This is a genomic window from Peribacillus sp. QJM3NY_7 (genome assembly GCF_056173225.1).
This window is the reverse complement of the sequence record NZ_CM149663.1, coordinates 282,843-340,513: the sequence shown is the minus strand read 5'-3', so window position 1 is coordinate 340,513 and position 57,671 is coordinate 282,843. Positions and strand designations below refer to the sequence as shown.

Genomic DNA, 57,671 nt, shown 5'->3' with positions numbered 1-57,671 from the left:
AATCCCAAACTGCTTGTACATCCACTGGAACTACTACAGTATGCGTTCCCATTGCCACTAAGATCCCCACCTTCACTATGTATGAATTGTAACTTTTCATTTCTACAAAATAATTATTACATAAAAAAGCATAAACTTACATCTCTAATTATCATAGCTTTCCTTCTTCTAATCCTCCAATTATTTGTAGAATCAAAATTTTCCAATCCTACAAAATCCGGCCCTTTAATGGAATAACAGGACAAGCGTTTTTAACCGACCTTAATTTCACTTAACAGTATTCCTTATGGAACTATCTGGAGTTAGTATAGTTTCATGGACACATTTTAGTTAAGTCCTTACAATGATTTTTGAGAGGATGTGTCCGTCTTGGAACGTAAAAATACAGGTGAAAAATATAATAATGAATTCAAGAAGACTATTGTAGATCTTTATCACTCGGGTAATTCGGTCAAAGAATTAAGCGGCGAATATGGCGTATCAGAAGTCACCATTTATAAATGGGTTAAAGAATTTACTCCAATCGGTTTAGGGGAAGAGTCCATGACTCCAAAGGAATTAGCCGCCATTCAGAAGGAAAACCTTCGGTTAAAGCAAGAAGTTGAAATCTTAAAAAAGGCTATGGCCATATTCGCGAAAAAGTAACCGAAACAGATCTTACCGAATTTATTGAGGAACACAAGAAACAATATCCCGTACAGAAGATGTGTGAAATACTAGAAATCCCAAGAAGCAGCCATTATCAGTCCCTTCAAATAGTCGTATCAAATCGTGAACAGGAAAACCAAGAACTCACGAAGGAAATTCATCTCATTTACCTGGAAAGCAAGGGACGATATGGGGCTCCAAAGATTCATGAAAGCTTATTAACCAAAGGGTTTTCCCTAAGTCTAAAGCGTGTTCAACGCTTAATGAGCAAGGCGAGAATTCGTTCTATTACTAAGAAAAAATACCGTCCCTATCCATCTAAAGAAAAGGTTATTCAATTGGATAATTTGCTAAAACGAGACTTCACTACTCAGACCATTAATGAGAAATGGGTAGCAGATATTACGTATATCCACACGTTAAAAGACGGATGGTGTTATTTAGCTTCGGTATTGGACCTTCATTCTAAGAAAATAGTAGGATATTCATTTTCTCGTTCAATGACGACAGAACTGGTCATAAAAGCTTTCAATAACGCACACCTATCACAAAAGCCCTCGGAGGGCTTAGTTCTTCATACCGATCTTGGCTCACAATATACAAGCAGTGAGTTTACTCAACATATCCAAAACCATCATATTAAGCAATCCTTTAGTCAGAAAGGTTGCCCGTACGATAATGCCTGTATTGAATCCTTTCATGCCCTATTAAAGAAGGAAGAAGTCAACCACGTACAATATCTAGACTATGAAACAGCTAAATTAGCGATGTTCCAATTTATTGAAGGTTGGTATAACCGAAAAAGAATTCACAGCAGCTTGGGTTATCAAACCCCTCAAGCCATTGAAGATCGAATTAGGAATACAGCTTAAGATTTAACTTTTTAGTGTCCAAAATATTGACTCAAATCCAATCTTGCTCCGTTAGTTCTATAAGGAATACCTTAAAGAATTCCGTATAGACCCAAAACAACACACATTAATCCTCCGAAAATAAATAAAACTTTAAGAAACCAATAATTAACTGTTTGTGGTAAGGGCTTATATATTTGATGTGTTCAAAAAATTTGCTATTATCAAACCGAAAACGAGTCGTATAAATCAAACCAGTCCAGGTTGCGATAATGCCAAATATCGTTGTAAATATAGACCAAAAAAAGTCTTTGTCCACTCTATTAACCCCACCTAACTTAACCTCTAAATTCCATAAGAATACAAAGATTTAAGAAGCATCCTAAGCCTAGTGAGTATCCAAATGTTTTTAAAATTTCTGCTGGAGATTACTGGTGTATCCAAAATAACGGCTGCTCTATTGAATTTTCAGTGAGAATGGATATCTGATGACGAGTTTTTTGTCACCTAATCTGAAATTTATGGAATAATAATAAACTGTGTCATCCATTGAAAAAAGAACTTCGAATAAAAAAAACATAGGGAGATTTTAGTCTTCCTATGTTTTAAATCATATTATTTATCTGTTTGTTTTTGCTTCTTTTTCAAATACTCCGCACGGATTTTTTCAAGTTGCTGCTTTTTATCAAATTTGGCAGGCATATGTTTTTCATGAAACTTTGTCACAGCTACCTTACCTTTGGTATCCAATTGATATTTTCCCACTTTGTTCACCTACTTTTCTTGTCTTTAAAGAGAATCTATTCAACCAATATAATATACCTTATTTTACTGAAGTAAACCTTATTACTTTTTTAGTGTACCGCTAACTTTGCATATATCAGTAAAAACATTAAAAACTTAGTAAAATAATTCATCGCCAAATGGTATTCATTTCATTGTTATAATTAACATAAAGTGCTTTTGATTTATAATCATAGTGGATTTGATAAACTACTTTCCCTTCTGTTTTATAATTTTCTTCCGTTTGAACACTTTGGATAAAGTTAGATACATTGAAAATAAAAAAAGTACTTTTCAAGGTTACCTTCAACACCGATATAAAACCTTCCCTTATATAGTTCATTTTTATTGTGTCGGGTTCTATTTATTTTATGTCCCTTATTTGAAAATAGAATAGCCTTTCTGCAACTAACCTGCCATAGTCCATAATCCACTTTATACCTCCTAATGACAACTTTATTTCTTGTTTTTTCCTCCTTTTTATCCTTTAAAGAGTAAGCAGTATATATTACAATATATTAATATCAATAAAATGGTATTTCAGTTAATAATTACACATCACTAATAGGGAGCTAAGGGGAATTCCCTGTAATTCACACCGATTATCATTTAATCGTTATCATGGTAGTAATAGTTCTGCTTGTCGTTAAAATTTTAAAGAACCTATTGCATATTAAATAAGGCCACCCAAAAGGAGAAACTTAAAATTTACATTGAAATTAATTTTATCTAGTCATAATACGATAAAATCTTATGTATTTAGTTTGTGAATAATTTTTTTGAAAATTACTTTTTTCAAAAAGTGAAATTCAGTTATTTTATGGAGGGTTTAATTTGCCTACTAAAGTACCATTTTCATTTATAGTAGTTATTGGTTTAATGTTATTTGCTCTATTTTTTGGGGCAGGAAATTTAATTTTTCCACCAATGCTTGGTCAATCAGCAGGAATAAATATCTGGTCAGCAAATGCAGGGTTTTTAATAACAGGAGTCGGCCTACCGTTACTTGGTGTGTTAGCACTTGGTTTTTCGGGGAACGATGATTTACAGTCGTTAGCAGGTCGGGTACATCCTGTATTTGGTATTGTATTCACAACCGTTCTTTATTTAGCCATTGGTCCTTTATTTGCTTTGCCTAGATCAGGAAACGTTTCTTTTGAAATCGGTGTAAAACCTTTTTTGTCCGAAAATTCAGGCTCTACACCTTTACTTATTTTTACACTCATCTTTTTTAGCATTACGTGCCTTTTTTCGATCAATCCCGCGAGAGTTGTCGGAATTGTCGGGAAAATACTAACACCAATCAAGATAACGTTCATTGGAATCCTAGTAGTAGTTGCTTTTAAACATCCAATCGGAGATTTTCAAGCACCTATTAAGAATTATTCAGTTCAACCTTTTTTTAATGGGTTTAGAGAAGGTTATTTAACAATGGATACGCTTGCATCTTTTGTTTTTGGCATCATCATCATTAATGCCATTAAAGAAAAAGGTGCAAAAACAAAAAAACAAATTATGGTTGTTTGTGCAAAAGCAACTGGAATTGCTGCCTTTTTCCTAGCAACCATGTATTCAGCTCTTTCTTATATGGGTGCTTCAAGTGTAGAAAAACTTGGACACCTGGAAAATGGAGGTACCATCTTAGCAAAAGTCTCGGATTATTATTTTGGAGCTTATGGCGGGATATTATTAGGGTTAATGATTACAGTAGCTTGTTTAACAACAAGCGTAGGACTTGTTACATCTTGTTCTTCATTCTTCCATAAACTATTTCCAAAGGTATCTTACAAAACAATTGCTATTAGTTTATCTATTTTTAGTGCAATAGTTGCCAATATTGGGCTAACACAGTTAATTGCAGTTTCAATTCCTCTCCTAACAGCTATTTATCCATTAGCTATTGTATTAATTTTCTTAACGTTTTTTCATTCTTTATTTAAAGGGAAAGCTGAAGTGTATCAAGGAAGCTTACTTTTAACATTTATCATTAGTTTATTTGATGGTTTAAACCGAGCTGGTATACGCTTTTCATCCATTAATAATTTCTTTCATGAAATTCTTCCTCTGTATGATGTAGGACTAGGGTGGATTATCCCAGCAATTGTTGGAGGATTTATAGGGTTTAGCAGTAGCATAATACGAGTGAAATTCGGTCTTAATCATCCAACTAGAATAGTTAAAAGAAAAAAAATTTCTTAAAAATGTCAACCCTTTTTTTCTATTTGTTGACATTTTAATCGAACGGCACCTGTTCGTTCTATAAGGGGTAGCGTCAGGAAAATGCAGATTTACAACGTTAAGGAAATTTCGATATTAAAAAGCCCAATTTCTCAGCATTAAAATTGAGAAATTGGGCTTTTTTCGTTATTCAACTCCCTCAGTATGATAGCTATATCTCTCGAATGCTCACTTATTCGCAGGATTTCATAACCCTTGAAAATACATTAACGGTTAAAAGCATTGAGCTTAGATTATTATGACTTCGTGGAGACATAGTTAAATAAAGGAGTAATAAATAACTCCATATTTTACCATATAATGCACGTAATCTCCACGCCGCCCCTGGAGGCTTTCCCTCCCATGTCTCAACGGGTCATAAAAAAATATGCCCTCTCATTCCTTCGTCATGCCTATCCAAGGGGTGGAGGCCAGTTATGCTAACCTAATGGGTCAGTGCCCTTTTGTTCAATAAATCTGGTACTCCGTGCATCTTTAAAATCCTACGAATAAGAAAACATTCGACAAAAGATAAGCTGAAAATCATGTTAATGATTTTTAAGTGGTTCCCTTCGAGAACCTGAAAAGCATCATTTATTCAATAAAAACTACGCTGCCAGAGCTGAAAAAAGTTGTAATTTTTCTGGAGAATACGATTCATTTCGTTTGGCTATGCCTACAAATACTCGAGCCAGTTTACCAACCAATTTCATAATTGATTTCATTTTCTTTATATTTTTCACCTTAACATTATTGGCGTGCAACGCTTTAAACTCAGGGTTATTCATGACAAGGCTCATCGTCGCTAAGTATAAGAAACGCCGCAGTCTGGATCTCCCTCGTTTAGAAATGACAATTTGTCCTTTCCATTTACCAGAGCTCGCCTCGGAAAGATGTAACCCTGCATGTCGAAGTAGAGAATTACCGTGGTCGAATCCACTTAAATCTCCAGCTTCCCCTAAAATGCCAGCTAAAGAGATTTCACTGATCCCTTTTATAGCGAGCAGTTTCTTTGCGAAAGGAATTCGTTGAAGCACGTTAGTGACTTCTTGTTCCACTCTTTCGAGTTGCTTTGTAGCTAGATCATACTCTTCCAGTAGTTGTTCTAAATGTAGCTTGTAAGCATCATGTGCTTGGTGCGATCCGATAGAACGCTTAGCTAAATCTATAAGTTGATAAGCTTTTTTCAGCCCAGGCTGACGCTTCATTACGGATTTCCATTTGGCCACAATATCTTGAGGTTCCATCGAACGTAACTCGATTGGTGTCGGAAATAATCGTAGAGTTGCGATAGCCCCTTTGCCTTTCACATCTTTAAACAATTGCCGTAGCTCAGGAAAAACAACATCTACCCAACGATTTAATTGGTTAATAGAACTAACGAGACGTTTAACGATTACGTCACGGTTAGACATAAGGACTCGAAGTTTTTCGAAAGACTCTGGAGTTGAACGAACAAAGGCATAGTATCCATTCTTCACCATATCCGCAATCACGAGAGCGTCTTTTTTATCACTTTTGGACTGAGTGTTATCTCGATTTTCTTTATTTCTTTTTACAAGGTGAGGATTGACTGTTACGACATCAATCTTTTCGTTAGATAACCATTTCGATAGATTAATCCAGTAATGACCTGTAGGTTCCATACCGACTATAGTTGTGTCTAAGCTGTTTTTACCTTTTAGTTTATTGATCCATTCTAGAAATCTGTTAAAGCCTTCTTCGTTATTTTCAAAGGTAAGAGGCTCACCTACTACGATCCCTCGATAATTTACGGCTCGAGCAACGTGAAATTGTTGTGCAATATCCACCCCAACAACGAGATGCTTATCAGTAATTCTTTCTATTAGTTGATTTTGTTTGTCCTGCATTTTAAACTTCATAGTATGGGTTCCTCCTAAGGTTTTGAGTTAGAGTCGCGTCTTACTCATATCTTACTGAGGAGCCCTATTTTTATCAAAGTTCAAAAATAACGAACTACAGGAATGCTAACCTGCCCCGATAGTTCCATAAGAAAAGCTGCCTTAAAGACAGCTCCGATCTTGAGCTAATGAACCTGTTAGTTCCATAAAAAATGTTCTGAACCACCATATAAATGCTATATCAAAAATACTACGAACCAATTCTGTAAGCCCCAAGCTATGGCTAATAAAAGAAATCAAAATGGTTTCCTTTCCTTTTAAATGGACTCTCCATTGTATAAAAAAGTTTAATCAAAACTCATTTAGAAATCTTTGATTGAAAAGATAAAGTATCACAACTTTATACAAAACCTCGCATCTATCTTCAAACATCGTAATTTTATTTTAAAGACATAATTACCAATGGCGGATTCCTAAGAATATTAATAATAAATTCCAAGTGAAAATTTAAGAAAAATTTAATATTTACCCCACTTTTTATTTTAGATGTTTTTCCTATCCTATATACAAGTTACTTTATGGAGGAGAATAAAAATGAAAAAGTGGGGATTTTATTGGTTTTTGCATTAGCCTTTAATATTAAGATATATCGGTATCCCAAGATAAAGTAGAAGATCAAATCTGAAAAATTTTCGGTGATGATAGCATAGTGTAAAGTAGGTTAAAGCATAGGTTATGAAAATGAATTAGGAATTGAGGATTTATATGGAAAAATCAAAAAACACTCAAAAAAGAATAACTGCTGGCTTGTTGGCCGTATATTTATTTGCATTAACATGGATTATAGTCTTTAAAATGCAATTTTCATTCCAAGGCTTGCCGGATTTTAGGGAAATCAACTTAATCCCTTTTGCTGGTTCAGCTAATGTTAATAACCAAATAGATTTTAATGAAATAAACTATAATGTACTTGCATTTATCCCATTTGGAATTTATATCAGTATGCTAAAATCAAATTGGTCTTTCTTGAAAAGGATTACAGTAATAGCAGGAGTTAGTTTGCTATTTGAAGGATTGCAATTCATCTTTGCTATAGGAGCTAGCGATATAACTGACTTTATGGGAAATACATTAGGTGGAATTATTGGAGTTGGAGTTTATATTGTATTTTGTAAGCTGTTCAGTACTAAAGCTACTATAATCCTTAATGTTTTAGCTTCAATCGGAACGATATGCATTGTTGCATTATTGCTGTTATTAATATATCTCAGAATTAGTGGTGTTATTATTTATAAAGTTTCCTAAGTAATTGGAGAATTGCTGTTTCATGAAAATTAACAGAGGGTACATCATCAATGACTTGATACAGCAGGTTCTTCATTTATAAAACAAGAATGACAAATATAACAAGCCACCTATTTTGGATGGCTTTTTTAAATTCCATTTCTCTAAAAACAGAAAAAAAAATCAGGCCCAATAGTTGAAGAAAGAGCACTATTCAACTATTCCACTCCGTCAGTTCCATAAGAAGCAGCAGCCTACCTAAATGATTTATTCTCCTTGAGTGCGCTCTTCACTTTTGTATTCCAAAAGATCTCCCGGCTGACAGTCCAAAGCCTTACAAATCGCTTCTAACGTGGATAGTCGAATCGCTTTTGCCTTTCCATTTTTCAATATAGAAAGGTTAGCCATCGTTATTCCAACCCTTTCCGAAAGTTCCGTTACGCTCATTTTCCTTTTAGCCAGCATCACATCAATATTGATTATTATTGCCATGTTATTCACCTCAGACTATTAAGTCATTCTCTGATTTTATATCGATGGCTTCTTGTAAAAGTCTTTGAAGGACTGCCGCAAAGACAGCAATCACCATGGGGGCAAAAATCATGACCATTCCGATTAGTACGAGACCCGGTGCGTCATCTACCTCCGCCATGATATAGACGAATGGCAGGGCCACCACATACAAGCCACTGATTATGATGGCACATTTTTTGATTTTCTTTAGAGCTCTTACTGATAATTCCGAGAAAGCTTGATTCTTGTCAATATAGCTTAATAGGTTAAACGATTGATACAAAGCGAAGTAAAAGGGGATTGCCGACACATACATAACCATTAATAGGCCATATACCATATAAGCCAAATCTGAACCTCTTTCTGCTGCTTCATTTGCTTCATTCGCTATCTGAGGCAACAAAAATAGACACAAAGCAAGAACCGGAATGCCGATAAAAATGACAGCTACCTTTAAGAAGAGTGTTGAACTTCGTTTCATGAAAAGCACCTCATTTATTTATTGTCAATTTGAATTTAACACGTTTTTTATTGTTTCACAATAAAATATTATTGAATTTAATTACATTATTATTGTTTATACATTTATAAGACAAAAATAAAAAGCATTCCCCATTACAGAGAAATGCTCGATAGCTTGTGCAACCAACTTCCCCATTGATGGCGGCCGGATATTCAACGTTAGTCATAATAACGAAACGCCCACATCGCTAATTCGGAAAAAACGAATAACCAGTATAAAGTATGCTATTGCAACTCCTCAAATATGAGATAAAGGGCCTCGATTTTCAAACGGAAACCGGCAAAGATATATTCTAAACTAGGACTTGTTAATCCTCATTGGAAGAGAACGAAAACGCGGATGCTCAGCGAGTATAGAACTTCTCATCTGTTTAACGACAGGATGTTCTGACGAAAAAAACTGATCTTTTGAATTGTAATGCTCGATTAATTCCCCTTTTTCCAGTACACCCAAAGTATCTGAGATTGAATAAGCCGCTTTAATATCATGTGTAATAAAAAGATAAGATAAGCTGAAGTCTTTCTTCAACTCACTTAATAATTCTAAAATCAGTGTTTGATTAACCATATCCAGACTGCTTACGGATTCATCCAAGACGATTAACAGTGGCTTAAGAGAAATTGCTCTAGCAATATTAATTCTTTGCAATTGTCCACCGCTAAATTGGTGTGGGTATTTTTTTAAATCCTTTTCACTTAGGCCCACTCTTTCCAATAACTCAATAACCGTTCTTTTTTGTTCGGTTACGGTTAATTTTTCATAGTTTTCTAATGGCTCGCCTATAATACTTTCGGCGGTCATTCGTGGATTGACAGCTGAATATGAATCCTGAAAGACGACCTGTAGATCTCGGCGTATCTTTTGTCGAGTAAGCTTATCAGCAGTATAGATATCATGCCCTTGAAACAGAACCTGTCCTTGCTGTGGACGTTCTAAGCCAAGGATCACTTTTCCTAATGTACTTTTTCCAGCTCCACTCGTACCAAGCAGCCCTAAACATGTTCCTTCGTCAATGGAGAGGGAAATGTCAGTGAGTACTTTTTTAGAAGGCTCTTTCCATTTTAAAAACGTATGAGAATTATAGCTATGAGTTACTGCTTTTACTTGTAATAAACTCATTTGTTCACCCCTCAAAAAAATGCAGTCCATATATCACAACATATGGGTGATAGGCTCTTCATATTTAATGCTAAGGCGGGCATTTAGCAGTTTCTTTGTATATTCATGCTGCGGATTATCAAATAGTTCATACACATTTGCTGTTTCTACAATTCTGCCATGTTGCATAACGACTACATCATCTGCCATTTCAGAAATGACGCCAAGATCATGAGAAATGAGTAAAATGGATGTTCCATATTCAGAACGGATTTTATCCAAGTGGCGAAGTACCTGTAATTGGTTATGTACGTCGAGTGCAGTCGTCGGCTCATCAGCAATAATAACGGAAGGCTGTAAACATGCAGCCATCGCAATCATCACGCGTTGAAGCATACCTCCACTCAGTTGAAAAGGATAGCTTTTTAATAGTTTCGCGGGATTTGGCAGGTTTACATTTTGCATCGCTTCGATGGCAAGCTCTTTTGCTTGTTTTTTATTCAATGCGGTATGAGACCTAATCGTTTCGACAAATTGATTGCCAATCGTAAAAACAGGCGTAAATGAATTCATCGGATTTTGCATAATAAAGGCAATATCCTTGCCGCGAATTCCACGAATTTCTTTATCGTTCAAACCATTTAATTCTCGTCCTTGAAGGGTAATGCTCCCTTCAATTGTAGTTGTTTTCCGATCAAGAAGCTGTAGAATGGACATACTCGTAACGGTTTTGCCACTTCCGCTTTCCCCAACAAGGCCCAATACCTTCCCTTTTTCCAGTTCGAAATTAATGTCCTGAACGAGGGTGGATGCACCTTCCTTTGTTTGTACTTTTACATGTAGATCGCTCACTGTTAATACATTCGACCGTTCTGTTCTCAATCTTCTCATTCCTTTTTATTAACGACGTTTGACTCCAAAACGTTCTGATAGCGCTTCGCCTAATAAATTGAAGGTGACGACAACAAGCATAATCATCAAACCTGGATATAGCATTAATTCTGGATTCGTCCGAATATAGGATTTCCCTTCATGAATCATTGCTCCCCATTCTGGTGTAGGAGGTTGCACGCCCAACCCTAGAAACGACATGGCCGATATATCCATGATGGCCCAACCCATTTCTAATGTACCCATAACAGCGAGCGGAGGAAGAACATTTGGAATAATATGTTTCTTTATTATCTTCCATTGAGAAGAACCGCTTATTTTAGCTGCCGCTATATAGTTTTGTTCTTTTAGACTAAGTACCATTCCTCGGAAAATTCTCGCATAATACACCCATTGCACAAGCATCAATGCTATGATGACCTGTTTAAGGCCAGGTCCCAATATACCAACAAGTCCAAGAATGAGCAAAAGGTTCGGAAATGCCATAACACCATCACACAGTCTCATTAGCACCTGGTCCACCCATCCGCCTTTATAACCAGCAATGGTTCCGACAATCAAACCGATCCCTAAAGATGAAATAAAGATTAATGTAGCAAATCCTAACGAAATGCGAGCTCCATATAAGATGCGTGATAACGTACATCTTCCTAAATGATCCGTTCCCAATGGATACTCAAAGGAAGATGGCTGTAGTTTATTAGCTAAATTGACAGCAATAGGATCATTAGGTGCAATCCAAGGAGCCAAGATGGTGATGATAAATAGGAAGCTTAATATTATTGAACAAAGGACAATCACTTTATGACTTCTCATCATAATACGAAGACTTGTTATCATTGACGTTGCCCCCCTTTTCTGGAGATGCGTGGGTCGATACACATTTGGATTAGGTCAACAATCAAATTGCTAAAAATGAATAGTCCCGCAGCTAAAAGCACATAGCATTGAATGACAGGAACATCGCGATTAAAAATAGCTTCAATGAAATAACGACCGAATCCTGGCCAAGAAAAGACCGCTTCGACGATAATGGTTCCGGTCAGCAGCTTTCCTAAATTCATCCCCAGTCCAGTAATCATGGGGGATATGGCTATTCTCAATACATGTTTTCCCATAATGACTTTTTCATGAATCCCTCTTGTGCGAGCAAAAAGGACATAAGGTTCCTGTAAATTTTCAAGAACGCTAGCACGTAATAGTCGAGTATACAAAGCTATTAATGGCAAAGCTAAAGTAACGGAAGGAAGAACCAGATGTTGCCAAGTCCCGATTCCTTCGACAGGAAATAGGTCGAGTTTAACAGAAAAGAAAAAAATCAATAAATAACCAAGCCAAAAAGAAGGGATGGACGCCCCGAAAAAAGAGAGAAGGCGACTAAAATGGTCAATACCACTGTTTTTCTTTATGCCTGCCAAAAATCCAAGAGGGACACTGACCAGGATAGCTAATATGATGCTACCTAAAGCTAACTGAATGGTCGCTGGCATTCGATAGGTTACCTCTTCCCAAACAGGTTTATTCGAAAGATAAGATATGCCAAAATCAAATTGGCATATCTTAATAATAGAATTTACATATTGAACATGGAGGGGTTGATCTAAGCCAAACTCATGTCTTTTCTGAGCCAATATCTCATCTGTAGATTGGATATGTGCTGCAGATAAATATGCCTCAGCTGGGTCCACTGGTGAAAGGTGAATCATTCCAAACGTAAGAAGAGTGGCCAAGAGAAAGATGGGAATAATGGCCATAATTCGTTTCAAGATATACGTGCCCATGAAAACCCTCCTGTAACTTACTTCTCGATGCTAATTCCTGTGAATGGATGTTCATCCCGGTTAGCAGGGAATGTAAAATTAGATACATCTTTTTGGTAAACAGCTATTTTCTTAATATAAGAAATGGGCACAATCGCTCCTTGGTCTTGCAGTGATTCCAAAATGGTTGAGTAAAGTTCTTGACGTTCTTTTTCATCTGTTGTTCCAGGAACATCTGCAATTTGTTTTAACAACTCATCTCTGTTCGGATAAGATGAAATGGCTTCGTTAAAACCAAATCCTTCTGAACCAACGACATTTACGAAAGTATGTGGATCATATGGAGCGCCATAGTTACTAAAGAAATTCAATTCAAAATCATTAGCTTTGAATCTTTCAATTTGTACCGTAAGCTCAACTCCAACGATATTCAATTTAACACCTAGTGCCGCCCACTCAGATTGTAATGTTTCGGCCATTGCTTTTTGAATTGATTCTGCAGAGTCGTACATTAACTCGATTTCAAGCGGCTTTCCGTCTTTCTCACGAACGTTTTTTCCTTTTGGAAGCTTCCATCCCGCTTCATCTAATAAAGCTTTTGCTTTTTCGACATTATAATCAATCGGTGTTACATCAATGTCTGAAGTATACGGGAAGTTTGTCGGTAAAATGAAATCTGCCTTCTCTTCCAAACCTGAAGTAACTCCGTCAACCATTGCTTTTTTATTAAATCCATATTGTAACGCTTGACGAACACGTAAATCTGAAAGTTGTTCTTTCTTCGTATTCATAACTAGTTGTCTTGTCGCAACCGGATCAGAAATACTAGTCTCATAGTTACCTGTTGTTTCTAATTGTTTGAAAGCATCCAGACTGATAGCACCTTCACCATAAATTAGGTCCAGGTCACCTTTTTCAAAAGCAAGAACACGGGTTTCCGCATCAGGAATGACCTTGACTTTGATTTTCTTAACTTTAGGTAGTTCACCCCAATAATTTTCATTGCGTTTGAAAATAGCATATTCATCTGCTTTATATTCTTCCAAAACCCATGGGCCTGTACCGACTGGTTTTGTAACACCTTTAGAAGTGTCACCATCTTTAGGGAATCCAGCATCACCTAAGAATCGGACTGGACGAACAACGGCTAACTCTTGAATAGTAGGATAATATGGCTCCTTTAATGTTAGTTTAAATGTGTTTTGGTCAATTACTTCCGTTTGATCCACTTTCGTAATAAAGCCCAACCAACTATGTAAATCAACATTTTTCAATATAGTATCAAAGTTCTTTTTCACAATTTCAGCATTAAAACTTGTACCGTCAGAAAATTTCACATCTTGACGGAGGTGGAACGTATATTCCTTCCCATCCTTGGAAATTTCCCAAGATTCAGCTAAATGCGGTTTCAGCTTACCTCCATCTTGGTAGCTGACCAAAGGTTCATATATCATTGATGTAGCGAATAATTGAGAAGGATTATAGACATGCGGATTCATTTCACCTATATCCCTCGGCCAAGCCAAAGTAAGCATGTCTTTACTGTCTTTGTTTGAAGTTGAATTTTCTTTTGATTCATTTGTACATCCAAGTAAAAGCGTTGATAGAATTAAAACGATTGCCGATATAAATAACACTTTTTTGCTGTTTCTTCGTTTTGACATAACCATTGGTGCCCCCTGTGCCATATTGAGAATTATTTTCAATTGTAATGAGTAACTATATTATTGTCAATATAATGTCGAAACTCTCGAAAAATATAAATATGTTTATTAGAAATCATATGTAGATACGTAGACCCCCAATATCCTTTTCAGCCATGAATGATGATGCTACTCCGAATATTTACACGTTCGCCCCCTTTTAAAACCGGTATTGTTTGTGAAAGTTTGGAACTTGACCAAAATGAATTACATTTCGTCTAGAAGAAATAATTATCATTCACCTGTTTTTTGATAACACAATCATCAGTTCCAATCCTCTTAACCTTATAAGAGGATAAAGCCAATAATATTATTCTAATATAATTATTTATACGTAGAAGACATCGGAAGGCGGACATATAATCCTAGTATAGATTTGTGAATGTACCAAACGCTCTTGCTGAGAATGCCGAACATATATGGTGTTATATGGGTTTTTTCCTTTAAATTCTTGAATGATTATTACGATACTCCATCGCGTTCCTGGACTTTCGCCAGCGGTTTATTAAAAACAAAGTTATGACCCGATTATATTCATCAATAAATCATTAATTCCTGGGAACCATCCATATTCCTTTTCCCTGTTTTCCAGCTGTTTTAGATATGTAAATTAGAAATTAGGTCCATAAAGTATTACGTTTGAACAAAAAATATCGAAGAAAAGACCTCCCATAAGTTCAATGAACTTACGAAAGGTCTCCTCCATGGTGAAATAGGATTGATTCAAAAACTGAAAGTTAGCATTTCACTAATCTCCATCTTACAAACCCCTATTTTACGGATTCAAGCGATGATTACTTCATGCCATCCATTCAATTGATAACTTAATAGGAAGTAACAAGGTATTAAATGTGTCCCCAGTAATGGAAAACGGAGTGCAGCTGCAAACAGTCCACACTCCCCCTCGTCTGGATCGCCAAATCAACAATAGCGATATACAAAAAAATTTGAAAATGTCAGTGACACATTCCCAGTCCTTCATCACCTTCCTTTTCACAATCAAATTCCCCTTCGGTTTCATCTGAAAAATGCAAGGTGAATCTTATATGAAACCCACCACTAGTAAAGTTAGGACCAGGTTTTTATCTTATATACACATTGAGGTTTATGTGGGAAAGTAGGAAAGCTTATAGAAGGCATATCTTTTATTCTAAGCTTCAACTCTCACAAAATTAATGGAAACTATCGGTATAATGACAAGCCTTGTTTGATTTTCATACCCTGTTATCGATTCAACGATTTCAATCAAACCAGATTGGCTCTTCACCAATAGACCTTCCACTATAGTAGTGTCTGTCGCCACTTGTATATTGTGAGTGATTAGATTGTTCAGCACTTCATACATTATATTTCTTCCTCCTCAACGAGTGTTACCAGTTCTATACTTCTAATCGGGATGTATACTAAGCTATTGCCCGTTTCCCGCAATACGGCATAGTCATCCTTTACTTTAATCAATTGTCCTGTTACTCCCGAGAAATGTGTTGTGATGATAATATTTCTATTGACCAAACCTTTAAGGGACTCTTTTAATGACCGAAAATGCCCTAAGATTAAATCTGTATATAGCACGCTTTTCATCCTTTCCATATTCTTAAACTTTTCTTGCACTCTAAAGGATATGCAGTAGACAAGTTATTGACACAACTAAATAGAATATTTTGAAGAAAGGTAGAACTACCAATTTAATTATTTTGCTTGATAAGTTTCACCTTTGATACCAATTTCACATATAGTATGTCCGAGGTGATGAAAAATGTTATACGAAAGATTTCCCGGGTTAGTAAGTGTGGTCATGACTTGTCATAATGTAGCCCCATATGTTGAAGACTGTTTAAATAGTATACTTAACCAAACTTATAAGAATATAGAACTTATTATAGTAAATGATTATTCTACTGATCACACTGCTGAAATGATTGATAACTGGATCAAAAAATCCAATCCTTCATTCTCAGTTGTAGTGGTGGACCTACCCAGGAATGTTGGTTTTTCAGGGGCATTGAATACTGGTTATTATTTATCTTCTGGTGAGTATATTGCTGTACAGGATGGTGATGACCTATCTCATCCAAACCGGTTTGAAAAACAAGTGAACTTCTTAAAAACGAATCCAGACCATGTGTTGATTGGGACAAACTATAAAGTCTTTACAGATGGTGAATTTGAAAACCAGAATAATGTACACTGGCTTAAGTACGGTCAGGATATAAAGGAAGTGTATTGGAATGGAGGGCATTGTATTTGTCATGGAACGATTTTATTCCGCGGTGTGATATTTGATGAGTTAGGTGGCCCTACCAGAAGGATAAAGGGTGCTGAAGACTATGAATTTATTGCAAAATGTCTGAACTCCAATTACCAGATCGAAAATTTAAAAGAAGCACTCTATTATTATCGTCTCCATCCTATGCAGCGTTCCCGCGAATTTTTTGGGGAAGGCAGTAAAGAGATATGAGTGAATCTACCATGCGTGTTCTTATGACACTTGATGGAATTGATGTGGGCGGTACTGAGACACATGTTTTAAGTCTGGCTGAGGAAATGATAAATAAAGGCATAGGGATTGTCATCATAAGCAGGGGTGGTTCATTATTACAATCCTTCAGGCGATTACAATGTCCCATCTACCAAGTCCCATTCCCCTACTCTCTTCCAATTCCAGCGGATTTACAGGAGAAGTTATGTAAAGAAATCAAACAAATTATCATGACTGAAAAAATAACACTTATTCATAGCCATCAAACTCCTTCAGCTTTCTTAACCTTCCAAGCAGCAAAAGAGCTTGGTATTCCTTCAATATTTACAGTGCATGGAACTTATTATCCAAAATCCGAACTATTGCGGGTACTGCCCCTGGCAAATAAAATCATCTGTGTAAGCCCGCCAATCCAGCAATTCATACAGAAGCTTACAGATCAACCGACGATTGTCATCCCTAACGGAATAGATACCACTCGATATTCCCCATCAGACTCCTCCGATCTAAAAGTCCAGCTTGGGATCCCAAAGGATTCATTTGTTCTTTTATACAGCAGCCGAATAGCATGGACAAAGGCAAACATCTGCATGATTTTTCTGAGAGCCTGTAAAGACTTAAAACTTTCGGACATTCCCAATTTATATGTTGTAGTTGTTGGTGACGGCCCTCGATTTAAAGAAATAAAAGACATAACGGATACAATACATCGCTCATCAACAGATAACTTCATCAATTTAGTGGGTGAAAGACTTGATTTACAGCATTATTACTCATTGGCTGACTGTGTGGTTGGAACGGGCAGGGTCGCCCTGGAGGCTATGGCCTGCGGCAAACCTGTTATCGCGGCTGGAAGCCATGGATATTTCGGTCTAGTGGAAGAACATAATTTTGAAGATGCTTGGCATTGTTATTTTGGGGACCATGGCTCTCATAAACCCTGCAGCCGCTTTACAATGGCAAATGACATTCGGTCTTCACTATCTCCATCTGACCGTCTATTAAAGGCAGGGTCGGCTTCGCGTGAATGGATGTTAAAAAAGTTTAATATTAAATTCAGTGTAGCCAATCTGCTCGAGTGTTATAAAACTCTAATTAAGGGATGAGTGTATTGAAGAAAGTATTATATATTGGCTGGATTGGTTTTGGTAACTTGGGGGACGAGTTATTATGGAATGTGTTTAAAGAGTTAAACAAGCACTATAATTACTCTACCAAGATTGAGATTGTTCCTTCCCTGCCTGGCGTGGATATCAATCATACGGAAGAATATGACACAGTTATCTTAGGTGGCGGTTCCCTATTACTCCCCGGTTATATGGCAGCACTAAAACAGGCAATAGACCTTGGAAAAGACGTTTTTATATGGGGTAGCGGCCTTGACTGGATAACTAAAGAACAGCTGGACATTATAAACTCAGGACAATCACTATCATTAGAAAAGACTTTTACAGAAAAAGATAGAATCTTGTTTCGTGAGACCCTTGAAAAAGCAGCATTTGTTGGTGTAAGGGGACCTATTACCAAGAAGGTTCTAGAGACATTTGGAATCAACAGTGACAAAATTAAACTGATTGGAGATCCCGGGATCTTGCTTAACCCGCCCGCCGTGATTAGGAAAAAGGAAAAAATAGCAGCAATAAACTGGGGTACAACATTCAACCGATTGTACGGCCAGGATGAAGCTGCTATTGAAAATGCGCTTCTTCAAGTATCCAAAAAATTAATAAAGTCGGGTTATAAAATTTTATTGTACGTTGTCTGGGGCAGTGACCGAGAGGCCTCCAAACGACTTTACGATAAATTGAATGACCCGTTGAATGTGACTTATGATCCATCACTATACTCAGAGGAAGAGCTTATTGAAAAACTCTCTGTCTGCAGTTTGAGCATTAACTTTAAACTTCACGCCAATATCCTTTCCTTAGCAGGAAATGTCCCCTGTATCGCCCTCGGATACAGATTTAAAGTATTTGATTTGTTTCAGTCCCTTGGGCTGGAGAATTTAGTCGTTTCAACCGATTCCGATACACTAGCTCTCGATATTATGGAAGGGATCCGGGAAATTGAACTAAATAATGAAAAGATAATCGAACAATACAAAAATAGAAAGGAACAATTCAGTCCCTTAATAATTGAACCTATAAAAAATAATTTCACAGTAGACTAAGTTTTAGATTTCAATACCAAAATTCCAAATAGTTTCAAATATATTTTCTAAATCCTTAAAATTCACCTCCAGACACAAGTTTCGGGGGTGAGTTTTTTTCTGCGGTTAACTCCAATTGTTTTGGAATAATGTAAATAACAAATAAGAGGACAAACCCGAGGACAAGGAAAACAATTAAGTTATTGCTTGTCCACTTCGAAAAAGCTTCAAAATTGGGCAATTGTTTCTTTTACTTTGACCCAACAAGGTTTAGATAGCTTTAGTATGTAGATTTTAGTAAATTACCCGATAGTTATCACTCTGAAATTGTATAACAAGAAGGCACTCCTTTTAAAAGGAGTGTTTATTAAGTATGAACATAAAAAAGCACCTGTTTAAGGTGCTATGCTTGTAACGTTTTTATCTAGTTGATTTTCTAAACCAATTAGAGATTGCATAGTACTTGTCAACTAGCATAGGTTGCTACTCGCGGGGATCTAGCTGCCTTCCTTATTTTAGTTTGATGGCTCCCATTTACCTATAAAAAACGCTATCATTGTTTACCTGCTTTGTCTTGGCTTCGCTACGGGACATTTGTATCCCTTGCCTTGGGACCTCCTTTTGTCTTCGGCATTAGCCTTGTTCTCTTTGACTTGCTTTTAGGTCTTTTTGTGGTGTTTGAGATAGCACAGGTTGCTACTCGCGGCAATTTAGCTGCCTTCAATACTATCGTAGGTTGTCCCTCATTCACCCCTTTATATTTCTTTAATCCTGAAAGGTGTGTTCTTCCCAAGTTCATACGCTTTCATTCAAAGGGAGATAATTCGTCTACTTCTCCATACTCAATACCCCATAAACGTTTCAATCAGTTTTTAACTCAATCAACCAAGCTTCCTATCTGATTTCCTTGTTAAAAAAACTCAATTAGTCATAATGTCCACCAATGTTTCACTACATCTTTTAGAACCTTCTAATTTTGTCGATATTTACTCAGAATTTGTAGTTATTTCTCGGGAAATTGTTGAAATTTGAAAATAGTGATTCTAAATAGTTAGAACAAAAGAATTACTACTATTGATTTGATTGCCTCGGTTTAAATTGTTATTAATACCTCAATATCGTAAAAGACTCTAAAAAAACCATTAAGAAACCTTTTTCTTATTTTGAAGAAATGTTTCTTAATGGTTTTTTTTGTTCAGTTTTAAGTTATGACATATCGTTTGTCAGTTAAATGTTCACCTCATGCTTACTGCGAGTGTATTGGTTGAAAATTTCTTTAGTCCTGAAAGGTGTGTTCTTCTCAGACACATACGCTTTCATTCAAAAGAGATATAGTTCGTCTACTTCCCCACACTCAATACCCATAAACGTTTTCAATCAAGTTTTTAACTCAATCAGCCACCCTTCCTATCTGATTTCCTTGTTAAAAAACTCAATTGGTCATAATTTTCACCAATGTTTTACTACATCTTTTAGAACCTTCTAATTTTGTCGATATCTACTCAGAATTTGTAGTTATTTCTCGGGAAATTGTTGAAATTTGAAAAATAGTGATTCTGAATAGTTGGAACAAAGGAATTTCTACTATTGATTTGATTGCCTCGGTTTAAACTGTTATTTAACATCTCAATATAGTCAAAGAGACTAAAAAAAAGTAATGAAACCTTTTTCTTATTGAAGTAATGTTTCTTAATGGTTTTTTGTTGTTCAGTTTTAAGCTATGACATATCGTTTGTCAGTTAAATGTTCATTTCACCCATAGCTGCGAGTTTATTGGTTAAAAATTAAGCTCTCTTTTAATTGAATGAGAACATGGGTTAAATTGTCATATGTATCGGGTATCGCTATCTCTGTTTCATTGGCTCCTCCTAATCTTTCTTTTTCTTGATACAAGCGCCTTTAGCTCTATCGTTTAGGGAGTTCCCCGTATAGCGTATCGCTTTAAGCGTTTCGATGTCGGATTGAAAGAAGGTGTGTAAATTCCCACATTTTAATAATGGTTATTCATTTCGCTCTAAGTTTTAGACATACTTTCGAGCATTGATATTGCATTTCCACTTTCTTTGAAGAGGATGCTCATTCATTCAGAAGTAAATCCTGTTTCATATCGAACTTCCCTTTCTATTTAAAGATGAAGAATCTGTGGACTTATTTTCATGTTATATCGCACACCGATACGAAACATAAAAAGAACCGATAAGCCCCTTTCTCGAGGAACACTATTGAGGCCATGGATCTTGCTGGAGCTGGGAAACCGTTGTTTTAAGCTGAGCCATATCCTTGTCAGTGGATTGTTCATTTCAAGCGTAGCTGCGAGTTGTTCATTGGTTAAAACATTTAAAATCTCATTTATTTGTTTGGAATTATGGGGTAAGTTGTCTTTATACCGGGTATCGCTATCTCTGTTTCATCGGTTACTTCTAATCTATCTTTTTATAGATACATAAGATCTCTAGCTATACCCTCCAGGGACATGCCCTTATCACGTATCGTATAACGCTATGTGCGCTTCGATGTCAGATTGAATAAAGAAAGGTAACCACCATCTTAAAAACTCATATCCGTTTCGTTCTAAGTTTTGACCATACTTTTGAACAGTGGGTGTGCATCCCCACTTCTTCTGCCACTTCCTTAGAAAAGAATACTCGTTCATTCGGATGTATATCATGTTTGCATCAAACGTCACTTTTCTATTAAACCTAAAGATTCGAATTTATTTGCAAGTTATATCGCCCAGCGATACGCAACCCACAAAAAAGAGCCGATCAATCCCTGTCTGGAGCACCTCTATTAAGGATGACTCTTGTTTTTGAATGCAAGTTCTCAACAGTCTCAACTCTCATTTCATTAAACTGCCTTTTTTGCTTGCTTCAAATTGTGCATTTTGTTTTAGATGCATATCGCTTAAACAAATCTCCAATGAAATTTCAATTGAGCCTTCGCTTGCCTTTGGTAGAACGTCCGATACATTGGTATCGCCGAGTTTTTACAAAACAGGTGCCAAACCTGTAAAGTTGAAATATTCTTTCTTCATTCTGTTTTTCAGCTACGCGAATCATATATGGCACTATGAATTTTTTTAAAGTTTCTTGGATTCGCATAGGCAAAAAACCTTAACAGTCATCCCTTACTTTCTGAATATGGAGAAAAGTCCCCGCCATTTTTCGGAACGTTTTTGTATAGTCTCTTCTAAACGTTTATTAAATTCATTTTGTGAACTCCATTCTTTTTTCTGTTCGTCCCGCATATTTTGTATTTCTTTTTGTAAGAGTTCACTTTTTTGTTTTTCTTGTTCCAGCAATGTTTCGTAATGGGTATTTTGTTGTTCAGTTAATTGTTCAATTTTAGTATTAGTTCTTTGCGCTGAATTTCCAATACTAGAACTTATAACATGATGATCTTGCTGGAGCCGGGAAACCTTTGTTTTAAGCTGTGACATATCGTTTGTCAGTTGGGCATTCATTTCACGTGTGGCTGCGAGTTCATTGACTAAAAACATTAAGACCTCGTTTAATTGATTGGGGTCGTGGGGTGAATTTTCATATGTATCGGGTATCGCTATGTGTGTTTCATTGGATCCTTCTAATCTTTCTTTTTGTTGATACACAAGGTCTTTAGCTGTATCGTCTAGGGGCTTGTCCGTATCGCGTAGCGCTATAAGCGCTACGATGTCAGATTTAACAAAGATACGCCGATCTCCATCTTTCAAAAACTCATATCCATTCCGCTCTAAGATTTGACCATACTTTCGAACAGTGGGAGTTGCAATCCCCACTTCTTCTGCCACTTCCTTGGAAGAGAAAGCTCGTTCATTCATTTGTATATCGCGTCGCATATCGGACCTCTTTTCTATAACTAGTTGTATCTGTAGTCTACCCGACCTTAAATTTTCTGTCTAGATAAGTATAGCCTATCCAGAAGTCGTTAGGGATAGCGATAAGATTCCCTTTTCCTTTCTTCTGTTTCCATATAGGATTAGATCACCTATTCACTTACCTTCCTTCTCTTGCATAGCCTCCATCTCCCCTTATAATTGCGGATGTTACATCTGGTTGGGCCTGGCGCCTGGTCCCGTGCCTTTGGAAAACTGGCCAGCCTTATCCTCAAGATTCCCCTTTTTTTGTTGCAAGTTACCACTCGTACAAATTTCATATAATCACTTAAGTAGAGTGAATTACATCCTAATTCATAGGCTCTTTTACATAACCAGCTCTGAGTGCTTTTCTACTAAAAGTGGCTGGTCGATTATTGAAACCAAGTTTATTAATCCACCTAAGTGTTTATTATTGTTTCTCATCTAATATAGCTTTGACTTGTTTTATAAGAACTTCCCATTGATTTGCTTTTGTTTACTTATGTTCCGTACCATTCAAATTGATGAAAGACTCGTGAAAATGCTGAAACACAATAAGATTAAGCAAACAGAAATAAAACTTCAGAAAATCGTTCCTTTCTGGTATGGGTCGTTGTGGAGACCCCGCTACACCAGTTTGGACCGATTCTATTATTTTCCCACTAAAAAAAGCTCGACCCAAATGGCACATTATATGCCTTTTGGGTCAGCTCATTTTTTCATTATTTCATCAGCTTTGCGACTGGCTTCGAAAGAAACAACAATACAATACCTAAACCAATTGTTACAAAACCAATCACACTAAAGATTTCCAGGTAACCTAAAGACTGCGTATATGCAGCTAATTGTCCGGCTACCATATTGGCCACTGCGGAACTTGCCAGCCATACTCCCATTAGAAGAGAGGCTAGCTTGATTGGAGCAATTTTGCTTACCATTGACAAACCAACTGGTGAAATCATTAGTTCGGCTAATGTATGAAGGAAATACGTTACAATCATGAACAGGATGTTCACTTTCAGCGCTGTATCGTTTCCTGTGTACATAACGGCAGGAAGCAGTACTAAGAAACCTAAACCAACAGTGACTAAACCAAGAGCCATCTTCGTTGGGGTTTTTAAGTCACCGCGTTTTGAGCTGCCAAGCTTGTACCATAAAGCAGACATAATTGGCGCTAAAATCACGATGAATAATGGGTTCAATGATTGGAACCAGGCAGTTGGAACCTCAAAGCCAAATACATTCCGATCAATTTGGTCATTGGCATACAATGTCAAAGAACTTCCTGCCTGCTCGAAAGCGGCCCAGAACGCAATGACGAAGACTGCCAAAATAACGATAGCCGCTGTACGTTTTTGTTCTCTTTTCGTTAACTGTGCAGCTGATTTTTTACCAGCTGTAACTTCCGGTTTGCCAGTAGGTTCTTTACCCATATCACCTAAATAGCGATTGCCTAATAAGTTGAAAACTAACTGTCCTACAATCATGCCAATTGCTGCTGTCAAGAACCCATATTTATAGCTCATAAGCCCGACCACTAACGGTGCGAAGAAAGCCCCAACGTTAATACCCATATAGAAGATGGTGAAAGCCCCATCACGACGCGGATCATTGTCTTCATAAAGATCACCGACAATTGTCGAGATGTTTGGCTTGAAGAAACCATTACCGATAATCAATAAACCAAGACCAATGTAAAGCGCTGTTAAACTCTGACTTGCGAATAGCGAAAAGTTACCCAGCGCCATTAAAATACCGCCAATCGTGATCGCCAATCTTCTGCCTATGAAACGGTCAGTCAAGTATCCGCCAATCATTGGCGTAATATAAACGGCACCAGTAAAGAATCCGTATATGCCCATAGCCGCAGATTTGTCGACTCCAAGCCCGCCGTTTACAACCGTTGCCGTTAAGTAAAGAACAAGGATTGCCCTCATTCCGTAATAGCTGAAGCGCTCCCATGCCTCAGTAGCGAACAGCATATACAGTCCTGGAGGATGCTTTTTCCTGGACTGGTTTGGCTGCTGAACTTCTTCTTTTAATAGTGCTTGCATAATAAAGTCCTCCTCAATATGGTTAACCACCAATCGTTACATTCACAAAATAATTGCATGGTCTTTATTTAAATAGACAATTGATTGGTACGATGATGGCCACTCATTCCATCCAACTCACCATCAGTAAGCGTTTACATTTTTTATCTTCGCCCTGCTGTAAAAAGAATCTGATAGCAAAATCTACATGAGCATTAACTTATAAATTCATTCATTTAACTTGAAGACATTCAATGAAGGCATTTATATTTTAAAGAATCTTTAGTGTTGTAAAATAATTTTATATTATCAGAAAATATAAAAATACAGAAAAAAAAGAAAAAAAGTCTTATTGTATTAATGGTCTGTGCCGCAACAGAGGTCCCCATCATAATAAAAAAACTGCCTTGTATTAAGGCAGTTTCAGACTGTTGACAAACTCGATTTTAGTTAAGACATTTTTTTAAAAAGGGAGTTTAAAATATGAACGTTGATTGGAACGTAGGGCACTCGCTTTCCGCGGGCGGTCCGGGAGCCTCCTCGGCGCTCTTGGCGCCTGTGGGGTCTCCCTTGGACGTGCTTTCACCGCAGGAGTCTCGTACCTTCCGTTCCAATCAACTTTGTTAAAATTTCAATTGGAACCCCTTTTGTTCAAACTCAAATTGCCTTGTATTAAGGCAGTTTCTTAGTCAACAATCCATTGATATAAATTTTTGGGTCTTCCTATTTTTTGATAACTCACAATAGTTTCCACTTTTCCTTCATCAAGTAAATGCATAATATAGCGATAGACGGTCGGATAAGCCAATCCAACTTCTTTAGAAATTGTATCAACGGAAAAAGGCTCACGATTAGAATGTAGAAAATCACTAACGTGACGAAGTGTTCTCTTACTAATTCCCTTTGTTACAAATATATCCTTCTCTTCACTGGATTTTTGCTGCGGAGCTGATTGGGTTAATTTTGCTAGGCGGGCATGCAGTTGAATTCTTGAAATCAAATCAGGCGCTTTTACAGGCTTTAACGCAAAATCCGTTGCGCCTGCTTCAAGAAAGCGATCAGCAATTTCCTGTCGTTCATCGACTGTTAATACAAGAATTGGAACATCGGCATTAAGTTTACGAAGCTCACCCACTGTTTTTATTCCGTCCATTTCCGGCATATGATAATCAACTAAAACAACATCCGCTCCTTTTTCTACAAACACATTCAACCCTTCTTTTCCGTTGTTAGCCGTATCTGCATTCCAGCCGGCAAATTCACAAATTTCACTTAGCATATATTGAATTGATGCATCATCATCAATGACTAAAATGTTCATCTTGACACACTCCCCTCAGCAAGTTTAATCCAAATTATTGTCCCGAGCCCAAGCTTGCTGTCAATTTCCACAGATGCACCATGTCCTTCAGCAACTTGTCGTACGAAAGCTAATCCCATCCCTGGATGCGATTTCGTACTGAACCCAGCTTTCCATATTTCCACCTGCTCTCTAGGTGAAATCCCTTTCCCGTTATCTGATACGCCCAACCAAAGTTCATTTTCATAGGTTTTCACCTTAAGCAAAATCTTTCCATCTTCCACTCCATTCACTGCATCATGAGCATTGTCAATTAAATTCACCAATGCCCTTGTCATTCGGATTTTATTAATGAAAATTTCAATTTCAGGATCTGTTTGAAAGTCTACCTTCAGATTAAGATTTGTCCCGCTCAGTCTGCTTGCTTCGACATATTCAACTAAATCTTTTATACGGCACCAATGTTTTTTATCATCATATAAAATCTCGGAAATCATGTCGCTAACGGAATGAATCGATGCTGAAATCCTTTGACAATATTCCTTAATTTTAGAATCGTCCACTTTCAAACTAATTAAAGAATTCAGCCCCTCAATTGCTGTGAGAGGCGTTTTTAAATCATGGACCAGATATAGTGCTTCTCGTCCTGATCTTGACTGCATTGCTTCTAACTGCGCATAATGAAGCTCTTGCTTTATCCGCCATCTTTGTTCAGATAAAGAAAAATACACAGCTAAAATAACAGCATTAATAACAAAAATCAAACACAAAGTTAAACTGTACAATGTTAAAGATTGCTCAAATCCAATTTGAACCGCTATATCTTTTAATTCCTTTGAAATCGATCCTTGGCCAAATCCATATTGGGATAAAGAAGGAATCTCATTCAGCCATTCAATCCCAAAGATTAATTGAGAACAAATAATCGTTTTAATAATGGGCTTTAGTCTATCCTTTTCAAAGGCTTGCAATAATAAGATGGCTAACAACAATAACAACGCATATGCGCTAAATGAGTATGTTAAAGAATAATAAGCATTTATCACGATATAATCGAGAGGAATAACAATAAGAGGAATGACGATTTTTAACCATGGACGATTTAAACGAGCACCGATTTCGTCTCCCAACAGCAGTGCACCAATATAATGAAACAAAGCTAAAACTGTATTTAAAGAAATTAACAAAAAAACGGCAAGCATTAGCTTATTTCCCGTTTCTTCACCTTCTCTTAAAGAAATAAGCAAATCAGTAAGGCCAATTTCGTCAGGACCCAACCACGACAGTAAAAATACCCCGAATAAAATTACTCCAATTTTTATCCATATTGTCCAAGACCTCATAAAACTAGCTATCATAATCATTTCACCTTTAATCGATTATTTGCTTATAGAATAGAATGATAACCATTCTTTCATTTCGTATTGATTTAAATGTATGTATACCCTTCCATATCCTCATTATACGCAATTCATCATTATTATGAAAATTATAAAAAATGGGTACGTGGATGAGCTACCCTATAGACAAAAAATTATCCTTATAGAGTTATTTAACTACACTGCATTTTTTTCCATAGAAAAAAACACCTCCATATTGATTGGTTGATATTTAATACCTACTTTTCAACGAAAGGTGTTTTTACTTTTCTCATTTTTCAGGTCAGTGCAATTATAAAAAAAGGATTATCTCGCTTTTGCATATTTAGTTAGTTTGCCGAAATAATATTATATACTGATGCTTTTTGAGATTATACTTTATTGTTCCAAGAGGTAATTACATAAATCAACTTGAAAATATTGATTTCTCAAGGATTTAATTAGATAAATAGGGTTCACATCAATATTTACATGTAACAATGCCTTTTCAAAGGTATCCATGGACACTAAAGGATTATCTCCTAATAATGATGCAATGGCTGCTTCATATTTACCCTTTTGGTAAGTACCTTCTTTTTTATCTTCTAAAGCATGAAGTATATCAAAAATTACCTTTGAATCCTTTTCACTCAGGTCATTATTCAAAATGAAATGAAAAAAAGTATATTGTTCAGGATTTTTATCCAAAGCAATTGTAAGTAATAACTTTTGATGATATTTCATCTTTTTAAATTCATCTATTAACTCATCCATTAAATTCAACTCCTACTATTATAATACCCAAAGTGCAATTGCCCAAGCAATAGATCTAGCAGCACTTGGTGCAAAGCCTAATTCATGTATCATGAAATCAACTAATCTTGCTTCAATTTTATTAGACATTCTGTCTAATGCATCACCAATTTCAAAAGCATGTTTTTTCAAAAGCTTACCATTGGCAGGTGATAAACTACCAACAATTTTTGCCCATTGCTGTACCACCATACTTTAGTGCATACACTACAACTGTCTTTTTAAATCCCCTTTTTTTGGACTCATTTTCTAATTGTTGAATAATTTCAGATGACATTTGAGTACCATCATAAGGGTTGACGGGGTTGGCCTGTTGCATTAACAAACTTGAAGGAGTCGATTGGTCAGCAATGACACTTTCTATTTCTTCTAGGCTAATTTTGGTTTGCTCGGTTACTATTATAGAACCAATTTCAGTATTTGTTCGAATTGTTGATTCATTTAGTTCAGAAGCAGAAGCTTTTGAAAATGGAGCAAAAGCTGAAAATAGAAAAGCACTTGCAACAGCTGGAACTATAATTCTCTTAACACCAATTTCTCTAACTCTAATAATTTTCATATTGGTCAAACTCCTTTTAACAATGGGGTTAGGGTAAGTGTTTCCGCACTTCTATCTTTATACTAATATATTTAGTAAATCCCCTCGTTCCAAAAATGAAACGATATAATTCACATTTCATAATTCCCTTATTTTCCAGCGATGCTTCCCTAGTAGAAATCGTGTATTCCCTATACCGGTTTAAGAATCGGTGATCAATTCCCTTAAAATGGGCAACTTTTAACACCAAAAAAAAAGGGTTCTTTACGTACGATTAAGATAGATGAAATGCTATTAACATGTCATAGAAGCTCCGAATATTTGACCCCCAGCTTAAACGGCTTCCGAAAAAAGCAGGAATGGAAAAGAACATTACTCCACACTTATTTAGGCATACCTACACTTCCCTATTGATTGAAGCTGTAGTAGGAATTAAAAAATCCAACAACGATTAGGACATAACGAATTTAACTATCAAAGAAAAGGCCTCCCACAGTAAACTGTGGGAGGCCTTCAACTTTAAAAATATTCACATGTTTGGTGTGAGCATTCATGACTGAATCTCCCGTTACCCCCTATATTAAGGGATTTAAGCGATGCATCATGCCCGCCCATTCAATTAATAATTTAATAGGAAGTAACAAGGTAATAATATCAACACTTTTGGTCAAAGCCACCTAAAATAACTTCACTTAGTGTCATGATATTTCAATGTCAGGTGAGCAAATAGGTGAGCATTTTCAATTATATTCTTATAAATAACTGGTATGAAGGACCTCCTATTACAAGAGTAAGCATAAACCTAATCCTATAATATATCGGAAGGAGAAAAGATTATCATGAAAATGAAAAAATCCTTAAATCGAATTCAAACTGCATTATAAGGAAATTGAAACGTGTAGCTAAAGTAAAAAACATTGATTTAAATATTTATCATGCTAAAGAAGATACTTCAAACCTTGGCCTAAAACAAAATTCGTTAACATTTTCTTTTTATCAAGATGGTGAAATAAAAAAGAAACTAGATTTTATCGATCTCTCAGAAGATGATAATCAGATAGTAAGCCCGAGTGTGTTTTCAGGCAGTATTGGCTGCATTTCCTGGATTTGTTTCTTTGACATAAGGCCCTGCGGGAGATTATATAGCAAATGAGAAGACAGCTAACCCTAAAGAAGAATGACCATGTTCACTAGTGGACCAATAACTTACAGACAAAAATAGTTTTTTTGATGTGTAAACTACAAGTGAAATTTAGCTTTTCCTTATTAAAAGTGAAAACCAAAAGCCATCGGAGTTATTTCCTGTAAAAGGAATTAACTCCCTTTTCTAGAAACTTGGGCTTGTTATTTTAACAAAACTCAGGCTTTGGGAATTCGACCTTGCCTCTTTAACTGCTTCAAAGAAAATAGATAAATAACATTTCTATATTATTTCCTTAAAAATCATCTATATTTGATATTTGTTTAATCTCACAATGAGATATATAATAAAAACAAGAAAAAAGAAAGCGTTTTCAATATTTAAATACTTCGTTACTTCTCATACTATAAGGAGGATTTAAGATGAGCCAAGTAGAAAGAAAATCTAAAGTGCAGAAATTAATTGAGCAACAAAAATTCAATGAGAAAGACATTTCCAAGATGACAGATTCACAGATTGAATATTATCACTGGCTCTATTTTGATGACTCTGTTTATGATTATATGTAACTCAAATATAAAATGATAAAAAGCGGGAAAAACATTGATAATTCATGGTTTCCCGCTTTTACTTTTATTCTTTAGGACTCCCCAATACCGATGAACAGAGTAGAAGTAAACCACTTTTGCCACTACTGGATTCTCCTGATACATCAACAACTATGGGCTTCATATCAAACTCATGTAAAATAACCGAAGCAAAAGATGCTAGTAAAGGGAAAACAGCCTTTGGATGATCCTTCACTAAGTTAAAAACATTTTCAATCCAACTTTCAACAGTTCCTTTTACTCTAAAGGACTGACTCTAGTATTTGTTGTTCCCCCATCGCCAAGAACTATATGTATGTCTTTCGTTGAAATTGGATGTATGAAGTTTCCCTTTCAACATCGAAGAAAAGGCCTCCCACAGTAAACTGTGAGAGGCCTTTTCTTTAAAATTGATATTCACATGTTAGGTGAGCTCATTCTAAATCCTCGTTAAACCCCTCTATTAAGGGATTTAGCGAATGATTACATCATGCCGCCCATTCCGCCCATGCCGCCCATGTCAGGCATGCCCATGCCGCCAGCGCCTGCAGGTTCTGGTTTGTCAGCAACGACAGCTTCTGTAGTTAAGAACATAGCTGCTACAGAACCAGCATTTTGTAGAGCTGAACGAGTTACTTTTGTAGGATCGACGATACCTGATTCGATCATGTTCACCCATTGTCCAGTAGCTGCGTTGAAGCCAGTGCCTACTGCTTCGCCTTTAAGGCGCTCTACGATTACAGAGCCTTCAAGTCCAGCGTTGTGAGCGATTTGACGAACAGGCTCTTCGATGGCACGAAGAACGATTTTCACGCCTGTTGCTACGTCGCCTTCCGCTTGGATTTCAGCGATTTTATTGTATACGTTAAGAAGTGCTGTACCACCACCGGCTACGATACCTTCTTCAACAGCGGCACGAGTGGAGTTCAATGCATCTTCAATACGAAGTTTACGTTCTTTCAATTCTGTTTCAGTAGCTGCACCGACTTTGATTACCGCTACACCACCAGCTAATTTAGCAAGGCGTTCTTGTAATTTTTCACGGTCGAATTCAGAAGTTGTTTCTTCTAATTGAACACGGATTTGGTTTACACGAGCTTGGATTTGAGCTGTATCCCCAGATCCTTCAACGATCGTTGTATTTTCTTTCGTAACAACCACTTTAGACGCACGGCCTAATGAATCGATTGTTGCAGATTTAAGATCAAGTCCGATTTCTTCAGTGATTACTTCGCCGCCTGTAAGAGCTGCGATGTCTTCAAGCATTGCTTTACGACGGTCACCGAATCCAGGAGCTTTAACCGCAACAGCGTTGAATGTTCCACGAAGTTTGTTCACAACAAGAGTTGCAAGCGCTTCGCCTTCTACATCTTCAGCAATCAATAATAGCGGTTTTCCTTGTTGTACAACTTGCTCAAGTACAGGAAGGATTTCTTGGATATTCGTGATTTTTTTATCAGTGATCAAGATATATGGATTCTCAAGGACAGCTTCCATTTTATCTGAATCAGTTACCATGTATGGAGATGCATATCCGCGATCGAATTGCATACCTTCCACTACGTCCAACTCAGTTGTGAAACCTTTAGACTCTTCGATTGTGATGACGCCGTCGTTACCAACGCGCTCCATTGCTTCAGCAATCAGTTGGCCCACTTCTTCATCAGCTGAAGAGATGGCAGCAACTTGAGCGATAGATTCTTTGTTTTCAACAGGTTGGGAAATGGCTTTCAATTCTGCGATTGCAGTATTGACTGCTTTCTCGATTCCTTTACGGATACCCATTGGGTTCGCACCAGCTGTTACGTTTTTAAGACCTTCACGGATCATCGCTTGCGCAAGAACCGTTGCAGTAGTTGTACCGTCACCAGCTACGTCGTTTGTTTTGCTTGCTACTTCAGCAACCAATTTCGCACCCATGTTTTCGAATGCATCTTCCAATTCGATTTCTTTAGCGATCGTCACACCGTCATTTGTGATAAGCGGCGAACCGAATTTTTTCTCAAGAACCACGTTACGACCTTTTGGTCCAAGCGTTACTTTAACTGCATCTGCAAGTGCGTCCACACCGCGAAGCATGGAGCGGCGAGCTTCTTCACTAAATTTAATTTCTTTAGCCATTTATAAGTACCTCCCTAAAATTTAAGAAAATTTTCGTTCAGTTAAGTATGATGTATAATTAGCCGATTACAGCTAGAATGTTGCTTTCACGTAAAATTAAGTATTCAGTGTCTTCGTATTTAACTTCAGTACCTGCATATTTTGAGAAGATAATTAGATCGCCTTGGGCAACCTCTAAAGCAACACGTTCGCCATTTTCAAGGACACGGCCAGTACCAACTGCTACTACCTTACCTTCTTGTGGCTTTTCTTTAGCAGTATCAGGAAGAACAATACCGCTTGCAGTTTTTTCTTCAGTTTGAACTAGTTCAATAATAACGCGATCACCTAATGGTTTTAACAAGTGAAACAACCTCCTCATATTCTCTTGATAATTTGTTTCATGATTATTAGCACTCATCATCATCGAGTGCTAACACATTTATAATATTAAATAAACCGAGCCTTTTTTGCAAGTATCTTATTGAAAATTTTTTATTAATTTCTGATAAATTACGGGTAAACTACTTTAGCATAATGATTTCCTAAACTTAGTCATTGAAATGTCATGTTAGGGGTACCTTTAAGTGGTGTTCTGCCCCAATTTTTGATACCATTTTGTAGTATGCGTTTATAGATTGTCCCCATGTTAGTAACGTTCCAAGCGGATGGGTGACTATAAAAGGAGTTTTCATTTTTGAAAAAAGAATATTGGTTCGTCATCATCACTTATATTGCCATGCAATTATCCAGTATTGTCGGGGTACCCATTTTCATGCTGATCGGGTCTTATACCGGAATGCCGGCTGATGAACTCGAAGTGAAATCTGCAGCATACTGGATAGTTTTCAGTTTTCTCGCTGCTTTATTCTTGATTCTTTTTTTAATGAGAAAAGATATGAGGGAAAAGCTGGACACGAGAAACCAAACTTCCGTATCCATGTCCATATTATGGGCAATTGCAGGAGTGTTCATGGCTCTTTTTGCGCAGAGCATTGCCGGAAGCATTGAACAAATGCTTGGGGTGGAGTCTGAATCTGAAAATACGCAGCAACTCATTTCACTCATTTACAAAGTCCCCATGGTCATTTTCGTCACTTCAGTAATTGGACCTATATTGGAAGAATTAATTTTCCGTAAAATTATTTTCGGATCACTTCATAAACGCTTTAACTTCTTTATTTCAGCTTTAATCAGCTCAGTTATTTTCGGCTTGGCGCATGGTGAATTTGAACATCTTCTTTTATATACGGCAATGGGCTTCACTTTTGCTTTCCTTTATGCGAAAACAGGCCGCATTCTCGTTTCCATGAGCGCTCATATTGCGATGAACACGCTTGTTATCATCCTTCAAGTGGTATATCGGGAGGATATTGAGAAGATGCTAGATACTGCACAGGCCTTCATCGGAGGTTTATTATGAAACGTCAATCACCATTATTCATGGGCATCATTTATGCAGGCTTAGGGGCTCTTTTTACCGCTATCGCAATTCAAACCGTCAATTCTTCTGGATGGGGACTCTTTGCCTACATACTTGTCCTTATTGCAACTCTTGATTTTGGATCGGGATTACGCATGATCATGCTGCACTTTAAGATTAAAGCCGCACAAAAAAATAAGAAAAAATAAAAAAACGCTGCATAAATGCAGCGTTTTTTCATTCCTCCAAAGCCGCTTCTTCCACTACCGGATAATGTTTCAGGAAGTAGATGAGCGACTGAAGTTCCACGGCCAGGTCAATGTGGTGGACCCTTATGGATGGCGGCACGGTCAGCCGTGCAGGTGTGAAATTCAATATTCCTTTTATGTCAGCTTTGACTAGACGATCGGTTATCGTCTGGGCTACCTGTGCAGGCACTGTCAATATCGCTGCAGTAATATTATTTTCCTGCAATAGTGTATCGATTTGATCCATATGGTAGATGGGCACATCAGCTATTCGCTTGCCGACCTTTTCTTCAGATACTTCGAAAGCCATTTCAATTTTTGTATTATTATTTTTCATGAAATTGTAATTTAAAAAAGCGGTTCCTAAATTTCCCACTCCGATTAAAGCGACTTTGGTCAATTCATCTTGATCAAGTGTTTTTCTGAAGAAGGATAATAAATAATTGACATTGTAACCGTAGCCTTTTTTCCCAAGCGCGCCAAAGTAGGAAAAATCACGGCGAATGGTAGCAGAATCCACTTTTACGGCTTCACTTAGCTCAGCCGAGGAAACTCTTTGTTTGCCTGAGGAATGTAAGTTCTTTAAAAATCGATAATACAATGGCAACCTTTTGGCTGTTGCCTGCGGTATCTTTGGGTCATGGTTCATTGTTCTTCCCCGCCTTCACACATGCTTTTCAACTTAATCTCTATCTGTTCGTTTTACTTGCCTTTTATAATCGCTACTAGACACTCCGCCTGTTTTCTCCACTAAGAATGTAGGCCCGATCACCATTCCCTTATCAATGGCCTTACACATGTCATAAACAGTCAAGGCAGTCACGGATGCAGCTGTTAACGCTTCCATTTCCACACCTGTACTCCCTTTTGTCTTAGCTTCCGTTTCAATCCTAAGCCTATATCCTTGTTCTTCTTTTTCCCAATCAAAGGCTATATTGACCCCTTGCAGAGCAATGGGATGGCACATCGGAATTATATTGGATGTATTTTTGCTGGCCATGATTCCTGCAACTTGTGCAACAGCCAGTACATCACCTTTTTTCATTTTATGGTTCGTGACCAATTCATATATTTCATCATTCAATAAAATGCTCGACTGAGCCACTGCCGTCCGGGTTGTTTCAGGCTTAGCACTCACATCGACCATTTTGGCCCTGCCCTGTTCATTAAAATGCGTTAAGTCTCCCATTTAAGTAACCCCTCCTAAATCATACACTATTATTCCACTTTATGTAACAGCTTTTCTTTCAGCTTGGAACCAAGCTGTTGCCGATAATAACTAAAATACGTTAAACTAACAGTAATCAATTGAGGTGAAATCTATGATTTTATTACAAATCAATCAACTATCGAAATATTATGGAGCTGAACTTATTTTATCAAATATGAAGCTCGAAGTTCAAAATAAAGATCGAATTGCCCTTGTCGGCCGAAATGGCGCCGGCAAATCCACTCTGCTAAAAATCATTGCCGGGCAGCTTTCCCATGATGGCGGTGAAATAATCAAACCAAAAGGCGTCACCATCGGCTATATGGCCCAGGATACTGGATTGGAATCCGCATTGACCATTTGGGATGAAATGCTTACTGTATTCACTGACCTTATAGAGCAGGAAAAGGAACTGCGTCGCCTTGAGGCTGATATGGCCAGACCTGACATCTTTGAAAACGAAACGGTTTACCAAAAAGTGCTGAATGAATACGACACTTTGATGGTGGCATTCAAAGAGAAAGGCGGTTATCAATATGAAGCGGATATCCGTTCCGTATTGCATGGTCTTCAGTTTGCCGACTTTGACTATTCTACCCCAATTTCCACTTTAAGCGGCGGTCAAAAAACAAGGCTTGCCTTAGGTAAGCTGCTTTTAAGGAAACCGGATATATTGATTCTGGATGAGCCGACGAACCATTTGGATATCGAAACCCTCTCTTGGCTTGAACAATATTTACAAGGCTACCAGGGAGCTGTCCTCATTGTTTCCCATGACCGCTATTTTTTAGATAAAGTAGTAAACCTGGTATATGAAATTTCCCGGAATAACATGAAAAAATACCATGGTAATTATAGTTCTTACCTAGAGGGAAAAGCGGAAGATTATGAGCGGGACATGAAACTGTTCGAGAAACAGCAAGGGGAAATCGAAAAGTTTCGCGATTTTGTCCAACGTAATATCACGAGGGCTTCCACAACGAAAAGAGCACAAAGCAGACGTAAACAGCTCGAAAAGATGGATGTACTGGACAAGCCGCAAGGTGATGAAAAATCCGCGAATTTTTCTTTCCAGATTGAAAGGCAAAGCGGAAATGAAGTACTCCACCTCCAGGACCTGGCTATCGGATACGAAGGGGAAACGGTATCAAAGAATATTAATTCCCGGATGACAAAAGGAGAGAGCATAGCTCTTGTCGGCCCAAATGGAGTTGGAAAATCAACTTTATTGAAAACGATCATTTCCAAGCTGCCTGCCCTTTCTGGGGATTTCCGTTTTGGAACGAACGTAGAAGTCAGCTACTACGATCAAGAACAGGCTAACCTTGTTTCCAATAAACGCGTACTCAATGAATTATGGGACGACTATCCCCTTAAACCGGAAAAGGACATTCGCACCGTACTCGGTAATTTCCTATTTAGCGGGGATGATGTTTTGAAAACCGTTTCCACACTAAGCGGGGGCGAAAAGGCCCGGCTTGCTCTAGCCAAAATGATGATGCAAAAAGGCAATTTTTTAATTCTTGATGAACCAACGAACCATTTGGACCTCGATAGTAAATTGGTGCTTGAAAATGCATTAATTGATTATCCGGGAACTATTCTATTCGTCTCACATGACCGTTATTTCATAAATCGGATAGCAACGAAAGTGATAGAGCTCTCCAAAGACGGCAACGAAGAATTCCTCGGTGATTATGATTACTATATAGAGAAGAAACAGGAGCAAGCGGAAATCCAAGCACTTGAACAGCAGGATCAGGCTAAATCTTTAGATGCGGCTGTAGAAAAAACAAATTACAAAATTGATAAAGAAGCAAAAAAAGCTGAACGCCAGCGAAAACGGCGCATTGAGGAAATCGAGGCAGCCATGGAGCTTCTTGAAACCGAAATAAACGAATATAATGACCTCCTATGTGATCCAAATGTTTTTCAGGACCACGAAAAGGTAATGGAAGTCCAAACAAAACTTGATCATGCACAAGAAAGTTTGGATCAGCTTCTCGAAGAATGGGCTGAACTGGAAGAATGAAAAAGACCGAGTCAATTGACTGAACTGCACCCCAATTGTTAGACACCATCTAACAATTGGAGGTGCTTTTTTTATGACAAAATATTCATTAGAGTTGAAATTAAAAGCTGTCCTTGCTTATTTAGAAGGAATGGACTCATTCAGAACTGTAGCCAATCAATTTAATATCAGTTTGACTCCTTTAAAGCAATGGGTGGCGCATTATAAAGAACATGGGATAGAAGGGCTAATGTCCACCTATACAAATTATGATATTAGCTTTAAGATGGATGTACTAAACTATATGAACGATTTTGGAGTGTCTAGTACCCATGCAGCTGCTGTGTATAACATTGCTTCTCCTTCTACTATTACTAATTGGCTAAAGCAATTGGAGGAGTACGGAGTTGACGCTCTTGAAACGAAGAAAAAGGGGCGTCCATCCATGAAAAAAGAAACGAAGAAAAAACCAGTAGAAGGGTCATTAGAGGCATTACAGGCTGAAAATGAAAGATTACGTGCAGAGAATGCATATTTAAAAAAGTTGAGAGCCTTAGTTCAAGAAAGCGAAGCGTCCGAACGCAAAAAGCAAAAGTAGTACATGAACTAAGGGGAGATTTTAATTTAAAGCTACTTCTGTCAGTCGCAAATCTCTCAAGGAGTACCTATTATTATTGGATAAACGCCTTCGGGCGTCAGGATAAATACGAAGAAATAAAGCCAGTTATCCAGGAGATATTTCATACGAATAAAGGGAGATACGGGTATCGTCGCATTACATTGGAATTACGTAATAGAGGGATTTCATTGAACCATAAAACGGTCCTTCGATTGATGAAGGAGTTGGGACTAAAGTGTCTGGTCCGTATGAAGAAATACCGTTCATACAAAGGCAAGATTGGAAAGGTTGCGCCTAATATCCTCAATCGTAATTTTAAGGCAACAAAGCCAAATCAAAAATGGGTTACGGACGTAACTGAATTTCATTTACACGGTGAGAAATTGTATTTATCGCCCATTCTAGACTTATATAATGGAGAGATCATTGCTTACAATATCGAATCACGTCCTGTTTATCCCTTAGTCTCCAAGATGCTTGACCAAGCCTTTATACGATTGGAACCGAAAGATTCCCCCGTTCTCCATTCAGATCAGGGCTGGCATTACCAGATGAAACAATACTCACATGATTTGAAAAGACATAATATTATACAAAGCATGTCCCGCAAGGGAAATTGTCTTGATAATGCGGTCATTGAAAACTTCTTTGGCTTATTAAAATCCGAATTACTCTATCTTCATGAATTTGAAAGCATGGAGCATTTCAAACAAGAACTAGAAGAATATATCTATTACTACAATCATCAACGAATTAAGGTAAAATTAAAAGGCATGAGCCCAGTAGATTACCGGGTTCATGCCCTCAAGGCTGCCTAAGTAAATAAAGTGTCTAACTTTTTGGGTTCACTTCATGACTCGGTCTTTTTTTTTTCCACCAAAGTGTCGATTGAAAGTTATCCACAAACTTGTTAACAAACCACTTACCGCTCATTAGCCATTAATTTGATTTATACACATTATCCACAGAAACATATCCACTTATCCACAAAAATACCCCTTTATACACATGCAGGATGATTATCAAAAAAACTTTATCCACAGAATATTCTATTATTTTATTAACACGATAAAAAGACAGGATGCCAAAGTGACGGATCCTGTCTTCTCGTCCATTAAAATGCTTCTATATCCAATCCAGGATTTCCGTTCAAATCCAAACCGGATCGCTTTCCCTTTTCAAACATGACACTGCCAGCAGCACCAATCATGGCAGCATTGTCGGTACAAAGATAGAGGGGCGGAATGGATATATCCATAGGTAAATCCTTAAAAGCTTCCGTTAATGCTTCCCTAAGGCCTTTATTTGCCGCAACTCCTCCAGCAAGCAATACCTGTTTCACATTATATTCCTTTGCAGCCTTCACAGCTTTCATTACAAGCACTTCTATCACGCTTGCTTGGAAACTTGCCGCTAAATCTTTAGGTTCAATTTTTTCCCCGCGCTGTTCTGCATTATGCAAAGTGTTGATTACCGCTGATTTCAACCCGCTGAAAGAAAAGTCATAGCTGCCATCCAACCATGCCCTAGGCAGTTTCAAAGATGGTGAGCCTTCTTGCGCAAGCCTGTCGATATGAGGCCCGCCAGGATAAGGGAGCCCCAAGGTTCGAGCCACTTTATCATACGCCTCCCCTGCTGCATCATCCCGCGTCTCCCCGATCACCTTGAAAGAACCCGGTTCTTCTAAAAGCACCAATTCCGTATGACCTCCCGAAACGACTAAAGAAAGCGCAGGATATTCAATCTCCTGAATAAGCCGATTTGCATAGATATGACCAGCGATATGATGCGTACCGACAATTGGTATTCCATGTGCGAAAGCTACAGCCTTCGCCGCATTCACACCTATTAATAGTGCCCCTACAAGGCCGGGACCTTCTGTAACGGCAATGGCATCCAAGTCTTCATATGTCACACCCGCTTCCAGCAGTGCTTCTTCAAGAACAATAGTAATTTGTTCTACATGATGACGGGAAGCTATTTCCGGGACGACACCGCCAAAACGTTTATGACTTTCTATTTGTGAAGCCACGACATTACTCAGTATTTCCGTTCCATTTTTTATGACGGCTGCCGCAGTTTCATCACAGCTTGTTTCAATTCCTAATATAATTTGATCTTTTTTCATGAAAAATTCACCCACATAACATAAGCATCCTCTTGATTGTCTGTATAATAATTCTTTCGGATTCCGCCCTTTTGGAAACCAAGTTTTTCATAAAGCGAAATGGCTACGGCATTACTGACACGGACCTCAAGTGTCATCCTCACCACACCCATTGAAATGGAGATTTCAATCATCTTCCTGAGCAAAGCTTCTCCAAGCTTTTGCCCTCGGTATTCTGGTAATATCGCAATATTGGTGATGTGCGATTCATCAATGACGATCCAGGCACCGCAATAACCGGCAATTTTCCCTTCATCCTCTATCACCATGTATACAGCATATTGATTATGATTCAATTCATTAAAAAAAGCTTCCCGGCTCCAAGGCAAAGTAAAGGACTGCTTTTCCACGTTAAGCACTTGGTCGATATCTGCCGTATTCATCTTTCGGAACGTCAATGTTTTACTCATAATGATCGTCGCTTTCTTGTTTATTTCCCCTGCTGTTCAAGCCACTTAGCTTCTGCTTCAGCCATGCGGATATAATTCGGTACAAACTGGTGAACATCCACTTCAGCCTTATCAAGACCAATGAAGGCCAGTTCGCTTGGCCTTGAATTATATGACTGTACTGGAGCAAATACCGCTAATTCACCTAATGCATCGGTAATTGCAACCCGATGGATGTCAACATCTTGACCAACAAATAAAACAGGACGATTTAATTCCTTCAATTGATTCGCCCACTCAGAGGATAGAATATTACAATCTTCAATGACTGTCTTTAAAGAATCCTTTTCCATTTCATATAATCCAGTATAAATCTGCCCTCTTCTTGCATCGAACAAGGGAGATATCAACCCGTTAAAATAACGTCCATTAGCTGCTAAAACCTCTAAGCTGGAAACACCTGATAACGGAATCTGAAGCGTCCAGGCCAAGCTTTTCGCTATCGTCACTCCAATCCTGACCCCTGTATAGGAGCCTGGACCTTGAGCGACCACTATCTTAGTCAATTCCTTCGGTTTAGTATCACAGTCCCTCAGCAGTGTTTCAATTGCTGGCATTACCCGCACTGAATGATTTTTCTTTAGGTTCGTCGTATACTCACCAATTACTTGATTCCCGTTTACAAGTGCAATCCCTAATGTGAAATTCGATGTATCTATAGCTAAAACCTTCATCAAATAATCTCCTTACATAACTTTACATATCGTTCGCCTTTGGCTTCCAAAACAATACGCCGTCTTGTATCGCCCAAACGATAGATATAAATGGTCAAGATCTCCTCTGGGAGGTGATCCTTTATTAAATGGGCCCATTCAACGACAGTCACACCATCACCATCAAAATATTCATCAAAGCCTAAATCTTCTTCCGATTCACTTACCCGATAGACATCCATATGATACAAAGGTAAGCGACCCATGTACTCCTTTATTATCGTAAAGGTAGGGCTATTCACCATTCTGGTAACACCCAATCCTTTAGCCAGCCCTTTTGTGAATGCCGTCTTCCCTGCACCCAAGTCACCTTCTAGAGCCAGCACATCTCCACTGGAAAGCTTTTGTGCCAATTTGTGCGCAAATTGCGCTGTTTCTTCCTCATTCCGAGAAATCCATTCAACATGTTGCATATATCAATCACCTTTATCATTATTAGGAAAACGTCCGTCCTATAGTTCATGTCGAGAACCATAAACGCAATATTATGGAACAAAAACCATTCTATATGTAGTTTACCTTGTTTCAAAAGAAGAAACAAATAAGTTAAGGACATATTATTCGAATAACAGATAAAACAAAAAAACGAAACCTAAGTTTCGTTTTTTTCATGATTGCGGGGACAGGATTTGAACCTGCGACCTTCGGGTTATGAGCCCGACGAGCTACCGGACTGCTCCACCCCGCGACGGTATAAATGTTTCTTTTATAATTGTAGTATTCCCGTTTATTCAAAAAGAATACAAAGATTATAGCTTGGCGGCGTCCTACTCTCACAGGGGGAAACCCCCAACTACCATTGGCGCTGAAGAGCTTAACTGCCGTGTTCGGAATGGGAACGGGTGTGACCTCTTCGCTATCGCCACCAAACATTTAATCTTTTAGCACACTTATTATCATAACATGTATGAAGTCAAAATGCAAGAAGAAATTTTCATTCCTTCAAAACTAGATAATAAGAAGGTATTTCATTTTTTAAAAAGCGTTGGTTAAGTCCTCGATCTATTAGTATCAGTCAGCTCCACATGTCACCATGCTTCCACCTCTGACCTATCAACCTGATCATCTTTCAGGGATCTTACTAGCTTGCGCCATGGGAAATCTCATCTTGAGGGGGGCTTCATGCTTAGATGCTTTCAGCACTTATCCCGTCCGCACGTAGCTACCCAGCTATGCCTTTGGCAAGACAACTGGTACACCAGCGGTGCGTCCATCCCGGTCCTCTCGTACTAAGGACAGCTCCTCTCAAATTTCCTGCGCCCGCGACGGATAGGGACCGAACTGTCTCACGACGTTCTGAACCCAGCTCGCGTACCGCTTTAATGGGCGAACAGCCCAACCCTTGGGACCGACTACAGCCCCAGGATGCGATGAGCCGACATCGAGGTGCCAAACCTCCCCGTCGATGTGGACTCTTGGGGGAGATAAGCCTGTTATCCCCGGGGTAGCTTTTATCCGTTGAGCGATGGCCCTTCCATGCGGAACCACCGGATCACTAAGCCCGACTTTCGTCCCTGCTCGACTTGTAGGTCTCGCAGTCAAGCTCCCTTGTGCCTTTACACTCTACGAATGATTTCCAACCATTCTGAGGGAACCTTTGGGCGCCTCCGTTACTCTTTAGGAGGCGACCGCCCCAGTCAAACTGCCCACCTGACACTGTCTCCCACCCCGATAAGGGGCGCGGGTTAGAATTTCAATACAGCCAGGGTAGTATCCCACCAACGCCTCCACCGAAGCTGGCGCTCCGGCTTCTCAGGCTCCTACCTATCCTGTACAAGCTGTACCAAAATTCAATATCAGGCTGCAGTAAAGCTCCACGGGGTCTTTCCGTCCTGTCGCGGGTAACCTGCATCTTCACAGGTACTATAATTTCACCGAGTCTCTCGTTGAGACAGTGCCCAGATCGTTACACCTTTCGTGCGGGTCGGAACTTACCCGACAAGGAATTTCGCTACCTTAGGACCGTTATAGTTACGGCCGCCGTTTACTGGGGCTTCGGTTCAAAGCTTCGCTTGCGCTAACCTCTCCCCTTAACCTTCCAGCACCGGGCAGGTGTCAGCCCCTATACTTCGCCTTGCGGCTTCGCAGAGACCTGTGTTTTTGCTAAACAGTTGCCTGGGCCTATTCACTGCGGCTTTTCTGGGCTATTCACCCTAAAAAGCACCCCTTCTCCCGAAGTTACGGGGTCATTTTGCCGAGTTCCTTAACGAGAGTTCTCTCGCACACCTTAGGATTCTCTCCTCGCCTACCTGTGTCGGTTTGCGGTACGGGCACCTTACATCTCACTAGAGGCTTTTCTTGGCAGCGTGGAATCAGGAACTTCGGTACTATATTTCCCTCGCCATCACAGCTCCGCCTTAATGGAAACGGGATTTGCCTCGTTTCCGGCCTAACTGCTTGGACGCGCATATCCAACAGCGCGCTTACCCTATCCTTCTGCGTCCCCCCATCGTTCAAACGATGTATAGGTGGTACAGGAATATCAACCTGTTGTCCATCGCCTACGCCTTTCGGCCTCGGCTTAGGTCCCGACTAACCCTGAGCGGACGAGCCTTCCTCAGGAAACCTTAGGCATTCGGTGGAAGGGATTCTCACCCTTCTTTCGCTACTCATACCGGCATTCTCACTTCTAAGCGCTCCACCAGTCCTTCCGGTCTGACTTCAACGCCCTTAGAACGCTCTCCTACCATCGACACCATACGGTGTCAATCCACAGCTTCGGTGATACGTTTAGCCCCGGTACATTTTCGGCGCGGAGTCACTCGACCAGTGAGCTATTACGCACTCTTTAAATGGTGGCTGCTTCTAAGCCAACATCCTGGTTGTCTAAGCAACTCCACATCCTTTTCCACTTAACGTATACTTTGGGACCTTAGCTGGTGGTCTGGGCTGTTTCCCTTTCGACTACGGATCTTATCACTCGCAGTCTGACTCCCAAGAATAAGTATTTGGCATTCGGAGTTTGACTGAATTCGGTAACCCGTTGGGGGCCCCTAGTCCAATCAGTGCTCTACCTCCAATACTCTCATCTTGAGGCTAGCCCTAAAGCTATTTCGGAGAGAACCAGCTATCTCCAGGTTCGATTGGAATTTCTCCGCTACCCACACCTCATCCCCGCACTTTTCAACGTGCGTGGGTTCGGGCCTCCATTCAGTGTTACCTGAACTTCACCCTGGACATGGGTAGATCACCTGGTTTCGGGTCTACGACCTCATACTCATTCGCCCTATTCAGACTCGCTTTCGCTGCGGCTCCGTCTCATCAACTTAACCTCGCATGAAATCGTAACTCGCCGGTTCATTCTACAAAAGGCACGCCATTACCCATTAACGGGCTTTGACTACTTGTAGGCACACGGTTTCAGGATCTATTTCACTCCCCTTCCGGGGTGCTTTTCACCTTTCCCTCACGGTACTGGTTCACTATCGGTCACTAGGGAGTATTTAGCCTTGGGAGATGGTCCTCCCTGCTTCCGACGGGATTTCTCGTGTCCCGCCGTACTCAGGATCCACTCAGGAGGGAACGAAGTTTCAACTACAGGGTTTTTACCTTCTTCGACGGACCTTTCCAGGTCGCTTCATTTACCCCGTTCCTTTGTAACTCCATGTTGAGTGTCCTACAACCCCAAGAGGCAAGCCTCTTGGTTTGGGCTAATTCCGTTTCGCTCGCCGCTACTCAGGAAATCGCGTTTGCTTTCTCTTCCTCCGGGTACTTAGATGTTTCAGTTCCCCGGGTCTGCCTTCAGTACCCTATGTATTCAGGTAAAGATACTGTTCCATTACGAACAGTGGGTTTCCCCATTCGGAAATCTCCGGATCAAAGCTTACTTACAGCTCCCCGAAGCATATCGGTGTTAGTCCCGTCCTTCATCGGCTCCTAGTGCCAAGGCATCCACCGTGCGCCCTTTCTAACTTAACCGTTAAAAAAGATCTTACAGATGCTTTGAAAAAAATTAATTGCCTTCTATCTATTATCTAGTTTTCAAGGAACAAAGCAGAAAGAATCCATCACATCGTGATGTTCGTCTTTCCTATTTGAATGAATTACTCATTCAAAACTGAACAAAACAAAAGCGCTCTCGTAATTATCCTTAGAAAGGAGGTGATCCAGCCGCACCTTCCGATACGGCTACCTTGTTACGACTTCACCCCAATCATCTGTCCCACCTTAGGCGGCTGGCTCCATGAAGGTTACCTCACCGACTTCGGGTGTTACAAACTCTCGTGGTGTGACGGGCGGTGTGTACAAGGCCCGGGAACGTATTCACCGCGGCATGCTGATCCGCGATTACTAGCGATTCCGGCTTCATGCAGGCGAGTTGCAGCCTGCAATCCGAACTGAGAATGGCTTTATGGGATTCGCTTACCTTCGCAGGTTTGCAGCCCTTTGTACCATCCATTGTAGCACGTGTGTAGCCCAGGTCATAAGGGGCATGATGATTTGACGTCATCCCCACCTTCCTCCGGTTTGTCACCGGCAGTCACCTTAGAGTGCCCAACTGAATGCTGGCAACTAAGATCAAGGGTTGCGCTCGTTGCGGGACTTAACCCAACATCTCACGACACGAGCTGACGACAACCATGCACCACCTGTCACTCTGTCCCCCGAAGGGGAAAGCCCTATCTCTAGGGTTGTCAGAGGATGTCAAGACCTGGTAAGGTTCTTCGCGTTGCTTCGAATTAAACCACATGCTCCACCGCTTGTGCGGGCCCCCGTCAATTCCTTTGAGTTTCAGCCTTGCGGCCGTACTCCCCAGGCGGAGTGCTTAATGCGTTAGCTGCAGCACTAAAGGGCGGAAACCCTCTAACACTTAGCACTCATCGTTTACGGCGTGGACTACCAGGGTATCTAATCCTGTTTGCTCCCCACGCTTTCGCGCCTCAGTGTCAGTTACAGACCAGAAAGTCGCCTTCGCCACTGGTGTTCCTCCAAATCTCTACGCATTTCACCGCTACACTTGGAATTCCACTTTCCTCTTCTGCACTCAAGTTCCCCAGTTTCCAATGACCCTCCACGGTTGAGCCGTGGGCTTTCACATCAGACTTAAGGAACCACCTGCGCGCGCTTTACGCCCAATAATTCCGGACAACGCTTGCCACCTACGTATTACCGCGGCTGCTGGCACGTAGTTAGCCGTGGCTTTCTGGTTAGGTACCGTCAAGGTACCAGCAGTTACTCTGGTACTTGTTCTTCCCTAACAACAGAACTTTACGACCCGAAGGCCTTCTTCGTTCACGCGGCGTTGCTCCGTCAGACTTTCGTCCATTGCGGAAGATTCCCTACTGCTGCCTCCCGTAGGAGTCTGGGCCGTGTCTCAGTCCCAGTGTGGCCGATCACCCTCTCAGGTCGGCTACGCATCGTCGCCTTGGTGAGCCATTACCTCACCAACTAGCTAATGCGCCGCGGGCCCATCTATAAGTGACAGCGTAAACCGTCTTTCCATCTTCTCTCATGCGAGAAAAGAACGTATCCGGTATTAGCTCCGGTTTCCCGAAGTTATCCCAGTCTTATAGGCAGGTTGCCCACGTGTTACTCACCCGTCCGCCGCTAATCTCAGGGAGCAAGCTCCCATCGATTCGCTCGACTTGCATGTATTAGGCACGCCGCCAGCGTTCGTCCTGAGCCAGGATCAAACTCTCCGAAGAAATGTTTGACTTGCTCATTTGCTTTTTTGATAGTGTGTGCTCACTTAAAATTTAACGTTGGCGCTTTGTTTTGTTCAGTTTTCAAAGAGCAATAATGGAGCGGGTGAAGAGAATCGAACTCTCATCATCAGCTTGGAAGGCTGAGGTTTTACCACTAAACTACACCCGCATTTAATTTTAAAGTATTTTCAGAAAGAAAGAATGGTCGGGAAGACAGGATTCGAACCTGCGACCCCTTGGTCCCAAACCAAGTGCTCTACCAAGCTGAGCTACTTCCCGTAAAATATGGTGCGCCCGGCGGGAGTCGAACCTACAACCTTCTGATTCGTAGTCAGATGCTCTATCCAATTGAGCTACGGGCGCTAATTTCTATGATGTTATTGGTGCGGCCGAGAGGAGTCGAACCTCCACGGGGTTTCCCCCACTAGGCCCTCAACCTAGCGCGTCTGCCATTCCGCCACGACCGCGAAAGCGACTTTGTAAGTTTAACACCTTTTCAACTTGATGTCAAGAAGAAAAATATCAGTGCGGGTGAAGGGACTTGAACCCCCACGCCTTGCGGCGCCAGATCCTAAGTCTGGTGCGTCTGCCAATTCCGCCACACCCGCGAAAATAAATGGTGAGCCATGAAGGATTCGAACCTTCGACCCTCTGATTAAAAGTCAGATGCTCTACCAACTGAGCTAATGGCTCTAAATAAAAATGGCTGGGCTAGAAGGGATCGAACCTTCGCATGACGGAATCAAAATCCGTTGCCTTACCGCTTGGCTATAGCCCAATAATTAAATGCTAATTAACAGCCAGGATAATATTATATCACGATAATATTTATTTGGCAAGTGTTTTTTTAAAAAAATGGCGGTCCCGACGGGAATCGAACCCGCGATCTCCTGCGTGACAGGCAGGCATGTTAACCGCTACACCACGGGACCAGTATTTGATTGTGCATAAGAAAGTGACCCATACGGGATTCGAACCCGTGTTACCGCCGTGAAAGGGCGGTGTCTTAACCGCTTGACCAATGGGCCTTGATATAAAAATATGTAACTGGCGGAGAAGGAGGGATTTGAACCCTCGCGCCGCTTACGCGACCTACACCCTTAGCAGGGGCGCCTCTTCAGCCTCTTGAGTACTTCCCCAAAAAAATGGCTCCGCAGGTAGGACTCGAACCTACGACCGTTCGGTTAACAGCCGAATGCTCTACCACTGAGCTACTGCGGAATAATGAAAATTGGGTTCCTTTTTCACGCTCAAGGACCTTAGTGTTTTTCGTTAAGGACAAGTTGTTATCTTGTCGACTCTTATGATTATAAAGAGGTTGCAACCTAAAGTCAAGAGTTCTTTTGTGTTTTTTTATTTTTTTGTTTTTTTCTCCTTAAACCCTTGGTAAATCAGTGTTCCACGACATTTACCACAAACGAAACGGGTAGTGTCGATTCGTTTTTTTCTTATATATACCTGCTGACAGTCTTCACATTTATATTGAATTGTATTCATCTTTTTCTTTAATTGGTTAGATGGCAGCGGCTCGCAAAATCTCGGTGCCCCCACTTTTTTGAGTAAATGCTTAAAGTCCGCATCACGATGCTGGTACCCCTTCTTCTCGATGTGCAGATGGTAATGGCACAATTCATGCTTAATGATTCCAATCATTTCTTCCACACCGCGTTCATCAAGATACTTCTTATTTATTTCTATATTGTGTGAACGGAGCAAGTATCGTCCTCCTGTTGTCCGGAGACGCGGATTAAAACTCGCTTGATGTCTAAAGGCCTTTTTAAAGTCTTTCAACGAAATTTCTTCTACTAGTTTTTGCAATTGACGATTATCCATTTCCCCCTCCCTTTCCTTGGTAACATGACAACCCATTATAACATAGACTAATAATACAATAGGAAACTAAGGGAGGAAAAGCTATGCCTAATTGGTTCCAGAATCAAATCCGCAAAGCCTTTTATGAAAAGGATTATTATCAAGTGAAGATGTTGAATCAATGTTGGTTTTTTTATCAAAAGAAAGAAAGTCTCAGATTATAGATTCGACATTGTTCCAAAAATAAATACATCATTTCAAAAAAACCCCTTCTAATATAGAAGGAGCTTACCTTAGGCTAGTTTTGATCCTTTGGCTCGAGCATCGTTAAAGATACCCTTTGCTTTTGGGAGTCAACTAGTTCGACCCAGACTGTGACAACATCCCCAACGGCAACTACATCCAATGGGTGCTTTACAAACCGGTTGCTCAGTTTAGAAATATGCACCAGTCCATCCTGTTTAACACCGATGTCCACAAACGCACCAAAATCCACAACATTCCTCACTGTACCTTGTAACTCCATCCCAGTTTGCAGATCCTCCATTTTTAGTACATCCTGCTTAAGCAGCGGTTTTGATAACTCATCCCGAGGATCTCTTCCCGGTTTCATCAAATCATCGATGATATCTTTGATCGTAATTTCCCCAATTTCCAATTCATTGACCAAATCAGCAGGATTTAGCTTACCTAACTCTTCATTCAGTGCATCACTGCCTAAATCCTCAGATGTGAATCCCATTTTCTTCAATAATTTATTCACGGCACTGTAGTTCTCAGGATGTATCGCGGTTTGATCTAAAGGTTCCTCTCCATTAATGATACGTAAGAACCCTATACATTGTTCATATGTTTTGGCACCAAGCCGGGGAATCTTCTTTAATTCCTTCCTGCTTGAAAACTTCCCTTCCACTTCCCTTTTCTTCACGATATTTTGGGCAACCGATTTTGATAAACCAGCTACATATTGTAAGAGAGACGATGAAGCGGTATTGACATTAACACCCACCTGGTTAACAGCTGTTTCCACTACAAAGGTGAGGGATTCCGTTAACTTTTTCTGAGACACATCATGTTGATACTGGCCTACCCCCACAGATTGCGGATCAATTTTAACAAGTTCAGCAAGGGGATCTTGAAGCCTTCTGCCTATCGAAACTGCGCTTCTCTGTTCAACTTGAAGATCCGGAAACTCTTCACGTGCTATATCCGAAGCTGAATACACACTGGCTCCCGCTTCATTAACAATGATATATGAAATGTTCCCTTTCACTTCTTTTAAAATATCTGCAATGAATTGCTCTGATTCACGTGACGCCGTTCCATTGCCGATCGCCACGATCTCAACCGAGAACCGCTGAAGTATATCGATCGTTTTTTCACGCGCAGCATGAAGTTTCGCAGCAGGAGGATGCGGATAGATTACACTGATATCAAGTACCTTTCCGGTTTCATCAATGACAGCGAGCTTACAGCCAGTCCTATATGCCGGATCCAAGGCGAGGACCACTTTTCCTTTAAGCGGAGGCTGCAAGAGCAGGTTCCGGAGGTTTTCAGAGAAAATGTGGATAGCTTGATCCTCCGCTTTTTCCGTCAGCTCTTTTCTGATCTCCCGCTCTACAGAAGGCATGATCAAACGCTTAAGTCCATCCTCTATCGCAGATTTAAGAACACCTTGGGCTTCAGATTTGTTATTTTTAATGATTTTACGTTCCAGATGACCAACGATGACTTCAGTCCGGGGCTGAATGGAGATTCGCAAAACCTCTTCCTTTTCACCTCTATTCAGCGCCAACACCCGATGAGGTACGATTCTTTGAACCGGCTCCTCATACTCATAGTACATTTCGAAGATTTTTTTCTCGTCCTTCTCTTCATTTTTCACAGTTGAAATCACTTTTCCAGCTTTGAAAATTTCGGCCCTTATCCACTTCCTTAATTCTGCATCATCGGAAATATGTTCAGCTATGATATCCTGCGCACCTGCAATAGCCTCTTCAATAGAAGGAACTTCTTTTTCTGCCGATATGAATTCGGCTGCTTTTTCGCTGACTCGAGGATGCATTTGACATTCCAAAAGCCAATTGGCCAGTGGTTCAAGCCCCTTTTCTTTAGCAACTGTCGCTTTCGTTCTCCTTTTTTGTTTGAATGGCCTATATAAATCCTCGACTTCCTGCAGTTTTGTTGCCTTTTCGATTTGTTTTGTTAATTCTTCCGTCAATTTCCCCTGTTCACCAATTGAACGAGTAACTTCCGCTTTCCTCTGGCCAAGGTTTTCTAGATAGTTCCATCTTTCCATAATGGAACGAATCTGCACTTCATCAAGTGAACCCGTCATTTCTTTTCTGTACCGTGCAATAAAAGGGACAGTATTCCCCTCTTGCAGCATCTGTATGACATTTTGAACTTGATGATTTTTCAAAGTCAGCTCATTGGATATTTGTTTTATCAATTCTTTTAATGTATCTTCTACAACGATCATTTTGTTTACCTCCAACCTTTTGCTCTAATATATATAGTCTAGCAAATGAGCGATGAAGTTGCGAATTCCATACAAAAAAGCTCACTTCCGAATTATGGCGAAAGTAAGCTTCCTAAAATGAAAGTTGTATCATCTGCAGTTAATGGACTGCTTTTTAATATGCATTGGGCGTTCTTATCGATAGGGACCAGCCTTTTTAAAAAAGACTTAGCTCCCTTAAGTTCCAAACCATCGGAATGAAGAATGAATTTAGCATTTGGTTCATATTTGTATCTTTGCGTCCTGTATTTTTGTTTCCTGCCGGATAAATACCCTGTAACAGGTAGAGGGTAAACGAGTTTATCGTCGTTTGGATTATACAGGAAAAAGCGGATGTTACCCACTGAACTGTATACAAATTCATTCTTATCATAAAAGATTTTCAAAATGGAAACGGCTGCCCCCCGTTTATCGACTAAAACTTGATTGCACACTGCCATTAGTGCTTCCACATCCAACTCATGATTACGTTTAACTTCCTCGATGACGGCATGGGAGGAATCGTATGCATTTTTCCCGCTGCCTAGCCCATCTGCCAGGACACATACAAAGTATTCATCCGTATGAAGAAAAAAGTAATCATCACCACAGTAAACCATCCCGTTTTTAGACGATTGTGAGACAAGGACTTCTATTTTTTCTCCCCTTAGAATATCTTTGATCACTGAATTAACTCCGAGTTTTCAGCATTAATGGCTTCTTGAAGTTTCTTGATCGCGCGGCGTTGGAGCCTTGACACATGCATTTGGGAAATCCCAAGCTTATCGCCAGCTTCTTTCTGGCTTAAATTCTCTAAATAAGTATGTTGAATGATCATCTTTTCACGGTCACTCAGCACATGAAGCACCTTTTCAAGCACAAGACGCTGATTGACCTTTTCAAAACCTTCATCGACATTTCCGAATATATCAAGCAATGTGACAGTTCCGCCATCAGAATCCGCCTCAATAGAATGATCCACGGATAAAGCTTGATAGCTTTTTCCCATTTCCATCGCCTCTAAAACTTCTTCCTCGGTCACGCCAATACTATCGGCTATTTCATCTATTCTTGGTGAACGGTGCAGAGTTGTCGTTAACTCCTCGACAGTCACCCTGATTTTCGGACCTAGTTCCTTAATTCTCCTTGGCACATGGACACTCCATGTTTTGTCACGAAGGAACCTTTTGATTTCCCCGATAATAGTAGGGACGGCAAATGCCTCAAAGCTCTTACCGAAAGATTCATCATATCGTCGAATGGCACCTAATAGACCAATCATGCCGACTTGGGAGATATCCTCCTGAAATGATTTCCCTTTCGCATACTTACGGGAGATTGTTTCAACCAAACTTTTATAATGGATGACGAGATTACTCTGCGCTTCTTCATCTTGATTCTGCTGGTAAGCTCTGATCCATTCATTTACCTGTTCTCTTTGTGCCTGATTAGGTTGAGACTGTTTTTGCATCCATCTCCACCTGCTCTCCTTCTAAAAACTTAGTCATAAATACAGTAACCCCATCATGCTGATGAATTTTTACATCATCCATCAGAGTTTCAATAAGGTAAAGACCCAAGCCTCCTTCTCTCAAAAGTTCGACTTTTTGTCCATTTTCGTATGGACCTAGCCCTTGACGAACCTCCTCGAAATTACAGCTCTTGCCACTATCGGAAACCATGACCTCCAAACGGTCAGGATAAAGGCCGAAACTTACTTTCACTTCACCTTTTTCAGAATCCTTGTATGCATGCTGTACCGCATTTGTACAAGCCTCACTGGTAGCGATTTTCAAATCCTCTATTTCATCATACGCAAATCCCATCCGGCTTCCAATTCCAGAAAGCGTTAAACGAATGACACCGATGAATTCTGGTTTTGCAGGTATTTTCATTTCGATGTAATCATATACTTGACTCATTCTAACCCACCCTCTGTACCACTTTTTATATCAATGATATCTGCAAGACCTGTTATATCAAATAAACGTCGTAACCTTTCCGATAATCCAACTAACGTGAACTCGCCATTATGTGCCCTAACACTTTTAAAAGCACCGACAAATACCCCAAGTCCCGTACTATCCATATACGAAACTTCAGTTAAATCAATAGTAATCGAAACATTTTCCTGCTCTGAAATTGGAAATAGTGATTCTCTTAGTTTCGGCGCAGTATAAGCATCGATTTCACCTTTTAGTTTTACATTAAATTCAGTATTCAATTCATTAACATCTACTGTTATATTCATCCTTGACCCACCTCTTCAAATCCTCTTCATTCCTATATCTATACCCAGCAGTAACAATGCTAAACATTTGATTTTAAAATTATTAATGTAAAATCATCCCTCAGTTGGAAGTTCTGCATTTTCTCCAATTGTTTATATATATTATTCACCATTTCCTGGGCTTGCAAATGCATATTTTTTTTAATCAAACCAATAAGCGTTTCCCTTTCTATGAACCCATCATTCGTGCGGCACTCCGTTACTCCGTCAGATAATAGAATGATCATATCGCCACGATTCACCGTTTTTTCATATTGGCGATACCTTGTTTTTTTATCAACGCCAAGCAACAAGCCCTTTGCATCCAAATCGCTAAAAGTACCTGTAGCTGCGTCATAGTAAAATCCAGGTTCATGTCCGGCTGAAGCATAGGAAAATTGCCTGTCATGCGGATCATATAAACCATAGAACATGGTTATGAACATGCTTGGATCAACATTATGCTCCACAACCCGGTTCAAACTCTCAAGTACACTTTTCGGTTCATGACGATGCTCCGGAAGACTGTCCATCGCATATTTGATCATCGACATGCACAGCGCAGCAGGGATCCCTTTTCCTATGACATCGGCTATCCCAACACCTATACGCTCATTTTCATCCTGGACGAAGTGATAGTAATCCCCATTCATCTGCCTCGCAGGAACACTGATCGCCCCAATTTCAAGAGCTTTGATATCAGGTATCTCCGTTTCCAAAAGAGTATGTTGAACGTTTGCCGCTATCTCGATTTCCGTTTTCAATTCCTGCTGTTGATGTCTGAGGCTTTGATGCTCACGGTATGCAATGCCGTAGCCCATCATGACTTCTAGCAGAAAATCGAAAGAATCCAATACTTTTCCCGGTAATTCCGGGTAAAGTTCCATTAAGTTATTTTTATGCATACTTATGATTTCTTCTGGAGATATATTGTATTTGATATGTAGGCGGCTAATCTTCTGCCCTTGATAGAGTGCCTGCTCATTTTGGTCTTTAAGATAAGTAGAAAGCGCCTCATGATACTTTTTCTCCATGTTCTCCCTAATATCCATAGTCCCCCCCTAACGGAGCCATTTCGTCGCGATAATCTTAGTCCCTTCACCCGGTATCGATTCAATATCAAAGTCATCCATTAAACGTTTTGCTCCAGGAAGGCCTGCCCCCAGCCCCCCTGAGGTGGTATATCCATCTTCCATGACTCTGCGGATATCCTCAATTCCCGGCCCTTGGTCTTCTGCAATGATTTTCAATCCTGACTTCCCATTTATATTTAGCTTTTCTATGCTAACACTGCCTTGTCCAGCATATAGGTATATGTTTCGGGCCAATTCGCTAATGGCCGTTGTGATTCTGGCCTGGTCTACAGTACCGAACCCCAACTCTTTAGCGACATTTCTTCCGAGCTGCCTTGCAGCTACAATGTCCCATTCATTTATGATTTTTACGCAGGATTGGAACTCCATTCTTTAATCCCCCAATTCCTGTTGTAATTTCTCCAGGCCTTTCTCTAAGTCTAATGCTGTCAGAACATCATCGAGACTAATTCCTAGTTCAATCAATGTTATTGCAACAGCAGGCTGGATTCCCGTAATTACAACTTTGGCCCCCATAAGCTTAGACATGCTAAAGACATCGCCTAATACCTTTGCGATAAAAGAATCAATAAAATCTATTGAGGTAATATCTATAACAACGCCATTCGCGCTTGTTTCATGAATCTTATGCAGTAAATCCTCTTGAAATTGAAGAGCTGTCACATCATCCAATTCCCACTGTATAGAGACTAACAAGCAGTCATAAAGCTTTAATATCGGAATCCTCATACTTATCCCTCCACCTTTACGATCTTACGGCTCGTTAATTCCAACGCAACTTCTATCCCTTTTTTCAACGTATTTTTTGTAATCACTTCATTTAAATTAATGCCAAGATTAACGATGGTTTGAGCTATTTCAGGGCGGATGCCGCATAGTATACATTTGGCGCCCACTAATCGGACTGCTTCCGCTGCTTGAATGATATGGTGGGCAACCATGGTATCCACGACCGGCACGCCCGTAATATCAATAAGAACGACTTCAGATCTATGCTTAACCACGCCAGTCAACAGGTTTTCCATTATCTGTTTGGCACGTTCCGTATCAATCGTACCAATCAGCGGCATTACCGTAATTCCTTCCAATACAGGAATGAGCGGTGCCGAAAGTTCTTGCAACGCTATTTTTTGCATGGAAACGGTTCTTTCCCAAGTTTGAGTATATATATTGACTATTTCATTATTTATCGGTGTCGACCATTTATCCAAATGGTTAACGAGATTGACTTGATTATCAGGAGTAACGAGACCCTTTTCCACCATCCCATTAATGACAATTAACGTGAACTTATGAAGTCCTTCATTGACGAAAGTAAGAGGCCATCCCAATTGGACGACTTTCTCGGCAAAATCTGAAAGCTTCAATGTGAATTCCTTGTTTTTACTATCAACGTTCGTGATGATCATATCTATAAATTCACTGCTCGTTTGCGTGAACATTCGATCTGAGACAACTTTAATTAATCTTTCGTCCGTACTTTCCTTCATGATGCCCATCCACTCAGTAAGGATGTAATCTTGATTTTGCTTAATAAAATCGTAAACCAATTGATTCATAATATCCTCCCATTCTAACACAATTGCTATGTTTCCCTGTCCACGTCACAAGGATGTTAACTAACTGTAATGTTATTTCCATTTGGATTTCCTTCGAGTTTCTCCACTGCACTTTTGCTTTTTTTAGGTATTTACAACATAACTACATACCCGAAATTCAGGTAAGAAAAACATCATTCCAAGAAAAGTTTGGAGGATACTATAAAAAACTTTCAAATATCTTATTGTATACTGTTTTTATTCGTCAAATTTTTCATATTTCCTGCTGTATACTTTTTGGATATGTTTATGTTATTTGACAAAAAAAACACGATCCCCACAGTTGCAGGAATCGTGCCATCTAAATAACATCAAGAATGATTTGTATTATAATAACGCCCGGTTTAACGGGAAAAATTTTCTTTAAAACTCAATGAGGCCTAAACTTATTTGCAAAGCTTCATTGACTTTTTGCATCATCGGTTCGTCAAGATGCGTAATTTTATCAGTTAAACGCTGCTTATCGATTGTCCGGATCTGTTCTAATAAAATGACGGAATCCCGTTCGAATCCGTACTTTTTTGCATTAATCTCAACATGTGTAGGCAATTTCGCTTTTTGAATTTGAGCTGTAATGGCTGCCACGATCACAGTCGGACTAAAGCGATTACCAATATCGTTTTGTAAAATTAGCACCGGACGGGTTCCACCCTGCTCTGAACCGACTACCGGGGAAAGGTCTGCGAAGTATACGTCACCACGCTTAACAACAATCAATGGCTCAGCCTCCGCTAACTAATCGTTCAACGCAATGACCAGCCTCGAATTCAGCCTGGAAGGCTTCAGAAGCAATCGTTAAATTAATGGCCGCCATTTCAATATAACCGCGTTTCATCGATTCACGAAACTCTTTCTTTTTACGTTCGCGAAGATACATTTTTGTGGCACGATAAATAAATTCACTGCGATTCACATTTTCCTCACTCGCATACCCGTCTAACTCTGTTAAAAAATTTTGAGGTAATCGAATTAATATCTCTCTTGTTGCGCTGGATTCAGACACAAACATACACCTCCACCATCACTACACACCTTTATTATATATCCTTTTCAATATTACCATTAAAATGCCTATCTGCAAAGAGTATATTCTATTCTCAATCCTATTATCAGCATAATAAAGGAAATCTTATTCACAATCTTAGGATTTTTTTACAATCCGCTCATTCCAAAATGGAGTTGCGTACATGATTCACCTGATTGTCTTTCAAATATATGCGGGGCACTCTTGCTCCTATCATGCATGTCACCTCATAGTTGATCGTTTCCAGTTTTGCCGCTATCTCATCGACAGTAATCGATTCATCCCCATCATTCCCGATTAATGTGACCACAGTTCCTACAGGGGATGGTCCAGGCAGCTTGATCATGCATTGATCCATGCAAATCCTTCCGACTATGGGCACTCTTTTTCCATCCACAAGAACTT

Annotated in this window: 53 protein-coding genes, 12 tRNA genes, 3 rRNA genes and 1 pseudogene (2 of these 69 cut by a window edge); 13 read left to right on the top strand and 56 right to left on the bottom strand. The window is 39.4% G+C overall.

All coding sequences use genetic code 11. The features are described from left to right. Positions 1-52 carry the start of a CoxG family protein gene (locus AC0VX1_RS01805; RefSeq protein ID WP_225989259.1) on the bottom strand. It extends 383 nt beyond the left edge of the window, so only the first 52 of its 435 coding nucleotides appear in the window; its start codon is at positions 50-52; the stop codon falls past the left edge of the window. A gap of 317 nt (positions 53-369) precedes the next feature. On the opposite strand from AC0VX1_RS01805, the gene AC0VX1_RS01800 reads away from it, so the two are divergent. After that, positions 370-1,520, top strand: a protein-coding gene (locus AC0VX1_RS01800) for an IS3 family transposase (RefSeq protein ID WP_475469672.1) whose coding sequence is annotated in 2 segments (ribosomal slippage) — positions 370-619 and positions 619-1,520 — 1,152 coding nt in all. Because the reading frame shifts where the segments join, the coding sequence is not laid out codon by codon here. A 594-nt stretch (positions 1,521-2,114) separates the two neighbouring features. Here AC0VX1_RS01800 and AC0VX1_RS01795 read toward each other — a convergent pair. Next, positions 2,115-2,264, bottom strand: a complete 150-nt coding sequence (locus AC0VX1_RS01795; protein ID WP_034306261.1) for a hypothetical protein — start codon at positions 2,262-2,264, stop codon at positions 2,115-2,117. Between the two features lie 852 nt (positions 2,265-3,116). Here AC0VX1_RS01795 and brnQ point away from each other — a divergent pair. Beyond that, complete coding sequence (gene brnQ / locus AC0VX1_RS01790) at positions 3,117-4,481, top strand: branched-chain amino acid transport system II carrier protein (protein ID WP_475469671.1); 1,365 nt, start codon at positions 3,117-3,119, stop codon at positions 4,479-4,481. Positions 4,482-5,107: 626 nt separating this feature from the next. On the opposite strand, the gene AC0VX1_RS01785 is transcribed toward brnQ, so the two are convergent. Then, the gene (locus AC0VX1_RS01785) at positions 5,108-6,382 is read right to left on the bottom strand and encodes an IS110 family RNA-guided transposase (RefSeq protein WP_475469670.1); all 1,275 of its coding nucleotides are present in this window, start codon (positions 6,380-6,382) and stop codon (positions 5,108-5,110) included. 744 nt (positions 6,383-7,126) lie between these two features. On the opposite strand from AC0VX1_RS01785, the gene AC0VX1_RS01780 reads away from it, so the two are divergent. After that, positions 7,127-7,666: a VanZ family protein gene (locus AC0VX1_RS01780; RefSeq protein WP_475469669.1), complete on the top strand. Its 540-nt coding sequence runs from the start codon at positions 7,127-7,129 to the stop codon at positions 7,664-7,666. Positions 7,667-7,912: 246 nt separating this feature from the next. On the opposite strand, the gene AC0VX1_RS01775 is transcribed toward AC0VX1_RS01780, so the two are convergent. The 9 genes from AC0VX1_RS01775 to AC0VX1_RS01735 all read right to left on the bottom strand — a co-directional run bounded on the left by AC0VX1_RS01775 (position 7,913) and on the right by AC0VX1_RS01735 (position 15,705). Beyond that, a complete protein-coding gene (locus AC0VX1_RS01775; RefSeq protein WP_063574460.1) occupies positions 7,913-8,137 on the bottom strand; it encodes a helix-turn-helix domain-containing protein in 225 nt (74 codons plus the stop codon). A gap of 10 nt (positions 8,138-8,147) precedes the next feature. Further along, entirely contained in the window at positions 8,148-8,639 is a 492-nt protein-coding gene (locus tag AC0VX1_RS01770; protein ID WP_252268350.1) for a DUF2975 domain-containing protein, read from the bottom strand. A 339-nt stretch (positions 8,640-8,978) separates the two neighbouring features. Then, complete coding sequence (gene nikE, locus AC0VX1_RS01765) at positions 8,979-9,800, bottom strand: nickel import ATP-binding protein NikE (protein WP_475469668.1); 822 nt, start codon at positions 9,798-9,800, stop codon at positions 8,979-8,981. 33 nt (positions 9,801-9,833) lie between these two features. Continuing rightward, entirely contained in the window at positions 9,834-10,661 is an 828-nt protein-coding gene (gene nikD, locus AC0VX1_RS01760) for a nickel import ATP-binding protein NikD (protein WP_475469667.1), read from the bottom strand. A gap of 18 nt (positions 10,662-10,679) precedes the next feature. Then, positions 10,680-11,510, bottom strand: coding sequence for a nickel ABC transporter permease subunit NikC (gene nikC / locus AC0VX1_RS01755; RefSeq protein ID WP_475469666.1), 831 nt, complete (start codon positions 11,508-11,510; stop codon positions 10,680-10,682). Next, on the bottom strand, positions 11,507-12,451 hold the full coding sequence (nikB, locus tag AC0VX1_RS01750; RefSeq protein ID WP_057276529.1) for a nickel ABC transporter permease subunit NikB: 945 nt from the start codon (positions 12,449-12,451) through the stop codon (positions 11,507-11,509). The genes nikC and nikB overlap by 4 nt, the downstream gene beginning before the upstream one ends. A gap of 17 nt (positions 12,452-12,468) precedes the next feature. After that, a complete protein-coding gene (gene nikA, locus AC0VX1_RS01745; protein ID WP_475469665.1) occupies positions 12,469-14,094 on the bottom strand; it encodes a nickel ABC transporter substrate-binding protein in 1,626 nt (541 codons plus the stop codon). Between the two features lie 1,189 nt (positions 14,095-15,283). Then, positions 15,284-15,478 carry a hypothetical protein gene (locus tag AC0VX1_RS01740; RefSeq protein ID WP_475469664.1) on the bottom strand — a complete coding sequence of 65 codons (195 nt, stop codon included), beginning with the start codon at positions 15,476-15,478 and terminating at the stop codon, positions 15,284-15,286. Next, on the bottom strand, positions 15,478-15,705 hold the full coding sequence (locus AC0VX1_RS01735) for a DUF2642 domain-containing protein (protein WP_098865398.1): 228 nt from the start codon (positions 15,703-15,705) through the stop codon (positions 15,478-15,480). The genes AC0VX1_RS01740 and AC0VX1_RS01735 overlap by 1 nt, the downstream gene beginning before the upstream one ends. A gap of 184 nt (positions 15,706-15,889) precedes the next feature. On the opposite strand from AC0VX1_RS01735, the gene AC0VX1_RS01730 reads away from it, so the two are divergent. From AC0VX1_RS01730 to AC0VX1_RS01720, 3 genes are read left to right on the top strand one after another with little or no spacing between them, the layout of a single operon-like run. Continuing rightward, positions 15,890-16,591, top strand: coding sequence for a glycosyltransferase family 2 protein (locus tag AC0VX1_RS01730; RefSeq protein WP_475469663.1), 702 nt, complete (start codon positions 15,890-15,892; stop codon positions 16,589-16,591). Further along, positions 16,588-17,718 (top strand): glycosyltransferase, encoded by a 1,131-nt coding sequence (locus AC0VX1_RS01725; RefSeq protein WP_475469662.1) that lies wholly within the window; start codon positions 16,588-16,590, stop codon positions 17,716-17,718. Before AC0VX1_RS01730 ends, AC0VX1_RS01725 begins: the two co-directional genes overlap by 4 nt. Before the next feature lie 5 nt (positions 17,719-17,723). Continuing rightward, on the top strand, positions 17,724-18,782 hold the full coding sequence (locus tag AC0VX1_RS01720) for a polysaccharide pyruvyl transferase family protein (protein WP_475469661.1): 1,059 nt from the start codon (positions 17,724-17,726) through the stop codon (positions 18,780-18,782). Positions 18,783-21,888: 3,106 nt separating this feature from the next. Here AC0VX1_RS01720 and AC0VX1_RS01715 read toward each other — a convergent pair. The 7 genes from AC0VX1_RS01715 to AC0VX1_RS01685 all read right to left on the bottom strand — a co-directional run bounded on the left by AC0VX1_RS01715 (position 21,889) and on the right by AC0VX1_RS01685 (position 28,677). Further along, the gene (locus AC0VX1_RS01715; protein WP_223255994.1) at positions 21,889-22,578 is read right to left on the bottom strand and encodes an SH3 domain-containing protein; all 690 of its coding nucleotides are present in this window, start codon (positions 22,576-22,578) and stop codon (positions 21,889-21,891) included. A 758-nt stretch (positions 22,579-23,336) separates the two neighbouring features. Further along, entirely contained in the window at positions 23,337-24,668 is a 1,332-nt protein-coding gene (locus AC0VX1_RS01710) for a peptide MFS transporter (protein ID WP_413011333.1), read from the bottom strand. A gap of 664 nt (positions 24,669-25,332) precedes the next feature. Then, a complete protein-coding gene (locus AC0VX1_RS01705; protein WP_475469660.1) occupies positions 25,333-25,968 on the bottom strand; it encodes a response regulator in 636 nt (211 codons plus the stop codon). Beyond that, on the bottom strand, positions 25,965-27,305 hold the full coding sequence (locus AC0VX1_RS01700) for a sensor histidine kinase (RefSeq protein ID WP_475469659.1): 1,341 nt from the start codon (positions 27,303-27,305) through the stop codon (positions 25,965-25,967). Before AC0VX1_RS01700 ends, AC0VX1_RS01705 begins: the two co-directional genes overlap by 4 nt. 399 nt (positions 27,306-27,704) lie before the next feature. Next, complete coding sequence (locus tag AC0VX1_RS01695; RefSeq protein WP_262871071.1) at positions 27,705-28,079, bottom strand: YhaI family protein; 375 nt, start codon at positions 28,077-28,079, stop codon at positions 27,705-27,707. 18 nt (positions 28,080-28,097) lie between these two features. Continuing rightward, positions 28,098-28,310: a hypothetical protein gene (locus tag AC0VX1_RS01690; protein WP_475469658.1), complete on the bottom strand. Its 213-nt coding sequence runs from the start codon at positions 28,308-28,310 to the stop codon at positions 28,098-28,100. Further along, complete coding sequence (locus AC0VX1_RS01685; protein WP_475469657.1) at positions 28,276-28,677, bottom strand: hypothetical protein; 402 nt, start codon at positions 28,675-28,677, stop codon at positions 28,276-28,278. Before AC0VX1_RS01685 ends, AC0VX1_RS01690 begins: the two co-directional genes overlap by 35 nt. Before the next feature lie 868 nt (positions 28,678-29,545). On the opposite strand from AC0VX1_RS01685, the gene AC0VX1_RS01680 reads away from it, so the two are divergent. Continuing rightward, entirely contained in the window at positions 29,546-29,809 is a 264-nt protein-coding gene (locus tag AC0VX1_RS01680; RefSeq protein ID WP_475469656.1) for a hypothetical protein, read from the top strand. Positions 29,810-30,219: 410 nt separating this feature from the next. Next, positions 30,220-30,366, top strand: a complete 147-nt coding sequence (locus AC0VX1_RS01675; RefSeq protein ID WP_127777491.1) for a BH0509 family protein — start codon at positions 30,220-30,222, stop codon at positions 30,364-30,366. 64 nt (positions 30,367-30,430) lie between these two features. Here the strand turns inward: AC0VX1_RS01675 and AC0VX1_RS01670 are convergent. The 3 genes and pseudogenes from AC0VX1_RS01670 to groES form a co-directional block, all read right to left on the bottom strand. Next, positions 30,431-30,646: pseudogene (locus AC0VX1_RS01670) on the bottom strand (DUF927 domain-containing protein); the annotation flags it as partial. A gap of 221 nt (positions 30,647-30,867) precedes the next feature. Then, positions 30,868-32,505 (bottom strand): chaperonin GroEL, encoded by a 1,638-nt coding sequence (gene groL / locus AC0VX1_RS01665; protein ID WP_034306335.1) that lies wholly within the window; start codon positions 32,503-32,505, stop codon positions 30,868-30,870. A 58-nt stretch (positions 32,506-32,563) separates the two neighbouring features. Beyond that, on the bottom strand, positions 32,564-32,848 hold the full coding sequence (groES, locus tag AC0VX1_RS01660) for a co-chaperone GroES (RefSeq protein ID WP_475469655.1): 285 nt from the start codon (positions 32,846-32,848) through the stop codon (positions 32,564-32,566). A 333-nt stretch (positions 32,849-33,181) separates the two neighbouring features. On the opposite strand from groES, the gene AC0VX1_RS01655 reads away from it, so the two are divergent. Beyond that, positions 33,182-33,907: a CPBP family intramembrane glutamic endopeptidase gene (locus AC0VX1_RS01655; RefSeq protein ID WP_034306339.1), complete on the top strand. Its 726-nt coding sequence runs from the start codon at positions 33,182-33,184 to the stop codon at positions 33,905-33,907. After that, positions 33,904-34,116, top strand: coding sequence for a YdiK family protein (locus tag AC0VX1_RS01650; RefSeq protein ID WP_034306342.1), 213 nt, complete (start codon positions 33,904-33,906; stop codon positions 34,114-34,116). The genes AC0VX1_RS01655 and AC0VX1_RS01650 overlap by 4 nt, the downstream gene beginning before the upstream one ends. A gap of 28 nt (positions 34,117-34,144) precedes the next feature. Here the strand turns inward: AC0VX1_RS01650 and AC0VX1_RS01645 are convergent, their stop codons facing one another. Beyond that, a complete protein-coding gene (locus AC0VX1_RS01645) occupies positions 34,145-34,804 on the bottom strand; it encodes a redox-sensing transcriptional repressor Rex (RefSeq protein ID WP_034306345.1) in 660 nt (219 codons plus the stop codon). Positions 34,805-34,837: 33 nt separating this feature from the next. Continuing rightward, complete coding sequence (gene moaC, locus AC0VX1_RS01640; RefSeq protein WP_034306347.1) at positions 34,838-35,344, bottom strand: cyclic pyranopterin monophosphate synthase MoaC; 507 nt, start codon at positions 35,342-35,344, stop codon at positions 34,838-34,840. Positions 35,345-35,477: 133 nt separating this feature from the next. Between moaC and AC0VX1_RS01635 the strand changes: the two genes are divergently transcribed. Both AC0VX1_RS01635 and AC0VX1_RS01630 read left to right on the top strand, forming a co-directional pair. Next, positions 35,478-37,397, top strand: a complete 1,920-nt coding sequence (locus AC0VX1_RS01635) for an ABC-F family ATP-binding cassette domain-containing protein (RefSeq protein ID WP_475469654.1) — start codon at positions 35,478-35,480, stop codon at positions 37,395-37,397. A 73-nt stretch (positions 37,398-37,470) separates the two neighbouring features. Next, positions 37,471-38,813 (top strand): IS3 family transposase gene (locus AC0VX1_RS01630; RefSeq protein WP_475468012.1). Its coding sequence is split into 2 segments (ribosomal slippage): positions 37,471-37,912 and positions 37,912-38,813, totalling 1,344 coding nucleotides; the frame shifts between segments, so codons are not numbered across the junction. Positions 38,814-39,109: 296 nt separating this feature from the next. Here the strand turns inward: AC0VX1_RS01630 and tsaD are convergent. The 20 genes from tsaD to AC0VX1_RS01530 form a co-directional block, all read right to left on the bottom strand. Further along, positions 39,110-40,123, bottom strand: a complete 1,014-nt coding sequence (tsaD, locus tag AC0VX1_RS01625; protein ID WP_413011351.1) for a tRNA (adenosine(37)-N6)-threonylcarbamoyltransferase complex transferase subunit TsaD — start codon at positions 40,121-40,123, stop codon at positions 39,110-39,112. Next, the gene (rimI, locus tag AC0VX1_RS01620; RefSeq protein WP_053533463.1) at positions 40,120-40,572 is read right to left on the bottom strand and encodes a ribosomal protein S18-alanine N-acetyltransferase; all 453 of its coding nucleotides are present in this window, start codon (positions 40,570-40,572) and stop codon (positions 40,120-40,122) included. Before rimI ends, tsaD begins: the two co-directional genes overlap by 4 nt. Positions 40,573-40,592: 20 nt before the next feature. Next, positions 40,593-41,285, bottom strand: a complete 693-nt coding sequence (tsaB, locus tag AC0VX1_RS01615) for a tRNA (adenosine(37)-N6)-threonylcarbamoyltransferase complex dimerization subunit type 1 TsaB (RefSeq protein WP_053533462.1) — start codon at positions 41,283-41,285, stop codon at positions 40,593-40,595. Then, complete coding sequence (gene tsaE / locus AC0VX1_RS01610) at positions 41,285-41,737, bottom strand: tRNA (adenosine(37)-N6)-threonylcarbamoyltransferase complex ATPase subunit type 1 TsaE (protein ID WP_475469653.1); 453 nt, start codon at positions 41,735-41,737, stop codon at positions 41,285-41,287. The genes tsaB and tsaE overlap by 1 nt, the downstream gene beginning before the upstream one ends. Positions 41,738-41,938: 201 nt before the next feature. Beyond that, a tRNA-Met gene (locus AC0VX1_RS01605) sits at positions 41,939-42,012 on the bottom strand. A gap of 66 nt (positions 42,013-42,078) precedes the next feature. Then, positions 42,079-42,194 (bottom strand): 5S ribosomal RNA (gene rrf / locus AC0VX1_RS01600). A gap of 115 nt (positions 42,195-42,309) precedes the next feature. Beyond that, positions 42,310-45,242 (bottom strand): 23S ribosomal RNA (locus AC0VX1_RS01595). A 176-nt stretch (positions 45,243-45,418) separates the two neighbouring features. Next, a 16S ribosomal RNA gene (locus tag AC0VX1_RS01590) occupies positions 45,419-46,969 on the bottom strand. The 16S, 23S and 5S rRNA genes sit together here with 12 tRNA genes alongside, the layout of an rRNA operon. 95 nt (positions 46,970-47,064) lie before the next feature. Next, positions 47,065-47,138: transfer RNA gene (locus AC0VX1_RS01585), tRNA-Gly, on the bottom strand. Positions 47,139-47,171: 33 nt separating this feature from the next. After that, positions 47,172-47,248: transfer RNA gene (locus tag AC0VX1_RS01580), tRNA-Pro, on the bottom strand. A 7-nt stretch (positions 47,249-47,255) separates the two neighbouring features. Further along, a tRNA-Arg gene (locus AC0VX1_RS01575) sits at positions 47,256-47,332 on the bottom strand. 18 nt (positions 47,333-47,350) lie between these two features. Then, positions 47,351-47,436, bottom strand: a tRNA-Leu gene (locus AC0VX1_RS01570). A 59-nt stretch (positions 47,437-47,495) separates the two neighbouring features. Next, a tRNA-Leu gene (locus AC0VX1_RS01565) sits at positions 47,496-47,577 on the bottom strand. 9 nt (positions 47,578-47,586) lie between these two features. Continuing rightward, positions 47,587-47,662: transfer RNA gene (locus AC0VX1_RS01560), tRNA-Lys, on the bottom strand. Between the two features lie 10 nt (positions 47,663-47,672). Beyond that, a tRNA-Gln gene (locus AC0VX1_RS01555) sits at positions 47,673-47,747 on the bottom strand. Between the two features lie 78 nt (positions 47,748-47,825). Next, positions 47,826-47,901: transfer RNA gene (locus AC0VX1_RS01550), tRNA-Asp, on the bottom strand. A 24-nt stretch (positions 47,902-47,925) separates the two neighbouring features. Beyond that, a tRNA-Glu gene (locus tag AC0VX1_RS01545) sits at positions 47,926-47,997 on the bottom strand. Between the two features lie 20 nt (positions 47,998-48,017). Further along, positions 48,018-48,108 (bottom strand) — tRNA-Ser (locus AC0VX1_RS01540). 7 nt (positions 48,109-48,115) lie between these two features. Continuing rightward, positions 48,116-48,190 (bottom strand) — tRNA-Asn (locus AC0VX1_RS01535). Between the two features lie 132 nt (positions 48,191-48,322). Next, positions 48,323-48,802: a SprT family protein gene (locus tag AC0VX1_RS01530; protein ID WP_475469652.1), complete on the bottom strand. Its 480-nt coding sequence runs from the start codon at positions 48,800-48,802 to the stop codon at positions 48,323-48,325. 83 nt (positions 48,803-48,885) lie between these two features. On the opposite strand from AC0VX1_RS01530, the gene cmpA reads away from it, so the two are divergent. Beyond that, entirely contained in the window at positions 48,886-49,005 is a 120-nt protein-coding gene (cmpA, locus tag AC0VX1_RS01525; protein WP_089364909.1) for a cortex morphogenetic protein CmpA, read from the top strand. Between the two features lie 74 nt (positions 49,006-49,079). Here cmpA and AC0VX1_RS01520 read toward each other — a convergent pair whose 3' ends face one another. From AC0VX1_RS01520 to alr, 12 genes are all read right to left on the bottom strand, one after another. Further along, the gene (locus AC0VX1_RS01520) at positions 49,080-51,263 is read right to left on the bottom strand and encodes a Tex family protein (RefSeq protein WP_413024261.1); all 2,184 of its coding nucleotides are present in this window, start codon (positions 51,261-51,263) and stop codon (positions 49,080-49,082) included. 92 nt (positions 51,264-51,355) lie between these two features. Then, positions 51,356-51,967 carry a PP2C family serine/threonine-protein phosphatase gene (locus tag AC0VX1_RS01515; RefSeq protein WP_475469651.1) on the bottom strand — a complete coding sequence of 204 codons (612 nt, stop codon included), beginning with the start codon at positions 51,965-51,967 and terminating at the stop codon, positions 51,356-51,358. After that, complete coding sequence (gene sigB / locus AC0VX1_RS01510; protein WP_034306363.1) at positions 51,964-52,752, bottom strand: RNA polymerase sigma factor SigB; 789 nt, start codon at positions 52,750-52,752, stop codon at positions 51,964-51,966. Before sigB ends, AC0VX1_RS01515 begins: the two co-directional genes overlap by 4 nt. Continuing rightward, entirely contained in the window at positions 52,730-53,203 is a 474-nt protein-coding gene (rsbW, locus tag AC0VX1_RS01505) for an anti-sigma B factor RsbW (RefSeq protein ID WP_034306366.1), read from the bottom strand. Before rsbW ends, sigB begins: the two co-directional genes overlap by 23 nt. Further along, the gene (locus tag AC0VX1_RS01500) at positions 53,200-53,532 is read right to left on the bottom strand and encodes an anti-sigma factor antagonist (protein WP_034306369.1); all 333 of its coding nucleotides are present in this window, start codon (positions 53,530-53,532) and stop codon (positions 53,200-53,202) included. Before AC0VX1_RS01500 ends, rsbW begins: the two co-directional genes overlap by 4 nt. Positions 53,533-53,591: 59 nt before the next feature. Continuing rightward, a complete protein-coding gene (locus tag AC0VX1_RS01495; RefSeq protein ID WP_034306371.1) occupies positions 53,592-54,602 on the bottom strand; it encodes a PP2C family protein-serine/threonine phosphatase in 1,011 nt (336 codons plus the stop codon). A gap of 9 nt (positions 54,603-54,611) precedes the next feature. Then, on the bottom strand, positions 54,612-55,013 hold the full coding sequence (locus AC0VX1_RS01490; protein WP_048682056.1) for an anti-sigma regulatory factor: 402 nt from the start codon (positions 55,011-55,013) through the stop codon (positions 54,612-54,614). Positions 55,014-55,016: 3 nt separating this feature from the next. Continuing rightward, positions 55,017-55,373: an STAS domain-containing protein gene (locus AC0VX1_RS01485; RefSeq protein ID WP_048682053.1), complete on the bottom strand. Its 357-nt coding sequence runs from the start codon at positions 55,371-55,373 to the stop codon at positions 55,017-55,019. 2 nt (positions 55,374-55,375) lie between these two features. After that, complete coding sequence (locus AC0VX1_RS01480; RefSeq protein ID WP_413011695.1) at positions 55,376-56,203, bottom strand: RsbT co-antagonist protein RsbRA; 828 nt, start codon at positions 56,201-56,203, stop codon at positions 55,376-55,378. A 402-nt stretch (positions 56,204-56,605) separates the two neighbouring features. Beyond that, a complete protein-coding gene (locus AC0VX1_RS01475; RefSeq protein WP_034306610.1) occupies positions 56,606-56,956 on the bottom strand; it encodes a type II toxin-antitoxin system PemK/MazF family toxin in 351 nt (116 codons plus the stop codon). Between the two features lie 7 nt (positions 56,957-56,963). Continuing rightward, the gene (locus AC0VX1_RS01470; protein ID WP_034306380.1) at positions 56,964-57,245 is read right to left on the bottom strand and encodes a CopG family ribbon-helix-helix protein; all 282 of its coding nucleotides are present in this window, start codon (positions 57,243-57,245) and stop codon (positions 56,964-56,966) included. 160 nt (positions 57,246-57,405) lie between these two features. Beyond that, positions 57,406-57,671 carry the 3' end of an alanine racemase gene (alr, locus tag AC0VX1_RS01465; protein ID WP_475469650.1) on the bottom strand. Its footprint extends 922 nt past the window's final position, so 266 of the gene's 1,188 nt are visible here — the last part of the coding sequence; the start codon falls outside the window, past its right edge; its stop codon occupies positions 57,406-57,408.

Coding starts and splice junctions, on each gene's coding strand:
- rimI (WP_053533463.1), bottom strand. CDS start 40,572: ATGAGTAAAACATTGACGTTCCGAAAGATGAATACGGCAGATATCGAC.
- AC0VX1_RS01490 (WP_048682056.1), bottom strand. CDS start 55,013: ATGGAGTTCCAATCCTGCGTAAAAATCATAAATGAATGGGACATTGTA.
- AC0VX1_RS01485 (WP_048682053.1), bottom strand. CDS start 55,373: ATGAGGATTCCGATATTAAAGCTTTATGACTGCTTGTTAGTCTCTATA.
- tsaB (WP_053533462.1), bottom strand. CDS start 41,285: ATGAAGGTTTTAGCTATAGATACATCGAATTTCACATTAGGGATTGCA.
- AC0VX1_RS01785 (WP_475469670.1), bottom strand. CDS start 6,382: ATGAAGTTTAAAATGCAGGACAAACAAAATCAACTAATAGAAAGAATT.
- AC0VX1_RS01695 (WP_262871071.1), bottom strand. CDS start 28,079: ATGGATGAGTTAATAGATGAATTTAAAAAGATGAAATATCATCAAAAG.
- AC0VX1_RS01715 (WP_223255994.1), bottom strand. CDS start 22,578: ATGAATGAACGAGCTTTCTCTTCCAAGGAAGTGGCAGAAGAAGTGGGG.
- AC0VX1_RS01495 (WP_034306371.1), bottom strand. CDS start 54,602: ATGGATATTAGGGAGAACATGGAGAAAAAGTATCATGAGGCGCTTTCT.
- cmpA (WP_089364909.1), top strand. CDS start 48,886: ATGCCTAATTGGTTCCAGAATCAAATCCGCAAAGCCTTTTATGAAAAG.
- AC0VX1_RS01645 (WP_034306345.1), bottom strand. CDS start 34,804: ATGAACCATGACCCAAAGATACCGCAGGCAACAGCCAAAAGGTTGCCA.
- AC0VX1_RS01775 (WP_063574460.1), bottom strand. CDS start 8,137: ATGGCAATAATAATCAATATTGATGTGATGCTGGCTAAAAGGAAAATG.
- nikE (WP_475469668.1), bottom strand. CDS start 9,800: ATGAGTTTATTACAAGTAAAAGCAGTAACTCATAGCTATAATTCTCAT.
- AC0VX1_RS01685 (WP_475469657.1), bottom strand. CDS start 28,677: ATGAAAATTATTAGAGTTAGAGAAATTGGTGTTAAGAGAATTATAGTT.
- rsbW (WP_034306366.1), bottom strand. CDS start 53,203: ATGAGTCAAGTATATGATTACATCGAAATGAAAATACCTGCAAAACCA.
- AC0VX1_RS01770 (WP_252268350.1), bottom strand. CDS start 8,639: ATGAAACGAAGTTCAACACTCTTCTTAAAGGTAGCTGTCATTTTTATC.
- AC0VX1_RS01480 (WP_413011695.1), bottom strand. CDS start 56,203: ATGAATCAATTGGTTTACGATTTTATTAAGCAAAATCAAGATTACATC.
- AC0VX1_RS01725 (WP_475469662.1), top strand. CDS start 16,588: ATGAGTGAATCTACCATGCGTGTTCTTATGACACTTGATGGAATTGAT.
- AC0VX1_RS01740 (WP_475469664.1), bottom strand. CDS start 15,478: ATGTATGAAGTGCTGAACAATCTAATCACTCACAATATACAAGTGGCG.
- AC0VX1_RS01730 (WP_475469663.1), top strand. CDS start 15,890: ATGTTATACGAAAGATTTCCCGGGTTAGTAAGTGTGGTCATGACTTGT.
- AC0VX1_RS01705 (WP_475469660.1), bottom strand. CDS start 25,968: ATGAACATTTTAGTCATTGATGATGATGCATCAATTCAATATATGCTA.
- AC0VX1_RS01520 (WP_413024261.1), bottom strand. CDS start 51,263: ATGATCGTTGTAGAAGATACATTAAAAGAATTGATAAAACAAATATCC.
- groL (WP_034306335.1), bottom strand. CDS start 32,505: ATGGCTAAAGAAATTAAATTTAGTGAAGAAGCTCGCCGCTCCATGCTT.
- tsaD (WP_413011351.1), bottom strand. CDS start 40,123: ATGAAAAAAGATCAAATTATATTAGGAATTGAAACAAGCTGTGATGAA.
- nikC (WP_475469666.1), bottom strand. CDS start 11,510: ATGATAACAAGTCTTCGTATTATGATGAGAAGTCATAAAGTGATTGTC.
- AC0VX1_RS01710 (WP_413011333.1), bottom strand. CDS start 24,668: ATGCAAGCACTATTAAAAGAAGAAGTTCAGCAGCCAAACCAGTCCAGG.
- AC0VX1_RS01700 (WP_475469659.1), bottom strand. CDS start 27,305: ATGATAGCTAGTTTTATGAGGTCTTGGACAATATGGATAAAAATTGGA.
- AC0VX1_RS01780 (WP_475469669.1), top strand. CDS start 7,127: ATGGAAAAATCAAAAAACACTCAAAAAAGAATAACTGCTGGCTTGTTG.
- sigB (WP_034306363.1), bottom strand. CDS start 52,752: ATGCAAAAACAGTCTCAACCTAATCAGGCACAAAGAGAACAGGTAAAT.
- AC0VX1_RS01500 (WP_034306369.1), bottom strand. CDS start 53,532: ATGAATATAACAGTAGATGTTAATGAATTGAATACTGAATTTAATGTA.
- tsaE (WP_475469653.1), bottom strand. CDS start 41,737: ATGCAACATGTTGAATGGATTTCTCGGAATGAGGAAGAAACAGCGCAA.
- AC0VX1_RS01635 (WP_475469654.1), top strand. CDS start 35,478: ATGATTTTATTACAAATCAATCAACTATCGAAATATTATGGAGCTGAA.
- AC0VX1_RS01675 (WP_127777491.1), top strand. CDS start 30,220: ATGAGCCAAGTAGAAAGAAAATCTAAAGTGCAGAAATTAATTGAGCAA.
- moaC (WP_034306347.1), bottom strand. CDS start 35,344: ATGGGAGACTTAACGCATTTTAATGAACAGGGCAGGGCCAAAATGGTC.
- AC0VX1_RS01530 (WP_475469652.1), bottom strand. CDS start 48,802: ATGGATAATCGTCAATTGCAAAAACTAGTAGAAGAAATTTCGTTGAAA.
- nikB (WP_057276529.1), bottom strand. CDS start 12,451: ATGGGCACGTATATCTTGAAACGAATTATGGCCATTATTCCCATCTTT.
- nikA (WP_475469665.1), bottom strand. CDS start 14,094: ATGTCAAAACGAAGAAACAGCAAAAAAGTGTTATTTATATCGGCAATC.
- AC0VX1_RS01690 (WP_475469658.1), bottom strand. CDS start 28,310: ATGGTGGTACAGCAATGGGCAAAAATTGTTGGTAGTTTATCACCTGCC.
- AC0VX1_RS01650 (WP_034306342.1), top strand. CDS start 33,904: ATGAAACGTCAATCACCATTATTCATGGGCATCATTTATGCAGGCTTA.